53 protein-coding genes (1 of these 53 cut by a window edge) are annotated in these 55,180 nt (G+C 67.1%); 27 read left to right on the top strand and 26 right to left on the bottom strand.

Translation table 11 applies throughout. From position 1 onward, the window contains the following. The 3 genes from ACFPOB_RS19945 to ACFPOB_RS19935 form a co-directional block, all read left to right on the top strand. Positions 1-39, top strand: partial view of a hypothetical protein gene (locus ACFPOB_RS19945; protein ID WP_377800128.1) — the end only. It extends 342 nt beyond the left edge of the window; the window shows 39 of its 381 coding nt (coding positions 343-381); the start codon falls outside the window, past its left edge; it ends in the stop codon at positions 37-39. Further along, the gene (locus ACFPOB_RS19940; protein ID WP_377800126.1) at positions 36-1,886 is read left to right on the top strand and encodes an ABC transporter ATP-binding protein; all 1,851 of its coding nucleotides are present in this window, start codon (positions 36-38) and stop codon (positions 1,884-1,886) included. Before ACFPOB_RS19945 ends, ACFPOB_RS19940 begins: the two co-directional genes overlap by 4 nt. A gap of 192 nt (positions 1,887-2,078) precedes the next feature. Continuing rightward, entirely contained in the window at positions 2,079-3,413 is a 1,335-nt protein-coding gene (locus tag ACFPOB_RS19935) for an 8-oxoguanine deaminase (protein ID WP_377800124.1), read from the top strand. 194 nt (positions 3,414-3,607) lie between these two features. Here the strand turns inward: ACFPOB_RS19935 and ACFPOB_RS19930 are convergent, their stop codons facing one another. The 4 genes from ACFPOB_RS19930 to ACFPOB_RS19915 form a co-directional block, all read right to left on the bottom strand. Then, on the bottom strand, positions 3,608-4,363 hold the full coding sequence (locus tag ACFPOB_RS19930; protein WP_377800123.1) for a pyrimidine 5'-nucleotidase: 756 nt from the start codon (positions 4,361-4,363) through the stop codon (positions 3,608-3,610). A gap of 194 nt (positions 4,364-4,557) precedes the next feature. Continuing rightward, a complete protein-coding gene (argB, locus tag ACFPOB_RS19925) occupies positions 4,558-5,454 on the bottom strand; it encodes an acetylglutamate kinase (RefSeq protein ID WP_377800121.1) in 897 nt (298 codons plus the stop codon). Between the two features lie 87 nt (positions 5,455-5,541). After that, positions 5,542-5,913, bottom strand: a complete 372-nt coding sequence (locus tag ACFPOB_RS19920; protein ID WP_092156473.1) for a DUF423 domain-containing protein — start codon at positions 5,911-5,913, stop codon at positions 5,542-5,544. Between the two features lie 115 nt (positions 5,914-6,028). Beyond that, positions 6,029-7,054, bottom strand: a complete 1,026-nt coding sequence (locus ACFPOB_RS19915) for a YihY/virulence factor BrkB family protein (protein WP_377800120.1) — start codon at positions 7,052-7,054, stop codon at positions 6,029-6,031. Between the two features lie 206 nt (positions 7,055-7,260). Here ACFPOB_RS19915 and ACFPOB_RS19910 point away from each other — a divergent pair, with 206 nt between their 5' ends. Continuing rightward, positions 7,261-7,971, top strand: a complete 711-nt coding sequence (locus ACFPOB_RS19910; RefSeq protein ID WP_377800119.1) for an outer membrane protein — start codon at positions 7,261-7,263, stop codon at positions 7,969-7,971. Positions 7,972-7,983: 12 nt separating this feature from the next. Here ACFPOB_RS19910 and ACFPOB_RS19905 read toward each other — a convergent pair whose 3' ends face one another. After that, complete coding sequence (locus ACFPOB_RS19905; protein ID WP_377800118.1) at positions 7,984-8,808, bottom strand: AraC family ligand binding domain-containing protein; 825 nt, start codon at positions 8,806-8,808, stop codon at positions 7,984-7,986. A gap of 68 nt (positions 8,809-8,876) precedes the next feature. On the opposite strand from ACFPOB_RS19905, the gene ACFPOB_RS19900 reads away from it, so the two are divergent. Both ACFPOB_RS19900 and ACFPOB_RS19895 read left to right on the top strand, forming a co-directional pair. After that, positions 8,877-10,052 carry an amidohydrolase gene (locus ACFPOB_RS19900; RefSeq protein WP_377800116.1) on the top strand — a complete coding sequence of 392 codons (1,176 nt, stop codon included), beginning with the start codon at positions 8,877-8,879 and terminating at the stop codon, positions 10,050-10,052. Further along, positions 10,049-11,179 carry an aminotransferase class I/II-fold pyridoxal phosphate-dependent enzyme gene (locus tag ACFPOB_RS19895; RefSeq protein WP_291680490.1) on the top strand — a complete coding sequence of 377 codons (1,131 nt, stop codon included), beginning with the start codon at positions 10,049-10,051 and terminating at the stop codon, positions 11,177-11,179. Before ACFPOB_RS19900 ends, ACFPOB_RS19895 begins: the two co-directional genes overlap by 4 nt. A gap of 2 nt (positions 11,180-11,181) precedes the next feature. Here the strand turns inward: ACFPOB_RS19895 and ACFPOB_RS19890 are convergent, their stop codons facing one another. Together ACFPOB_RS19890 and ACFPOB_RS19885 are read right to left on the bottom strand one after the other, a co-directional pair. Continuing rightward, positions 11,182-11,484, bottom strand: a complete 303-nt coding sequence (locus ACFPOB_RS19890; RefSeq protein ID WP_377800115.1) for a DUF6958 family protein — start codon at positions 11,482-11,484, stop codon at positions 11,182-11,184. Between the two features lie 69 nt (positions 11,485-11,553). Beyond that, complete coding sequence (locus ACFPOB_RS19885; protein ID WP_377800114.1) at positions 11,554-12,192, bottom strand: TetR/AcrR family transcriptional regulator; 639 nt, start codon at positions 12,190-12,192, stop codon at positions 11,554-11,556. A gap of 107 nt (positions 12,193-12,299) precedes the next feature. On the opposite strand from ACFPOB_RS19885, the gene ACFPOB_RS19880 reads away from it, so the two are divergent. Further along, the gene (locus ACFPOB_RS19880) at positions 12,300-12,890 is read left to right on the top strand and encodes an ArsR/SmtB family transcription factor (protein ID WP_377800113.1); all 591 of its coding nucleotides are present in this window, start codon (positions 12,300-12,302) and stop codon (positions 12,888-12,890) included. Positions 12,891-12,903: 13 nt separating this feature from the next. Continuing rightward, a complete protein-coding gene (locus tag ACFPOB_RS19875) occupies positions 12,904-13,701 on the top strand; it encodes an SRPBCC family protein (protein WP_377800112.1) in 798 nt (265 codons plus the stop codon). A gap of 125 nt (positions 13,702-13,826) precedes the next feature. Here the strand turns inward: ACFPOB_RS19875 and ACFPOB_RS19870 are convergent, their stop codons facing one another. Beyond that, positions 13,827-14,696 (bottom strand): LysR substrate-binding domain-containing protein, encoded by an 870-nt coding sequence (locus ACFPOB_RS19870; protein ID WP_377800111.1) that lies wholly within the window; start codon positions 14,694-14,696, stop codon positions 13,827-13,829. A 131-nt stretch (positions 14,697-14,827) separates the two neighbouring features. Between ACFPOB_RS19870 and ACFPOB_RS19865 the strand changes: the two genes are divergently transcribed. Together ACFPOB_RS19865 and tam are read left to right on the top strand one after the other, a co-directional pair. After that, a complete protein-coding gene (locus ACFPOB_RS19865) occupies positions 14,828-15,532 on the top strand; it encodes an SDR family oxidoreductase (RefSeq protein WP_377800110.1) in 705 nt (234 codons plus the stop codon). A 43-nt stretch (positions 15,533-15,575) separates the two neighbouring features. Next, the gene (gene tam, locus ACFPOB_RS19860; RefSeq protein ID WP_377800109.1) at positions 15,576-16,358 is read left to right on the top strand and encodes a trans-aconitate 2-methyltransferase; all 783 of its coding nucleotides are present in this window, start codon (positions 15,576-15,578) and stop codon (positions 16,356-16,358) included. A 9-nt stretch (positions 16,359-16,367) separates the two neighbouring features. On the opposite strand, the gene ACFPOB_RS19855 is transcribed toward tam, so the two are convergent. The 6 genes from ACFPOB_RS19855 to ACFPOB_RS19830 form a co-directional block, all read right to left on the bottom strand. Beyond that, a complete protein-coding gene (locus ACFPOB_RS19855) occupies positions 16,368-18,011 on the bottom strand; it encodes a Na+/H+ antiporter (protein ID WP_377800108.1) in 1,644 nt (547 codons plus the stop codon). Positions 18,012-18,109: 98 nt separating this feature from the next. Continuing rightward, a complete protein-coding gene (gene kce / locus ACFPOB_RS19850) occupies positions 18,110-19,042 on the bottom strand; it encodes a 3,5-dioxohexanoate:acetyl-CoA acetone transferase (protein WP_377800107.1) in 933 nt (310 codons plus the stop codon). A gap of 165 nt (positions 19,043-19,207) precedes the next feature. Continuing rightward, positions 19,208-20,149: a 3-hydroxyacyl-CoA dehydrogenase gene (locus ACFPOB_RS19845; RefSeq protein ID WP_377800106.1), complete on the bottom strand. Its 942-nt coding sequence runs from the start codon at positions 20,147-20,149 to the stop codon at positions 19,208-19,210. A gap of 196 nt (positions 20,150-20,345) precedes the next feature. Then, positions 20,346-22,871 carry a branched-chain amino acid ABC transporter ATP-binding protein/permease gene (locus ACFPOB_RS19840; RefSeq protein WP_377800105.1) on the bottom strand — a complete coding sequence of 842 codons (2,526 nt, stop codon included), beginning with the start codon at positions 22,869-22,871 and terminating at the stop codon, positions 20,346-20,348. 7 nt (positions 22,872-22,878) lie between these two features. Then, positions 22,879-23,754 (bottom strand): branched-chain amino acid ABC transporter permease, encoded by an 876-nt coding sequence (locus ACFPOB_RS19835; protein ID WP_092156502.1) that lies wholly within the window; start codon positions 23,752-23,754, stop codon positions 22,879-22,881. A 158-nt stretch (positions 23,755-23,912) separates the two neighbouring features. Continuing rightward, on the bottom strand, positions 23,913-25,172 hold the full coding sequence (locus tag ACFPOB_RS19830) for an ABC transporter substrate-binding protein (RefSeq protein ID WP_377800104.1): 1,260 nt from the start codon (positions 25,170-25,172) through the stop codon (positions 23,913-23,915). Positions 25,173-25,364: 192 nt separating this feature from the next. On the opposite strand from ACFPOB_RS19830, the gene ACFPOB_RS19825 reads away from it, so the two are divergent. The 4 genes from ACFPOB_RS19825 to ACFPOB_RS19810 all read left to right on the top strand — a co-directional run bounded on the left by ACFPOB_RS19825 (position 25,365) and on the right by ACFPOB_RS19810 (position 28,377). Further along, complete coding sequence (locus tag ACFPOB_RS19825; RefSeq protein WP_377800103.1) at positions 25,365-26,051, top strand: GntR family transcriptional regulator; 687 nt, start codon at positions 25,365-25,367, stop codon at positions 26,049-26,051. A 39-nt stretch (positions 26,052-26,090) separates the two neighbouring features. Beyond that, positions 26,091-26,867 carry an SDR family oxidoreductase gene (locus ACFPOB_RS19820; RefSeq protein ID WP_377800102.1) on the top strand — a complete coding sequence of 259 codons (777 nt, stop codon included), beginning with the start codon at positions 26,091-26,093 and terminating at the stop codon, positions 26,865-26,867. Between the two features lie 74 nt (positions 26,868-26,941). Continuing rightward, positions 26,942-27,259, top strand: coding sequence for a DUF2793 domain-containing protein (locus ACFPOB_RS19815; protein WP_377800101.1), 318 nt, complete (start codon positions 26,942-26,944; stop codon positions 27,257-27,259). Then, positions 27,148-28,377, top strand: a complete 1,230-nt coding sequence (locus ACFPOB_RS19810) for a DUF2793 domain-containing protein (RefSeq protein WP_377800100.1) — start codon at positions 27,148-27,150, stop codon at positions 28,375-28,377. Before ACFPOB_RS19815 ends, ACFPOB_RS19810 begins: the two co-directional genes overlap by 112 nt. 24 nt (positions 28,378-28,401) lie before the next feature. On the opposite strand, the gene ACFPOB_RS19805 is transcribed toward ACFPOB_RS19810, so the two are convergent. The 5 genes from ACFPOB_RS19805 to ACFPOB_RS19785 all read right to left on the bottom strand — a co-directional run bounded on the left by ACFPOB_RS19805 (position 28,402) and on the right by ACFPOB_RS19785 (position 34,228). Further along, positions 28,402-29,742, bottom strand: a complete 1,341-nt coding sequence (locus ACFPOB_RS19805; protein WP_377800099.1) for a nucleotide sugar dehydrogenase — start codon at positions 29,740-29,742, stop codon at positions 28,402-28,404. 157 nt (positions 29,743-29,899) lie between these two features. Then, on the bottom strand, positions 29,900-30,643 hold the full coding sequence (locus tag ACFPOB_RS19800; protein WP_377800098.1) for an FkbM family methyltransferase: 744 nt from the start codon (positions 30,641-30,643) through the stop codon (positions 29,900-29,902). A 71-nt stretch (positions 30,644-30,714) separates the two neighbouring features. Continuing rightward, positions 30,715-32,445 (bottom strand): L-arabinonate dehydratase, encoded by a 1,731-nt coding sequence (gene araD, locus ACFPOB_RS19795; protein ID WP_377800097.1) that lies wholly within the window; start codon positions 32,443-32,445, stop codon positions 30,715-30,717. Positions 32,446-32,616: 171 nt separating this feature from the next. Next, positions 32,617-33,531: a dihydrodipicolinate synthase family protein gene (locus ACFPOB_RS19790; protein ID WP_377800096.1), complete on the bottom strand. Its 915-nt coding sequence runs from the start codon at positions 33,529-33,531 to the stop codon at positions 32,617-32,619. Beyond that, complete coding sequence (locus ACFPOB_RS19785) at positions 33,524-34,228, bottom strand: GntR family transcriptional regulator (protein ID WP_377800095.1); 705 nt, start codon at positions 34,226-34,228, stop codon at positions 33,524-33,526. The genes ACFPOB_RS19790 and ACFPOB_RS19785 overlap by 8 nt, the downstream gene beginning before the upstream one ends. A gap of 204 nt (positions 34,229-34,432) precedes the next feature. Here ACFPOB_RS19785 and ACFPOB_RS19780 point away from each other — a divergent pair, with 204 nt between their 5' ends. Together ACFPOB_RS19780 and ACFPOB_RS19775 are read left to right on the top strand one after the other, a co-directional pair. Next, positions 34,433-35,407 carry a Bug family tripartite tricarboxylate transporter substrate binding protein gene (locus ACFPOB_RS19780; protein WP_377800094.1) on the top strand — a complete coding sequence of 325 codons (975 nt, stop codon included), beginning with the start codon at positions 34,433-34,435 and terminating at the stop codon, positions 35,405-35,407. Between the two features lie 153 nt (positions 35,408-35,560). Beyond that, on the top strand, positions 35,561-36,274 hold the full coding sequence (locus ACFPOB_RS19775) for a ribonuclease activity regulator RraA (RefSeq protein ID WP_377800093.1): 714 nt from the start codon (positions 35,561-35,563) through the stop codon (positions 36,272-36,274). A 17-nt stretch (positions 36,275-36,291) separates the two neighbouring features. On the opposite strand, the gene ACFPOB_RS19770 is transcribed toward ACFPOB_RS19775, so the two are convergent. After that, positions 36,292-37,326 (bottom strand): LLM class flavin-dependent oxidoreductase, encoded by a 1,035-nt coding sequence (locus ACFPOB_RS19770; protein WP_377800092.1) that lies wholly within the window; start codon positions 37,324-37,326, stop codon positions 36,292-36,294. A 246-nt stretch (positions 37,327-37,572) separates the two neighbouring features. On the opposite strand from ACFPOB_RS19770, the gene ACFPOB_RS19765 reads away from it, so the two are divergent. Next, the gene (locus tag ACFPOB_RS19765; RefSeq protein ID WP_377800091.1) at positions 37,573-37,770 is read left to right on the top strand and encodes a hypothetical protein; all 198 of its coding nucleotides are present in this window, start codon (positions 37,573-37,575) and stop codon (positions 37,768-37,770) included. Positions 37,771-37,866: 96 nt separating this feature from the next. On the opposite strand, the gene ACFPOB_RS19760 is transcribed toward ACFPOB_RS19765, so the two are convergent. Further along, positions 37,867-38,334, bottom strand: coding sequence for a hypothetical protein (locus tag ACFPOB_RS19760; RefSeq protein WP_377800090.1), 468 nt, complete (start codon positions 38,332-38,334; stop codon positions 37,867-37,869). Between the two features lie 217 nt (positions 38,335-38,551). On the opposite strand from ACFPOB_RS19760, the gene ACFPOB_RS19755 reads away from it, so the two are divergent. The 9 genes from ACFPOB_RS19755 to ccoS all read left to right on the top strand — a co-directional run bounded on the left by ACFPOB_RS19755 (position 38,552) and on the right by ccoS (position 47,207). Further along, positions 38,552-39,208 carry a helix-turn-helix domain-containing protein gene (locus tag ACFPOB_RS19755; protein WP_377800088.1) on the top strand — a complete coding sequence of 219 codons (657 nt, stop codon included), beginning with the start codon at positions 38,552-38,554 and terminating at the stop codon, positions 39,206-39,208. A 182-nt stretch (positions 39,209-39,390) separates the two neighbouring features. Further along, entirely contained in the window at positions 39,391-41,004 is a 1,614-nt protein-coding gene (gene ccoN / locus ACFPOB_RS19750; protein ID WP_377800367.1) for a cytochrome-c oxidase, cbb3-type subunit I, read from the top strand. Between the two features lie 9 nt (positions 41,005-41,013). Continuing rightward, entirely contained in the window at positions 41,014-41,778 is a 765-nt protein-coding gene (gene ccoO / locus ACFPOB_RS19745) for a cytochrome-c oxidase, cbb3-type subunit II (protein ID WP_377800086.1), read from the top strand. 8 nt (positions 41,779-41,786) lie between these two features. Continuing rightward, on the top strand, positions 41,787-41,942 hold the full coding sequence (locus tag ACFPOB_RS19740; RefSeq protein WP_091837401.1) for a cbb3-type cytochrome c oxidase subunit 3: 156 nt from the start codon (positions 41,787-41,789) through the stop codon (positions 41,940-41,942). A gap of 3 nt (positions 41,943-41,945) precedes the next feature. Next, positions 41,946-42,830, top strand: coding sequence for a cytochrome-c oxidase, cbb3-type subunit III (gene ccoP / locus ACFPOB_RS19735; RefSeq protein WP_377800085.1), 885 nt, complete (start codon positions 41,946-41,948; stop codon positions 42,828-42,830). A gap of 1 nt (position 42,831) precedes the next feature. After that, on the top strand, positions 42,832-44,286 hold the full coding sequence (gene ccoG, locus ACFPOB_RS19730; RefSeq protein WP_377800084.1) for a cytochrome c oxidase accessory protein CcoG: 1,455 nt from the start codon (positions 42,832-42,834) through the stop codon (positions 44,284-44,286). Next, the gene (locus ACFPOB_RS19725; RefSeq protein ID WP_377800083.1) at positions 44,283-44,825 is read left to right on the top strand and encodes a FixH family protein; all 543 of its coding nucleotides are present in this window, start codon (positions 44,283-44,285) and stop codon (positions 44,823-44,825) included. The genes ccoG and ACFPOB_RS19725 overlap by 4 nt, the downstream gene beginning before the upstream one ends. A gap of 1 nt (position 44,826) precedes the next feature. Next, complete coding sequence (locus ACFPOB_RS19720; protein WP_377800082.1) at positions 44,827-47,016, top strand: heavy metal translocating P-type ATPase; 2,190 nt, start codon at positions 44,827-44,829, stop codon at positions 47,014-47,016. Next, positions 47,013-47,207 (top strand): cbb3-type cytochrome oxidase assembly protein CcoS, encoded by a 195-nt coding sequence (gene ccoS, locus ACFPOB_RS19715; RefSeq protein WP_377800081.1) that lies wholly within the window; start codon positions 47,013-47,015, stop codon positions 47,205-47,207. Before ACFPOB_RS19720 ends, ccoS begins: the two co-directional genes overlap by 4 nt. Here the strand turns inward: ccoS and ACFPOB_RS19710 are convergent. The 3 genes from ACFPOB_RS19710 to katG form a co-directional block, all read right to left on the bottom strand. Further along, positions 47,176-47,520, bottom strand: a complete 345-nt coding sequence (locus tag ACFPOB_RS19710) for a hypothetical protein (RefSeq protein ID WP_377800080.1) — start codon at positions 47,518-47,520, stop codon at positions 47,176-47,178. The genes ccoS and ACFPOB_RS19710 overlap by 32 nt on opposite strands. A 127-nt stretch (positions 47,521-47,647) precedes the next feature. Further along, positions 47,648-47,893: a hypothetical protein gene (locus ACFPOB_RS19705; protein WP_377800079.1), complete on the bottom strand. Its 246-nt coding sequence runs from the start codon at positions 47,891-47,893 to the stop codon at positions 47,648-47,650. A 294-nt stretch (positions 47,894-48,187) separates the two neighbouring features. Continuing rightward, on the bottom strand, positions 48,188-50,452 hold the full coding sequence (gene katG, locus ACFPOB_RS19700; protein ID WP_377800078.1) for a catalase/peroxidase HPI: 2,265 nt from the start codon (positions 50,450-50,452) through the stop codon (positions 48,188-48,190). A 97-nt stretch (positions 50,453-50,549) separates the two neighbouring features. Here katG and ACFPOB_RS19695 point away from each other — a divergent pair, with 97 nt between their 5' ends. After that, positions 50,550-51,488, top strand: a complete 939-nt coding sequence (locus tag ACFPOB_RS19695) for a hydrogen peroxide-inducible genes activator (RefSeq protein ID WP_377800077.1) — start codon at positions 50,550-50,552, stop codon at positions 51,486-51,488. A 377-nt stretch (positions 51,489-51,865) separates the two neighbouring features. On the opposite strand, the gene ACFPOB_RS19690 is transcribed toward ACFPOB_RS19695, so the two are convergent. Beyond that, complete coding sequence (locus ACFPOB_RS19690) at positions 51,866-53,575, bottom strand: MFS transporter (RefSeq protein ID WP_377800076.1); 1,710 nt, start codon at positions 53,573-53,575, stop codon at positions 51,866-51,868. Positions 53,576-54,083: 508 nt separating this feature from the next. Then, complete coding sequence (locus tag ACFPOB_RS19685; RefSeq protein WP_377800075.1) at positions 54,084-54,344, bottom strand: hypothetical protein; 261 nt, start codon at positions 54,342-54,344, stop codon at positions 54,084-54,086. Positions 54,345-55,180 lie beyond the last annotated feature (836 nt).

The following is a 55,180-nucleotide window of genomic DNA, read 5'->3' as shown; positions in this document are numbered from 1 at the left end:
ATCGCAAAGATGGACCCTGGCATGAAGGACTTGGCATGACCTCTCCGATCCTCTCGGTCTCGAATCTGACGACCTCGTTTCGGGTCGAAGGACTCTGGAAGCCGGTCGTGCGCAACATCTCCTTCGACATCAAGCCGCAGGAAACGCTTGCGGTGGTCGGCGAATCCGGTTCGGGCAAGAGCGTCACCGCGCTCTCGATCATGCGCCTCACACCGCCCAGCTCGAGCAAGATCGAGGGATCGATCAAGCTCAACGGCAAGGAACTCCTGACCCTGCCGGATGCGCAGATGCGCGAGATCCGCGGCAACGAGATCGCGATGATCTTCCAGGAACCGATGACCTCGCTGAACCCGGTGCTGACCATCGGCTTCCAGATCGCCGAGGCGCTGATCCTGCATCGCAACATGTCGCGCTCGGAAGCCGAGGCCGAGACCATCCGCCTGCTGGAGAAGGTCAAGATCCCGTCGGCCAAGTCGCGCTTCCACGAGTATCCGCACCGCTTCTCCGGCGGCATGCGCCAGCGCGTGATGATCGCGATGGCGCTGGCCTGCAAGCCGAAGCTCCTGATCGCCGACGAGCCGACCACCGCGCTCGACGTGACGATTCAGGCGCAGATCCTTGAGCTGATCAAGTCGCTGCAGGATGAGGAGGGCATGTCCGTCCTCTTCATCACCCACGATATGGGCGTCGTCGCCGAGATCGCCGACCGCACCGTCGTCATGTACAATGGCGACGAGATCGAGACCGGCGCGACCGAGGACATCTTCGCCAATCCTCAGAAGCCCTATACCAAGTCGCTGCTCTCGGCCGTGCCGCGGCTGGGCTCGATGGAAGGGCGCCGGCGGCCGATGCGCTTCCCGGTGGTCGATCGTCTGACGGGCCAGTCGGATGTCCCCACCGAGGTGCCCGATACGGTTCAGGCCGCGGAACGCCCGGTGCTCGAGGTCGCGGGCCTGACCACCCGTTTCGAAATCCGCTCGGGGCTGCTCTCCTCGGTCAAGGGGCGCGTGCACGCGGTCGAGAACGTCTCGTTCAGCCTGAAGGCGGGCGAGACATTGGCGCTGGTCGGCGAATCCGGCTGCGGCAAGTCGACGACCGGCCGCTCGGTGCTGCGCCTGGTCGAGCCGCTCTCGGGCTCGGTGCTGCTCGACGGCGTCGATGTGCTCAAGCTCAACCAGACCGAGCTGCGCGACCAGCGCAAGCGCATGCAGATGATCTTCCAGGACCCGTTCGCCTCGCTGAACCCGCGCATGAATATCGGCGCGGCCGTGGCCGAGCCGCTTTTGATCAACAATCTCGCCAGCCGCTCCGAGGCGCGCGACAAGGTCGCCGACCTGCTGAAGCGCGTCGGGCTGCTGCCGGAGATGGCCAACCGCTTCCCGCACGAGTTCTCGGGCGGCCAGCGCCAGCGCATCTGCATCGCCCGCGCGCTCGCCGTCGAGCCGCGCCTGATCGTGGCGGACGAGGCGGTCTCGGCGCTCGACGTCTCCGTCAAGGCGCAGGTGGTCAACCTGATGCTCGACCTGCAGGCGCGCATGGGCCTCGGCTATCTCTTCATCTCGCACGACATGGCGGTGGTCGAGCGCGTCAGCCACCGCGTCGCGGTGATGTATCTCGGCGAGATCGTCGAGATCGGCCCGCGCGAGGCGATCTTCGGCAACCCGCAGCACCCCTACACCAAGCGGCTGCTTGCGGCGGTGCCGATCGCCGATCCGGCCCGGCGCCTGCAGAAGCGCCCGGTCTCGAACGACGAGATCAAGAGCCCGATCCGTCCGGCCGACTATGTCCCGCCGGTGCGCCAGTATCGCGAAGTCTCGCCCGGCCACGCCGTGATGATCTGGGGCGAGGAGTGGGAAGCCAAGCCGGTCATCGCCAAGGTGGCGTGAGCCATTCCTGACCGGCCCACGCAGCCGCACCGGTCGGCTTGAACTCGGCTGACCGGTGACGCCATGACCCGGGGAGCGACAAGCCCCCCGTCTGATTAGTCCCTTTGATCAACGGAGTTCCGGCTGCGCAGGCTGGCATGCGCAATGATCTCAGCCTATCCCAAGTGCTGGGAATCGTTGATAGAACCAGTCATGCGCATGTGGATCAGGAATCCGCTCGCCATCCTCGCCGAGCATGCCGGCGGTGGGGTCGTGGTCGAGGACGGGGTGATCGTCGAGCTGGTCGCGAGCGGCGGCTATCCGGCGCTGCCGGTGACCGAGAGCTTCGATGCGTCCGGCCATGTCGTGCTGCCGGGCCTGATCAACACCCACCACCATTTCTACCAGACGCTGACCCGCGCCCATCCCGCTGCGATCGACCGCGAGCTCTTCCCCTGGCTGAAGGCGCTCTATCCGCTCTGGGCGCGCCTGCGGCCGGAGGATTTGCGGCTGGCGGTGCGCGCCGCGCTGGTCGAGCTCATGCTCTCCGGCTGCACCACTGCCGCCGACCACCATTATCTCTATCCGGCCGGGCTGGAGAACGCCGTCGACATCGCGGTCGAGGAGGCGAGGGCGCTCGGCATCCGCGTCACCATCTCGCGCGGCTCGATGAACCTGTCGCAGAAGGATGGCGGCCTGCCGCCGGACGAGGTCGTGCAGGACGAGGACACCATCCTCGCCGATTGCGAGCGGGTGCTCGGCCTGTTCCATGATCCCAAGCCCGGCAGCATGGTGCAGATCGCGCTCGCGCCCTGCTCGCCCTTCTCGGTGACGACCTCGCTGATGGCGGCCTCGGCGGAGCTGGCGACGCGCTTCGATGCGCCGCTGCATACCCACCTCGCCGAAACCGAGGATGAGGACGCTTACTGCCGGGAGGTCTACGGCAAGCGCCCGCTCGACCTGCTGGAAGAGGCCGGCTGGCTGCGGCCGAAGACCTGGCTGGCGCACGGCATCCATTTCTCCTGCGAGGAATGCGAGCGGCTCGGCAAGGCCGGCGTCGGCGTCTGCCATTGCCCGACCTCGAACGGCATTCTCGCCTCGGGCTTCTGCAAGACGAGGGAGCTGGAGGCGGCCGGTGCGCCGGTGGGGCTCGGCGTCGACGGTTCGGCCAGCAATGACGGCTCGAACCTGATGGAGGAATTGCGCCACGCGCTGCTGGTCAACCGGCTGCACTACAAGAGCGCGAGCGCGGTGACGGCACGCGACACGATCCGCTGGGCGACGGAGGGCTCGGCCCGCTGCCTCGGCCGCTCGGATATCGGCAGGATTGCGGTCGGCCTGCAGGGCGATCTCGCGCTCTACCGGCTCGACGAACTGCGCTTCTCCGGAGCGCATGACCCGATCGCGGCGCTGGTGCTCTGCGGCGCGAACCGGGCCGACCGCGTCATGATCGGTGGGCGTTGGCGGGTGATCGACGGCACGATCCCAGGGCTCGATCTCACGAGTCTGCGCCGGGCGCATGGGCTCGCGGCGGAGCGTTACGCCTGAACCTTCTGAGACATCCACCGCTGTCATTCCGGGGCGCGCCGAAGGCGCGAGCCCGGAACCCATGAACACGGGCACAAGCAGGTCAGGAGCGGGGATGGCGGGCTCTTGTCGCCATGACCAGTGTTCATGGGTTCCGGGCTCTTCGCTGCGCGAAGCCCCGGAAAGACGGAGAGCTCGCCCGGGATGACACCGTCCTATTCAGCGACCGGAAGCGGGGTCAATTCTGAACGCATCAGCGGCTTCAGGAAGCCGGTCAGGTCATCGGTGACGAAATGGACGTGGGCGGCCTCGACCGCCGCCTGCTCCCAGGCCTCGCGGAAGGGGTCGGGCGTGCGCGGCACGATCAGCACCGTCTTCATTCCGAGCGCGCTCGGCACGATCAGGTTCTTGTCGATATCCTCGAACATCGCCGCGCGGGCGGGATCGACCGCATGCTTGGCGAGGAATGTCTCGTAGGTGGCGCGCTCTGGCTTGGGCAGGAAGCCGGCCTCGACGATGTCGAAGATGTCCTCGAAATGGTGGAGGATGCCGAGCTTGCCAGCGACGTTCTCGGCATGGCCGCGCGAGCCGTTGGTCAGGATCAGCTTGCGGCCGGGCAGAGCCGCGATCGCAGCGCCAAGATCGGGATTGGGGTCGAGCAGCGTGAGGTCGATGTCGTGGGCGAAGGCGAGGAAATCGTCGGGATCGACGCCGTGCTCCGACATCAGCCCGTTCAGCGTCGTGCCATAGCGCTCGTAGTAGTAGCGGCGCAGTTCGCGCGCGGAGAGGCCGTCGAGGCCGAACAGCTCCAGCAGGTACAGGCTGATCCGCTCATTGACCTGCGGCCAGACCTGCGCCTCGTGCGAATAGAGCGTGTTGTCGAGGTCGAAGATCCAGTGGTCGACATGGCCGAACGCCGCCTGCTCCGGCAGGAGCGGGAGGGCGGCGGTGATTGATGCATTCTGGTTCATTGGGCCATGTCATGTGGGACGCGCCATCATGACATGCAAGATGCTTGCAAAACGGTTGCGACGGAGAAGTACTCCGTCACGCCGTGGGCTCGATCCAAGCGTCTCATGCCGGAGGAAACACCGATCAGCGCCTTCTCGTCATGAGATTCCCGGGTCTGCGCTTCGCTTCGCCCGGGAATGACGGTCGCGGCTTCTCACCTCCGGATGATCGTGCCGGAACCTGTATCGGTGAAGAGCTCGATCAGCGCCGCATGCGGGACCTTGCCGTCGAGGATGACGACGGCCTCGACGCCCTTTTCCAGCGCATAGATGCAGGTCTCGATCTTTGGGATCATGCCGCCGGAGATGGTGCCGTCGGCGATCAGGCGCCGGCACTGCTCGATGGTGAGCTCGGGGATCAGCTTTTTGTCCTTGTCGAGCACGCCCGGCACGTCGGTGAGCAGCAGCAGGCGCTTGGCATTGAGCGCACCCGCGATCGCGCCGGCGAAGGTGTCGGCGTTGACGTTGTAAGTCTGGCCGTCGGCAGCGGCGCAGACCGGCGCCAGCACCGGGATCAGCTCTTCCTTCAGGATGGCTTTCAGCACGGTGGTGTCGACCGACTCGGGCTCGCCGACGAAGCCGAGGTCGAGGACCTGCTCGATCTTCGAATCGGGATCGACGATGGTGCGCGTCGCCTTGCGGGCAGTCACCATGTTGCCGTCCTTGCCGCAGAGGCCGATCGCCTTGCCGCCTTCGCGCGAGATGTAGCCGACGATCTCCTTGTTGACCGAGCCGGCCAGGACCATCTCGACGACGTCGACGGTGGCGGCGTCAGTGACGCGCAGGCCCTGCTTGAACTCGGACTTGATGCCGAGCTTCTCCAGCATGCGGGCGATCTGCGGGCCGCCGCCATGACAGACCACCGGCTTCAGGCCGGATTGCTCGAGCAGCACCACATCCTCGGCGAAATCCTCGGCGGTGGCGGCGTCGCCCATGGCGTTGCCGCCATATTTGATCACGATCACCTCCTGGTCGTAGCGCTGCATGTGCGGCAGCGCCTGGACGAGCAATTCGGCGGCTTGCGAGGGCGTGAGATTGTGAGGGGCGTTCATCGGCAGCTCCGCGAAGGCGCAGGGGGCAGCCGCGCCGCGCCGCGTTCTAGCGGAAGTGTGGATGCGGCGGAAGCGTTTCCACGCCAATCAGGCCCGCTTGGCGAACAAGGCGGCGAGGACGAGGCCGAGCCAGCCGCCGAGCATCATGAAGCCGCCGGCGGGAGCAGCGCCGAGGAAGAGCCGTTCGCCATGGAAGCCGCGCATCGCGAGGTCGGCCGAAAACAGCGCGACGCCGAGGATCAGGAGCGAGATGGCCAGTCGCGCCGGCCAGTCCGCCAGCAATTCGGCGCGCCTCGCCGCGCAGGCTGCGATCACGGCAGGGGCATGGAAAAGCAGCATCTGCCCGGCGATCTGGACGTTGTCGGACGCGCCGGAATGCGTGCCGGCCGCGAGCAGGGTCACGCCTGACAGCCCCATCAGCATGGCGATGGTGAGGTGGATGCGGGTCGCGGTGATCATGAGCATATCCGGTGTCGTTAGCGTAGCGCTGGGCCTGAGCGTGCCAGTGAGCAGATGCTGCAGCTGTAGCGACGGTCAAGCGGGTGCGGCTGTGGCATCATGCTCCAGCGGAGATTCAGCGTCCGCCGGGCGTGCTGCGGCTGAGCGGCGTCACCGGGGCCGGGGCGGAGCCATAGCGGGCCTGGTGCTCGAGCTCGGCATTGAGCTCGGCGCCCGAGAGCACGATCGTCGCCGAGAGCCAGAGCCAGGTCATGAACACGACGATGGTGGCGAGCGAGCCATAGGTGGCGGTGTAGCGGCCGAGCGTGCTGACATACCAGGAGAAACCGACGGAGGTAGCGACCCAGAACAGCGCCGCGGCGACGGCGCCCGGCAGCACCCAGGCGAACCGCGGCGGCTTGCGGCTCGGGCCGATCCAGTAGAGGCAGCCGATCGCGGTGATGCCGACGAGGAAGAAGGCGGGCCAGCGCAGCCAGCGGATCAGCACCTCCAGCTCATGACCGAAGGGGAAGAGCGCGGTGACCACCGGCAGGCTCGCGATCAAGACGAGCGCCAGGATGAGCACGATAAGGGCGCTCAGCGTGGTACCGAGCGAGACAAGGTTCAGGCGGATGAAGCCGCGGCGCTCGCGCACGCCGTAGATGATGTTGAGGGCGTCGAAGATGGCCTTCATCGCGGCATTGGCGCTCCAGACCGCGACGAGGACGCTGACCAGGAAGGTCAGGGAGAGACTGGCGGTGCCCTGGCTCGCCAACCTGACCGCCTGCTCGCGGATCAGTTCGCGCGCCGCCAGCGGAAAGACGGTGGTGACGTCGTCAAGCTGTCCGACGATCGTCGCCGGGTCGGTCAGCATGCCGTAGAGCGTCACGAGCAGCGACAGCGCCGGGACCAGCGAGAGCAGGGTGAAGAAGGCGACGGCGCCGGCGAGCGAAAGCACCCGCGCCTCCTGCACGCGGGCGCCGAAGCGCAGCAGGACATCCTTCCAGCCGCGCCAGGGCAGGGTGATGGGGCTCCTGGCACCGCGACCGCGCCGTGCCTGGCGGATGGGCTCGCCGACCCGCCGCGAGACCAGGCCGTGGACATAGCCGGCGACGACGGCTGCGAGTCCGGCTGCGCCTGTCAGTCGCTTGAAATAGGCCATGAACGCTCCGGTCGAAGGTCGCCGATCTTAAACGGCTCCGTCGCGCTGCCAACGTCGCGGCGGCGGTTTTCGTTCCGGCAGGATGCTGGCGGCGAGGTCGCTTAGAAGTTCGTTAACCTTAACAATTTCATAATCGAGCTCCCATCGCCATCGCGGCGTCGGCCGGATTCTCTCTGGTCGCAGCCGTCGTCCGAGCCGAGATCTTGATGAAGACCCTGCTGAAAGCCGCCGTCGCCGCGACCGCCCTGCTGAGTGCCGCAGCCTCGCTGGCAGCCGATCTGCGCGGCAGGGGCGTCCTGCCGCCGGCGCCGGAATTGCCGACCTTCTACAACTGGAGCGGCCTCTATGTCGGCGGCCAGGTCGGCTATTCCTGGAGCTCCGACCGGGCCAGCGAATTCGCAAGCGCCGGCCGCGCGCCGCTCGGCCGCTCCTTCGACTACAGCCCGTCCTCCTTCATCGGCGGCGCCCGCCTCGGCTTCAACTATCAGCTCGGCGCGATCGTGGTCGGCGTCGAGGGCGACATCGAGGGCATGAATGCCGCTGAAGGGAAGGGCGATCTCGGCGGCACGGTTCGCGTGCGGCAGGACTGGCAAGGTTCGGTGCGGGCCCGCCTCGGCTACAGCCTCGACCGGATCATGATCTATGCCACCGGCGGCGTGGCCTTCACCAAGCTCGAATATGCCTATGTCAGCCCGCTGGCGGGCCTGACCGAGACGATCAATTCCTCCAGGACCGGCTGGACGGTCGGCGGCGGTGTCGACTACGCCGTGACCGACAACATCATCCTCGGTCTCGACTATCGCTACACCGATTATGGCCGCTTCGACCATGTCGGGGCGGGCGCCTATCTCGGCCGCACCGTCGAGCACGAGCCTTCCGCCCATGTGATGCGCGCCAGCCTCGCCTACAAGTTCTGAGATAGCGCGGCGTCAGCCCGCCTTGCGGAACATGCCGGGCGTGATGCCATGCACGGCGCGGAAGCTGCGCGAGAGATGGCTCTGGTCGGCAAAGCCGGCGGCGAAGGCGGCGTCCGCCAGGCTGACGCCCTCCTGGATCAGCCGGTTGGCGCGGCGCAGGCGGCGATCGCGGATGAAGATGGCCGGTGTCGAGCCGGTCAGCTTCTTGAAGTCGCGGATGACCTGGAAGCGGGTGACGCCGGCGGCCGCGGCGAGCGCCTGCAGGTCGAGCTCCTCGGCAAGGCCTGCCTCGATCACCTCCTCGTAGCGCAAGAAGCGACGTTGCGCGCCTGAGCGATCGAGCGGCCCGGCCGGGGGGGCGGTGTCGCCATGCTGCAGGATCAGGCGGCGCAGCGCGCTCAGCAGCGAAGCTTCGGCGCGGGTCGCGTCCGCCGAGGTCGATTCCGCATGGGCTGCGGCGAGCAGGCAGGAGAGCTCGGGATCGTCGAGCAGCGCCTGCGGGAACAACGGCGCCTGCGCCTGGCCGAGCTCGGCCGCGACCTCGGAGAGCAGCGCCACTGACGGATAGAAGGTGCGGTAGGCCCAGCCCTGTTCGGCGCCGGCCTCGCCATCATGCCATTCCTCGGGATTGACGACGAGCACCGAGCCGGCGGGCGCCAGCACCTCCTGCCTGCCGACGCGCACGCGCTCGCAGCCCTCGGTGATCAGGGCGATGACGTAGCCGTCATGGGTGTGGCGGTCATAGCGATGCTCGCGGAAGCGCGCCGCGAGCAGGCCGAGTTCGCGGAAGGCGGCGTGGCGCCAGAACGCCTGACTCTCCTGCTGCGGCTCGTTCATCGGTCAATCTGGTTCAAGACGCTGCCCGGCTCGCTCTCCTAATCCTGCGACATGGACAGGAGAGAACCATGCTTCACAATGATCCGATCGCCAGGCTGACGCCAGAGGTCGTCGCCTGGCGCCATCACATCCACGCCAATCCCGAGCTCGGCTTCCAGGAAATCGAGACCGCCCGGTTCGTCGCCGACAAGCTGCGCTCCTTCGGCCTGGAAGTGCAGGAAGGCATCGGCGGCACCGGCGTCATCGGGACTTTGCGCTCGGGCTCCGGCAAGCGCGCCATCGGCCTGCGCGCCGAGCTCGACGCGCTGCCGGTGATCGAGCGCACCGGCCTGCCCTATGCCTCGAAGACCGAGGGCGTGATGCATGCCTGCGGCCATGACGGCCACAGCGCCATGCTGCTCGGGGCGGCCAAGCTCCTCAGCGAGACCCCGGATTTCGACGGCACCGTGCATTTCATTTTCCAGCCGGCCGAGGAGAACGAGGGCGGCAGCATGAAGATGATCGAGGCCAGGCTGTTCGAGCGCTTCCCGGTCGAGGCGGTCTATGCCGTGCACAACTGGCCGGGCGTACCCTTCGGCACGATCGCGGCCCGCGCCGGGGCGCAGATGGCCGCGGTCGACAATTTCGAGCTGCGCTTCTCCGGCCTCGGCGCCCATGTCGCCATGCCGCATCTCGGCGACGACCCGATCCTGGCCGCCGGCGCCTTCATCCAGAGCGTGCAGCGCATCGTCTCGCGCGCCGTCGACCCGCAGACGCCGATCGTCGTCAGCCTGACGCAGGTCCATGGCGGCAATGTCGGCAATATCGTGCCGAAAGAGGTCTGGCTGCAGGGCACCTGCCGCTTCTTCGATCCGGCATTGTCCGATCTTTGCGAGCGGCTGATCGGCGAGATCGCTGATGGTGTCGCCGCCTCGCATGGCGTCACTGCGGCGCTCGACTACAAGCGCGGCTATCCGCCGGTGATCAACACTGCCGAGGCGGCGGCCTTGGCTGCGCGCGCAGCTTCTGCGGCGGTCGGGCCGGAGAACGTCATGGCCGACTTCAAGCCGAGTCTGGGCTGCGAGGACTTCGCCTTCATGATCCGCGCCGCAGGCGGTTGCTATGCCTGGATCGGTGCCGGCGAGGTCGGCCCGGGCGAGGGGCTGCATGGCGACCGTTACGTGTTCAATGATGCGATCGTTCCGCATGTCCTGCGCTACTGGCAGAACCTCGTTGCCGGCGCGTTGCCGAAGGCCGCGCCATGAACGCGCATGCTCCCTCTCGCCGGGTGATCGAGCGCCGCTGCGGCGGGCGCATCCTGCTCGACGGCGTCGATACGATCATGCTCGGCGCCAACGATTATCTCGGCCTCTCGACCGATGAGCGCGTGCTGGCGGCGACCAACGAGGCGCTTCGGCTCTATGGCAGCGGCACCGGGATCTACCCGGTCTTCGCGACCACGCCTTTGCACGAGGCGCTGGCGGAGAACCTCGCCTCCTATCTCGGCGTCGAGGCGGTGGCGCTGTTCTCCTCCGGCGGCAGCGCCAATGGCGGGGTGCTGACGACCCTGGTCGGCGCCGGCGACGTCATCATCTCCGACCGGCTGAACCACGCCAGCATCATCGATGGCTGCCGGCTCAGCCGTGCCGAGGTCGAGACCTATGAGAACCGCAACGTCGCCGGCCTGCGCCAGGCGCTAGAGGGGACAAGGCGGGCGAAGCGTCGGCTGATCGTCACCGACGGCATCTTCAGCATGGAGGGCGGCGCGGCGCCGCTGCCGGAGATCCAGGCGCTGGCGCGTGAGTTCGAAGCGCTGCTGATGATCGACGAGGCGCATGCGACCGGTGTGGTCGGGCCGGGCGGCAGCGGCACCGCGCCGCTCTGCGGGCTTTCCAATGGCGCCCCGGACATGCTGCTGACCGGCTCGCTGTCGAAGGCGCTGGGCGGCGCCAGCGGCGGCTTCGTCGCGGGGCCGCGCGCGCTGATCGAGACGCTGAAGGGCAAGTCGCGCAGCTGGATCTTCACCATGGGGATGACCACGGCGAATGCCGCGACGGCGCTGACGGCGCTGAAGATCTGTCGCGACGATCCTGGCCCGCGCGAGCGGCTCTGGCGCAATGTCGCGCATTTGCGCGAGGCGCTGCGCTTCTATGCGCTCGCCTGCCATGACAGCGACAGCGCCATCACCGCCGTGAAGGTCGGCGGCGAGGAGCGGGCGCGGGCGATGACGACGCGCCTGGCCCGGGCCGGCGTCTTCGCCCCGGCGGTGTCTTTCCCGATCGTGGCGCAGGGCGAGGCGCGGTTGCGATTGCAGGTCAGCGCTGCGCATGAGACGGCCGAGCTCGACGAGGCGGCGGCAGCGCTGGCGACGGCGTTTGCGGAGACGGGTTGAGCTCAGCTCGCAGCGAGCCGGTAGAGATGCACCGGCTTGCGCGGGGCGCGCCTGATCACGCCCTTCGCCTCAAGGTCGAGCTGGACGGCCTTCAGCCACCAGCCGGCCGTGGCGCCCTGCGGAAAGAGCTCATCCGGCAGGAGCGGCAGCAGCGCTTCCTTGGCGTCCGGGACGGTCAGCCCCGGCGCCTCCTCCGGCAGTGCCGCGAGCAGCGCCTTGCGCATCGCCTGATACTTGGCGCGATCGACCCGCTCGGACTTGCCGGGCTTGTTGACGTTCTCGATCTCGATCTTGTCGTCAGGCATCGATTGTCCCCGCTGTCGTGATTGTCGGGTTGCGGAAGCCCATGGCGATCCGCCTCGTCATGGGCGGGCTCACGCGGCGCGCTCCTCTGCGACATGGAAGAGATGGCGGATGTAGCGGTCGAGATGGTCTAGGCTTTCGCGCGCGAGGTCTGGATCATTGCCGGCCTTTGCGAGAACGAAGCCGCCCTGCAGCACGGCCTGGGTGTGCCGCGCCAGGCTCTGCGCGCTCCAGCCGCTCGTGGTGATGCCATGATCGCGCCGCGCCTGCTCGATGTCGGCTTCCAGCGTCGCGGCATGGCCGAAGATGCTGCGGCCGCAGGCGTCGCGGATATCGGGGGCGCTGGCATGGACCTCCTGCGCCAGCGTCCCGACCAGGCAGGTGAATTCGTAGAGATCGCCGGCAATCATCGCCTTGCGGAAGGCGACATAGGCGAGGACGCGATCGAGGGCGTCGGCAGGCTGGTGGTAGGGGGCGGCGGCAAAGAAGGGCGTGACCTCCTGCGTCCAGAACTCGGCCGCGGCGACACCGAGTGCCTCCTTGCTCGCGAAATGATGGAAGAAGGCGCCCTTGGTGACATCGGCGGCGCGGCAGAGATCGTCGACGCTGGTGCCGGCGAAGCCTTTTGCGCGAATGACGTCCCGCGCCGCTTCGAGCAGGCGGGCGCGGGCATCGCCGCGTTCGGGGGATTGCTTGGTGGGCCGTGGCATAGCTCATACATACCATTCAGTCGGTATGTTGCAACCGGTTTCTTGCTGACTGGCGAAAGGGCGTCGCAGCGCATTGACAAAATTTTTTGTCAATGCGAGCTTTGGGCATGCTCGACCTTGACGTCATCGACGATCCCGCCCGTGCCGCCGTGGCGCTCGACCCGGTCAAGCGACGGATCCTGGCCGAACTCTCCGAGCCGGCTTCAGCGGCGGCGCTCGCGAGTCGCGTCGGGCTGACCCGGCAGAAGGTCAACTACCACCTACGGGCGCTTGAGGAGCACCAACTGGTCGCACCGGCCGGCGAGCGGCACTGGGGCGGGCTGACCGAGCGATTGCTGGTGGCGAGCGCCGCTTCCTTCGTCGTCTCGCCGGCGGCGCTGGGCTCGCTCGGCGCCGATCCCGAGCGCAACCCTGACCGGCTCTCGGCGAGCTACCTGATCGCGCTGGCGGCGAGGATCGTGCGCGAGGTCGGGACGCTCTGGCGCGAGGCGCGCCGGCAGGACAAGCGGCTGGCGACGCTTTCGCTCGACAGCGTCATCCGCTTCCGTTCGGCGGCCGAGCGTGCCGCCTTCACCCGCGAGCTGAGCGAGGCCGTGGCCGGACTCGCCGCCCGCTATCACGATGAGAGCGCTCCCGGCGGACGTTCGCATCGCCTCGTGGTCTGTGCCTATCCGGCGCCCGAGGCGACCCATTCCTGAAAGGATCAGAGTCATGCCGATCAAGAAGGACGGAACCGGCAAGCGCTGGGTCGAGATGGAGGTTCTCGTGCCCGGCACGCCCGAACAGGTCTGGCAGGCGATGGCGACCGGACCGGGTTACAACAGCTGGTTCACGCGCACGACGATCGAGGAAAAGGTCGGCGGCAAGCTCAGCTTCAGCTTCGGGCCGGAGATGAGTTCGACCGGCGAGATCAATCTCTGGGAGCCGCCGCATCGCTTCGGCTACACCGAATATGAATGGGGTGAGAAGGCGCCGCCGATCGCGACCGAGATCACGATCACCAGCCGCTCCGGCGACCAGTGCCTGGTCAGGATGGTGCACTCGCTCTTCTCCTCCAGCGACGACTGGGACGATCAGATGGAGGGCTTCGAGCGCGGCTGGCCCGGCTTCTTCGCGGTGCTGCGGCTCTATCTCACCCATTTCGCCGGGAAGAAGGGGGCCTGCTTCCAGGCGATGCAAGCGACAGAAGGCGAGCATCTTTCCGTCTGGAAGCGGTTGACCGAGACGCTCGGCTTGTCCGGCGCCAATGTCGGCGAGCGGCGCGAATTGCCTTTGGAGCCGCAACCCTTCGCCGGCACGGTCGAGCAGACCGAGCAGAACCGCAAGCAGCGCCATGTCCTGCTGCGCTCAGATGACGGCATCGCGCTGATCGGCAGCTACGGGATGGGCGACAAGGTCAATCTCAGCGCCTGCCTGTTCTTCTATGGCGACGATGCTGACGCGCGTGCCGCCGGGAGCGAGCCGAAATGGCAGGGCTGGCTCAAGGACACCTTCGCGGCAGCCGGCTGACCGGGCACGCAGCCGTCATTGCGAGCGTAGCGAAGCAATTCAGGGGCGGCAGTACTCTATGTCCACCTGGATTGCTTCGTCGCTTCGCTCCTCGCAATGACGGTTCTGGTTGAGCGAAAAATTCTTCAGCCGCGCTGGCTTAGCAGCCACGTCCTGACCAGCGCTGTCTGCTCGTCATGCCGCGGCTTGCGGGCGCTGACCACGTAGAAGTCGAGGCCGCCGCGCATGCTCGCCGTCGTCGCCAGGGCGAGGCGTCCGGCGGCGAGATCGGGCTCGACCAGGAAGCGGCTGGCGAGTGCGACGCCCTGGCCAGTGATCGCCGCGTCGATCGCCAGCGCCGTCTGGTTGAAGCGCGTGCTGCGGATCGCCAGCGGCATGGAACGCCCGAGCGCACGTTCGAAGAATTCCGGCCAGAGATCGTGCCCGTCGCGCAGCAGCGGTAGGCGCGCCAGCTCGTCAGCGCTGGGGCATATCGCCGGCTGGCAGACCGCGACGATCTCGTGCTCGAACAGCGGGTCGGCGGTCAGACCGGGGCCGAAGGGCGGGCGGCCCTGGCGGATGGCGATGTCGACGCCATCCGACTGGAAATTCGCCAAGGCGTCGCTGGCGAGGATGTTGAGTTCGAGCTGCGGATGGGCGGCGGTGAAGTCCGGCAGGCGCGGCACCAGCCATTTCGCCGCGATGCTCGGCGTCGCGCTGATCGTCAGCCGCAAGGGCTGCGGGCGCAGGGTATCGGTCGCCTCGGCCAGCAGGGCGAAGGCGCGGGCGACATGGGTCGCATAGCTGCGGCCGGCGCTGGTCAAGGCGAGCAGGCGCGGCTGGCGCTCGAACAGCTTCAGGCGCAGCTCGCTTTCGAGGCCGCGGATATGCTGGGCGACGGCGCCTTGGGTGACGCCGAGCTCATCGGCGGCAGCGCGGAAATTGAGATGCCGCGCCGCTGCCTCGAAGGCGCGCAGCGCGTTGAGCGAAGGCAGGCGCTGCTGCGGTTCGGTCATGCAGTAGTTTTTCTATCGATATGACGCTGGCCAACTCGCTGGCGAGTTTATGCGGGGAATGCGAGAAAGGCGAGAATGAGCGGCGCTGTCGGCAACGCCTCTATACCTTCGGCAGAAAAATGGAGCGTCCCATGGCAGGAGAAAAAGTCGCAATCGTCACCGCTGGCGGCAGCGGCATGGGCGCGGCCGCGGCGAAGCGGCTGGCGCAGGATGGGTTCAAGGTCGCGATCCTGTCCTCCTCCGGCAAGGGCGAGGCGCTGGCCAAGGAGCTCGGCGGCTTCGGCGTCACCGGTTCGAACCAGTCGAACGACGACCTGAAGCGCCTGGTCGATGAGACGATGGCGCGCTTCGGCCGCATCGACGTGCTGGTCAACAGCGCCGGGCACGGCCCGCGCGCGCCGATCACCGAGATCACCGACGAGCAATGGCATACCGGGCTCGACGTCTATCTGATGAACGTGATCCGGCCGACGCGGCTGGTCGCGCCGGTGATGGCGGCGCAGAAGTCGGGCGCGATCATCAATATCTCGACCGCCTGGGCCTTCGAGCCGGCCGCCAAGTTCCCGACTTCGGCGGTGTTCCGCGCCGGGCTCGCCGCCTACACGAAGCTCTTCGCCGACCAGTATGCGGCGCAGAACGTGCGCATGAACAATGTCCTGCCCGGCTGGATCGACTCGCTGCCGGCCACCGAGGAGCGCCGCGTCGGGGTGCCGATGCAGCGCTACGGCACCAGCGAGGAGATCGCCGCGACGATCGCCTTCCTCGCCTCGGACGGGGCCGGCTACATCACCGGCCAGAACCTGCGCGTCGATGGCGGCTTGATGCGCTCGCTGTAGAGGCGTAGGCCGTCGCTCCGGTTGCATGGACGGAGCAGGCGCGATGACGGGCAAGATCGACTGGGATGCGAACCAGTATCTGCGCTTCGAGGACGAGCGGACGCGGCCGCCGCTCGACCTGATCCAGCGCGTGCGCCTCGACGACCCGCAACGCTGCATCGATCTCGGCTGCGGGCCCGGCAACAGCACCGAGCTGGTCGCCGCCCGCTTCCCGAATGCGGCGGTGGAAGGGCTCGATTCGTCGCCGGACATGCTTGAGAAGGCCCGCAGGCGCCTGCCGCAGCTCTCCTTCACTTTGGCCGACCTGGGAAGCTGGTCGGCGGATGGCCGCTACGACCTGATCTTCGCCAATGCGGCGCTGCAATGGATTCCCGATCATCCCGCTTTGTTCGCGCGGCTGGCGCGGTCGCTGGCGCCGGGCGGCGTGCTCGCCGTGCAGATGCCGAACAACCTCAGCGAGCCCTCGCATGTCTCGATGGACGAGGCCGCGGCCGAAGGGCCGTGGGCCGGGCGCCTTGCCAATGCGCGGGCGTCGAAGGCGGTGATCGGCTCGTTCTCGGATTACCGGCGCTGGCTGATGGCAGCCGGCTGCGAGGTCGATATCTGGCAGACGACCTATGTCCATGCCCTCGCCGGGCACGACGCGATCGTCGAGTGGTTCAAAAGCACGGGCCTCAAGCCCTATATCGACCCGCTGCCGGCTGGGGAGCGCGAGGCCTTCCTCGCGCGCTATCGCGAGAAGATCGCGGCGGCCTATCCGATCGAGCCGGACGGCAAGGTGCTGCTGCGCTTTCCGCGCCTGTTCATCCTGGCGGTGCGGGGATAGCGCCAGCGGTCAGTGCGACCCAGCCTTCGACTCGGCCAGCACATCGTGCAGGACGAGTTCGTGCGCGAGCGCGTTGAAGGTCGCATCGTCGATCGCGCCGCTTCTGAGCAGGCCGCGCAAGGCCTCGCGCTCCGCCGCCAAAGCGGTCTGCCGCAGGGTGCTTTCCGAGCGTTGCAGCGCGACCGCCTCTTCACGCGGTGTCTGGCCGTCGTCGAGGAGGGCAAGGCGGCGCCTGTAAGTCGCGATCAATCCCTCCGCCACGGCCTGGTCTATGGTCGCGGCGCCATCGGTGCCACCGCGATGAGCGACGCCCTCCAGCCGCGCGATCGCGGCTTCCGTCGCGGTGATCCGTGCCCGCCGCAGTTCGGTTGCGTGGGCGGCGCCATGGCCGGCGGCGAGCCCGCGCACGAGCGGCGGCAGGCCGAGGCTGGCGATGGCCAGCCAGAGCAGGATCACGCCGGCGGCCAGGAAAATCGCGACGTCGCGTCCCGGAAAGGGCGAGCCGTCGAGCGCCAGCACCGGGAATGACAGCACGCCGGCGAGCGTGACCGCGCCGCGCACGCCGGCGATCGAGCCGGCCAGCCGCGTGCGCAGCGTGGCGTGGAACTGTTCCAGCCGCAGGCGCCAGGCGATCACGCGGTTCAGCGCGATGGCGAGCGTGATCCAGACGAAGCGCAGCAGGAGCAGGCAGAGCGTCAGCGCCACGATGATGCCGAGCGGCTGCCATAGCCAGTGCGCGTCGACGAGCGCCGGTGGAACGGTGCGGATGATCGCCGGCAGTTGCAGACCGAGCAGGACGAAGAGCGTGCCGTTCAAGAGGAAGGCCAGCATCGTCCAGAACGAATGGGCGAGCATATAGGCGGAAACGCTGAGCTGGTTGGCCGTGCGCGTGCGCCCGACGGTGAGCCCGGCGACGACGGCGGCGAGCACGCCTGAGGCATGGACGGCCTCCGCCGCGAGGAAGGCTGCGAAGGGCAGGAACATGATGACCAGCACCTGCGCTTCCGGTGCGATCCGGTCGAATTTCGCCAGCAGCTTCAGCGTCCAGGAGACGACGACGACCGCGAGCAGGCCCGCGGCGATACCGCCGGCCACGGCGAAGAGAAAGGCGAGCGAGGCCTGCCAGAGCGAGAAGCTGCCGGTGAGGGCCGCCGCGGTCGCGAAGCGGAAGATCACCAGGCCCGACGCGTCGTTGAGCAGCGATTCCCCTTCCAGCACATGTATCAGGTCCTTCGGCACGCTCTCCTTGTCGACGATGGCGGATACGGCGACCGCATCGGTCGGCGAGAGCACGGCAGCGAGCGCGAAGGCGACCGGCAACGGCATGGACGGCACCAGCCAATGCAAGGCAAGGCCACCGAACAATGTGGTGAAGAACACCAGCCCGACGGCGAGCGACAGGATCGGCCGCAGCAGCCGGCGGTATTCGCGCTTCGGCGCTTCGAATGCGTCGGCGAAGAGCAGCGGGGCGATGAAGAGCAGGAGGAAGAGCTCTGGATCGATCCTGGGATGGAAGCCGGCTGTCGGCCAGGCAAGCGCTGCGCCGAGGCCGATCTGGATGATCGGTAGCGGGACGATCCTGAACAGCCGGGTCAGCGGCTGCGAAGCCACCACGGCCATGACCAGGATCAGGATGAAGGTGAAGATCTGCATCGGTTCCGCGGCCGGCCCGGTTCGCTCTGGGGTCGGCCGCGAGGTTTATCGTCCGGTTTCCGGTGAGCCAAGCTCACCAGGGCCGGGATAACGCAATCTCAGAAATTGACCTTGTCGGCGCCCTTGAGCTGGAGCTGCTCGCGGGCATCGTCGGGCGTCGCGATTTCGAGGCCGAGGCCTTCGATGATCTTACGCGCGGCGCGGACCTGGTCGGCGTTCGACTTGGCGAGCTGGCCCGGGCCGAGCCAGAGCGAGTCCTCCAGGCCGACGCGCAGGTTGCCGCCCATCGCGACCGCCATCGCCGCGATCGGGAGCTGGTGGCGGCCGGCGCCGAGCACCGACCAGTGATAGTCGTCGCCGAAGAGCCGGTCGGCGGTGCGCTTCATATGGGCGACGTCCTCGGGATGCGGGCCGATGCCGCCGAGCAGGCCGAAGACCGACTGGACGAAGAAGGGCGGCTTCACCAGGCCGCGGTCGACGAAATGGGCCAGCGTGTAGAGATGGCCGATATCGTAGCACTCGATCTCGAAGCGCGTGCCGTTCTCGGCGCAGGTGGTCAGGATGTTGGCGATGTCCTTGAAGGTGTTCTTGAAGACGCGGTCGTCAGAGCCTTCGAGATAGGGCTGTTCCCAGTCGTGCTTGAACTCCTTGAAGCGGTTCAGCATCGGGTAGAGCCCGAAATTCATCGAGCCCATGTTGAGCGAGGCGACCTCTGGCTTGAAATGGGCGCAGGGCTTGAGGCGCTCCTCGACCAGCATGGTCGGGGCGCCGCCGGTGGTGATGTTGATGACGCAGTTGGAGCGCTGCTTGATCACCTTGAGGAAAGGCTCGAAGGCCTCGGGCGACTGGTCGGGCTGGCCGGTCTTGGGGTTGCGGGCGTGGACATGGACCAGCGCCGCGCCAGCCTCGGCGGCGCCGACGGCGGCATCGATGATCTCGTCGGGCGTCACCGGGAGATAGGGCGACATCGAGGGGGTGTGGATCGCGCCGGTGACGGCGCAGGTGATGATGACTTTGCGGTTCTTGGCCATGGTCAGGGCTCCGGCTGGTCGATTGTGGAAGAGTTAGCCCTCATCCTGAGGAGCGATCGCAGATCGCGTCTCGAAGGATGCTCCAGATGGTTCCGGAGCCTCCTGGAGCATCCTTCGAGACGCCGCTGCGCGGCTCCTCAGGATGAGGGCTGAGGAAAGGACGCATCAACTGGGCTTGCGCTTCGCGGCGCGCTTGTGCGCCTGCAGAGCGGCAAGGCGGCTGTCGCGCCAGTCGCTCAGGCGCTTGACACGGCTGGCTTCCTGGGCGCCACGCCATTCGCGCATCACTTCGGCGACCGTCTCCGGCTTGAACGGATTGCCGAGGCCTTCCGAGGATTTGACCATGCGGTCGAGCGATTCCGAATAGCGTGCGCAGTAGTCGGGGATCCCGCCCGGCGCATTGAGCTCGATCGTCTCGAACGGCCCCATGAACGACCAGCGCAGGCCGAGCCCATCGCGGATGGTCTTGTCGACGTCCTCGGCGCTGGCGACGCCCTCGCCGACGAGGCGGAAGGCTTCGGCCAGCAGCACCGCCTGCAGCCGGTTGAGCACGAAGCCGGGCTTCTCCTTGCGCAGCATGATCGCGACCTGGCCGGCCTGCTCGTAGAGGCGCTTGGCCTTGGCGACGATCTTGGCATCGGTCCAGGGCGCCGGCGCGAGCTCGACGATCGGCACCAGATGCGGCGGATTGACCGGATGGGCGACGAGGCAGCGGGCCCGGCCTTTCAGCTCTTCCGAGAAGGTCGAGGCCATGATGAAGGAGGTCGAGGAGGCCAGGATCGCCGAGGCCGGCGCGAGCGCGTCCATCTGCGCGAAGAGCACGCGCTTGGCCTCGACCGTCTCCGGCCCGTTCTCCTGCACCAGCGCGACGCCCGTCAGTGCATCGGCGAGGTCCTTGGCGACGCGGATGCGGGCGAGCGAGCCCTTGGGGTCGTCGACGAGACCGTGGCCGGCGAGCTCCTTGAGGTTCTTGCCGATATGGACGCGGGCGGCCTTGGCCGCCTCCGGCTTCACATCATGCAGCGCGACCTCGAAGCCATGGCTGGCGAAGACGGTTGCCCAGGCGCGGCCGATCAGGCCCGAGCCGACGATGGCGATCTTGGTCATGCGGGAATATCCATGGTCAGACGAACGGGAACCACGCCGTCATTCCGGGGCACGCCGCAGGCGTGAGCCCGGAACCCATAACCGCAGGTCGTCATGGGTAAGGCGCGAGAGAGGTGGCGATTCTTCCGGTGCCGGCAATGGTTATGGGTTCCGGGCTCTTCGCTGCGCGAAGCCCCGGAAAGACGGGGGACGCGCATCACAGCCACAGCACCTGCCGCCGCAGCGCAAGGTCCTGGCTGAGGGCGCGGGAAGGTCCGATATGGGTGACCTGGCCGCGCTCGAGCACGACGGTGCGGTCGGAGAGCGCCAGCGCCAGGTCGAGATGGTGGTCGACGATGACGATGGCGATCTCCTTGCGCAGCTTATCGAAGGCCTCGAACAATTCCTCGACCACCGCCGGCGCCAGGCCCTCGAAAGGCTCGTCGAGCAGGAGCACCTTGGTGTCGCCGGAGAGGGCGCGGGCAACCGCAACCATCTGCTGCTCGCCGCCGGAGAGATAGTCGGCCGGCGACTGCCAGCGCTCCTTGATACGTGGGAAGAAGGCGAAGATCTTCTCGTCCTCCCAATGGGTGCCATTGCCGGTGCGGCGGCGCAGGCGGCCGAGCTCCATATTGTCCTTGACGCTCATGCCGGCGAAGAGGCCGCGCCCTTGCGGAACGTAAGCCACGCCGGCGCGGGCGATCACGGCCGGAGGCAGGCGGGCGATATCGCTGCCGGCGAGGCTGATCGTGCCGGAGGCGGGCGGGGCGATGCCGGTGATGGTCTTGAGCAGGGTCGACTTGCCGGCGCCGTTGCGGCCGAGCAGCGCGACGATCTCGTTCTCGTGCACGCCGAAGCTGACCTGCCGCAGGATGTGACTCTTGCCGTAGAAGGTGTCGACCCCATCGAGGCCGAGCAGGACCTTGTCGCCGGCGGCGCTCTCGCGCGGCTTCTCGGCGAGCGCATGGGCGCCGGAACCGATATAGACCTCCTGCACCTTGGGCGAGGAGCGGGCGTCCTCGACCGTGCCGTCGACCAGCACCGAGCCCTCGTTCATCACCGTGACATGGTCGGCGATGGCGAAGACGCGGTCGATGTCGTGCTCGACGAGCAGAACCGGCAGGTCGGTCGAGATCGACTTGATCAGGTTGCCGACGCGCTCGCGCTCGGCCGCGGCGAGGCCGGCGAGCGGTTCGTCGAGCAGGAGCACACGCGGGCTGGTGGCGAGCGCGAGCGACATGTCGAGCAGGCGCTGGCCGCCATAGCTGAGCGAGCCGGCCTCGGCCTGTTCGATGCCGGAGAGCCCCATGGTCGAGACGACCTGGCGGGTCTCATCGTTGACCTGGCCAAGCGCGCCGGCCGAACGCCAGAACCCGAAGCGCTCCGGCGCCCTTGCCTGCACGGCGAGGCGGACATTCTCGGCGACCGAGAGGGTCGGAAACAGGTTGGTGATCTGGAAGGCGCGGCCGATGCCGGCCCGGGTGATCGCCTCGGGCGAGAGGCCGGCAATGTCGCGCTCGCGCAGGCGGACCTCGCCACGGTCCGGCTTGAACAGGCCTGAGATCAGGTTGAAGGCGGTGGTCTTGCCGGCGCCGTTCGGGCCGATCAGCGCATGCAGCTTGCGGTCGCGCAGGCGCAAGTCGACGTTCTCGACCGCCTTGATGCCGCCGAAGCTCTTGGCGAGGCCGGTCGCGGTCAGGATCGTACCGTCGCCAGCATCGGCCGGCTTCATGAAGGCGGGTAGCTCGACCGCTCCGGCCTTGCGGGCCGACATCGCCGCGTCCTCGGCCGCCTGCTTTCGGAAAGGCTTCAGCAGGCGCTGGCCGACGCCGACGAGGCCGTCCGGCGAGAAGACGATGAAGGCGACGAAGAGCAGGCCGAACCAGAACAGCCAGTTCTCGGTGACGCTGGAGAGCAGGTCGCGGAAGACGACGAAGAAAAGCGCGCCAAGCGCCGGCCCGAGGAAGGAACGCATGCCGCCGATCACCACCATGGCCAGCAATTCGCCGGAGAAGGCGACCGAGATCGGCTCGGCCGAGGTCATGCGGTTGTTGAAGAGGAGGAGCGTGCCGGCCAAGCCCGTCAGCGCAGCCGAGACGGTGAAGGCGACGAGCTTGTAGCGGTTAGTGGCATAGCCGAGGAAGCGGGCGCGCTGCTCGTTCTCGCGGATGGCGACGAGCACGGTGCCGACCGGCGAGCGATGGAAGCGCCAGAGGCCATAGACCACGGCGAAGCCGATCGTCGCCACCAGCACGTAGAAGGGCAGGGCGATCTCGAAATCGATGCCGGCGAAGAGCGGGCGCTTGATGCCACCCAAGCCATCCTCGCCGCCGGTGACCGAGGTCCAGCGGAAGGCGACCGAATAGATCATGGCGGCGAGCGCCAGCGTCAACAGCGAGAAATAGACGCCGCGGCGGCGCAGGATCAGCGCGCCGAAGGCGAAGGCGATGACAGCGACGAGCGCAACCGCGAGCAGGATCGGCAAGGCGAACTGGCCGGGCAGCCAGTTGCGCTGGATCAGGCCGGCGGCGTAGGCGGCGATGCCGAACCAGGCGCCGTGGCCGAAGGAGACGAGGCCCGTCGTGCCGACCAGCACGTTGAGCGCCATGCAGGCGATGGCGAAGACGACGACCTCGGTGGCCGAGGTCGTGCCGAGCCCGACCGCATGCATCAGCGAAGGCAGCAGGCTGAGGCCGATGGCGGCGATGGCGAGCGGGAGATAGTCGCGCTGGGAGCTGGTCATGTCGGCCTCACTCGAAGCGCTGGATGCGCTCGCCGAACAGGCCGCGCGGACGGAAGAGCAGGACGAGCAGCATCATCAGGTAGATCACCGCGGTCGACCATTGCGTCAGACCAAGGCCGATGGTGATGCCCTTGACCAGGCCGACCATCAAAGCGGCGACGACGACGCCCCAGAAGGAGCCGAGACCGCCGATGACGACGACGACGAAGGCCGGGGTGATGATCTCCTGGCCCATGGCCGGATGGATCGAATAGATCGGCGCGAGCAGCACGCCGGCGAGGCCGGCCAGGCCGATGCCGATGCCGGCGACCGTCATCATGTAGGGCTGCAGGGAGATGCCGAGCGCGCCGACCATGTCGGGGTTCTGCACGCCGGCGCGGACGACGCGGCCGAAGGCGGTGCGCTGCAGCAGGAACCAGAGGCCAAGGACGCAGGCGGCCGCGATCAGGATCAGCAGGGCGCGATAGCGCGAATAGATGAAGTCGCCGATGAAGAGTTGGCCGCGTAGCGCCGGTGGGATCGAGAAGGAAAGCGGCGGCGCGCCGAAGATCATGCGCAGCGATTGCTCGGCGACCATGGCGAGGCCGAAGGTCAGCAGCAGCGAGAGGATCGGGTCGGAGCGATAGAAGCGCTGGAACAGCCCGCGCTCGATGACGATGCCGATCAGCGCGACCAGCACCGGGGAGGCGATGATGGCGCCGCCGAAGCCGATATGGGGTGCGAGCACGATCGTGAGATAGGCGCCGATCGCATAGAAAGCGCCATGCGCCAGGTTGACGATGCCGCCGAGCGAGAAGATCAGCGACAGGCCGAGCGCGATCAGGAGGTAATAGACCCCGTCGAGCAGCCCGTTCAGCACCTGCTGGATGAATAGGGTGAGCAAGGGATGGCCTTTGCAAACGTCTGTTCTGGCGCGTGAGTCGTCATCCCGGGCGACCGCAGGGAGACCCGGGATCCATTCCTGAAGCGTTCCGGAATGGATCCCGGATCAGCGCCGCTACGCGGCTTGTCCGGGATGACAAGGTAGTTTCAGCGAGCAGCTCAGCTCATCTTGCAGACGGCTTCGTCGCCCTGGGTGGCGATCACCTCCATGTCCTCGTTCGGGCCGGGCACCGGGGCCGAGGAGGTAAAGAGGTCCCACTGGTTCTTGACCTGCGCCGCCGGCAGGGCGGTGATGGTGTACATCTCGCTGATCAGCTGGTGGTCGGAAGCGCGGAAATAGCCCTGGCGCGGCTTCATCACGTCGAACTTCGCGCCCTTCTCGAGATGCTCGAGGATCTTGGCGGTATCGGTCGACTTCAGCTCGTTCATCGACTGGGCCATCACCTTGACGCCGACATAGTCGCCCCAGGCCTGGTTCTCCGGCGGCTTGCCGTATTTCTTGGTGAAGGCGGCGACGAAGGTCTTGCTCGAGGGCGTGTCGATCAGATGATGCCAGACGCAGGGCCAGATGCCGCCGAAATTGTCCTTGCCGGCGGCCCAGGCGAGGGCGGTGTCGAAGCCGAAGCCGGCGACCGGGAAGGTCAGGCCGAATTCGGCATACTGCTTGAGGAAGTTGGTGATCTGGTTGCCCGCGAGGTTGGAGATGACGAGGTCGGGCTTGGCGGCCCTGATCTCCAGCAGCAGCGCCGAGAAGTCGGTCGCGTCGGTCGGCACCAGCTTGTCGGCGGCGAACTGGCCGCCATTGGCCTCCATGAAGCGCTTGGCGACCTTGCTGAGGTCATGGCCGAAGGCGTAGTCGGCGGTGAGCGAGAACCACTTCTTGCCCTTGACCAGCCCCTGCGCCAGCAGCGAGCGGCCGGCGCTCTTCACATACATCGAGTTCTGGTGCTCGACATGGAACATGTAGCGGTTGCAGCTCTCGCCACGCAGTGCGTCGGAATTGCCGCCGGTGTTGAGGAAGAGCGTCTTGTTGCGGGCGGCGACCTGCGAGATCGTCAGGCAGGAGGCCGAGGAGATCTCGCCGATAATGCAGGCGACCTTGTCGCGCTCGATCATGCGCTCGGCCTTGGTCGAGGCGGTCTGCGGATTGACCGAATCTTCCTTCAGGAGTTCGAGCTTGCGGCCGTTGATGCCGCCGGCGGCGTTAATCTCCTCGGCGGCGAGATCGGCGGCCATGACGCCGTATTCGCCGAGCGGGCCGAGAAAGCCGGTGCGCGGCGTCAGGTGCCCGAAACGGATCGCATCCGACGTCTGCGCGAGGATGACCGCCGGGCTGGCGACGAGGCCGGTAGCCGCCGCACCGAGCCCGACCAGCGCCTGACGACGCGAGAGGCCCTTGATCCTTGACTGCTCTGACATTCCGTTCCTCCCAGAACTCTCCCGCGCGCTTCGGCGTCGGATTGCGTGGATCGTCTTCTTCACTCTGCGGTCTCGGACCGCTTGTCGTGATCTGTGATCACAGTTAGGTTGGCAGACATGGTTGCCCGAGTCCAGCCCTCAGTTGCGCCGCTATCGCGGCCAGCCTCCCCAGGAGCGGGGAAGCTCGGCGAGGTGTCGGCGCTCGACGAGGTCGGCTCGCTCCAGCATGAGACGCTGGGCGAACGCGTCACCTGCGAGCTGCGGGCGCTGCTCATCGCCGGGCGATTGGCGCCGGGCGAGAAGCTGTCGCTGCGCCGCGTCGCCGAGGCGCTGGGCGTCTCGATGATGCCGGTGCGCGAGGCGGTGAGCCGGCTCGCCGCGGACAAGGCGCTGGAGGTGCTGCCCGGCCGGGCGGTGCGCGTGCCGGTGCTGACGCTGGCGCAGTTCCGCGAGCTCACCCGTATCAGGCTGGTGGTCGAGGGCTTCGCGGCCGAGGAGGCGACGAAGGTGATCACCGACGCGCAGATCGCCGTGGTCGCCCAACATGAGGCGGCGTTCCTGGCCGCGGCCAAGGACCCGCCGGACCCCGCCGCTGCGGTCGGCGCCAATCGCGACCTGCATTTTTCGCTCTACGAAGCCGCGGGCATGCCCTCGCTGATCGAAATGATCTCCCGGCTCTGGCTCAAGGCCGGGCCGATCCTCAATCTCGACATGCGGCACGAGCCGAAGCGGCTCGACGGCGGCAGTGCGGTCGTGGCGCATGCGCAATTGCTGGCCGCGCTGCGGCGACGCGATCCGGCCGCGGCGCGGCAGGCGCTGGTCGAGGACATCAGCGCCGCGGCCGAGCATATCGAACGGACGGCGCGGCTGGCGGAGTAGCCTGGTCGCCTAAAGAATGAAGGAAAAGGGACGGAAACGATGGATCTGACGATCAAGGGACTGCGCGTTCTGGTGACGGCGGGCGCCAACGGTATCGGCCGGGCGACGGCGCGCGCCTTCGCGGCGGAAGGGGCGAAGGTCCATATCTGCGATGTCGACGAGAAGGCGCTCGCGGCCATGGCAGAATCCGATCCGGCGATCACGCGCTCGGTCTGCGACGTCTCCGACCGCAAGGCGGTTGCGCGGCTGTTCGAGGAAGCCCTGGCGGCGCTCGGCGGCCTCGACTGCCTGGTCAACAATGCCGGCATAGCCGGGCCGACAGGCCGCGTCGATGAGATCGCGCCGGAGGACTGGGACTCCTGCGTCGCCATCGACCTCACCGGCCAGTTCAACTGCACCCGGCTTGCCGTGGAGCATCTCAAGCAGTCGAAAAACGCCTCGATCGTCAATCTTTCCAGCCAGGCCGGCAAGCACGGCTTTCCGCTGCGCTCGCCCTATGCCGCGGCGAAATGGGGTGTGATCGGCTTCACCAAGGCGCTCTCGGCCGAGCTCGGCGAGTTCGGCATCCGGGCGAATGCGATCTGCCCCGGCCTCGTTGACGGGCCGCGTATCCAGAGCGTGATCGCCAACAAGGCGCGCTCGCTCAACGTTTCGCATGACGAGATGACCAACCGGCTCTTCGCCGGCGTCTCGATCAAGCAGTTCGTCGATCCCAAGGACATCGCCAAACAGATCGTCTTCCTGGCTTCGCCCTTCGCCAAGACGATCTCCGGGCAGGAGATCTCGGTCTGCGGCGATACGCGGATGCTGAGCTGAGGCCGATCGCCCCGGTGCGGGGATAGAGCCACAATCAATCCCCGCTGCTTGCGAAGCCCGCATAATCGGCCGGCATGGCGCGCCTCCCGCGTGCCGCGCCGATCCAGCGAGGTTCCATGAGCGATACGCCGCGTCTTGGCCTGCCCCTGCTCGCCGCCGGGCAGGCGCAGAAACACGTCACCCACAACGATGCGCTGATGCGGCTCGATGCGCTGGTGCATCTCGTCGTCTCGAGCCGCACGCAGACCGTCCCGCCGGCTTCGCCTGGCGAGACTATATCGTGCCGGCCGGCGGTTCCGGTGTCTTTGCCGGCCATCAGGACGCTCTCGCCATCTTCGAGGATGGCGCGTGGAGTTTTCTCGCACCACGCGCCGGCTGGCAGGCGTGGGTGAGCGACGAGGCCGAGCACCATGTCTGGACCGGCACGCAATGGCGGCGGTCTCAGCCGGAAGGCGCGGGCGCGCCACTCTGGGGAGTGAATGCGACGGCCGATACCACGAATCGGCTCGCAATCTCCGCCGATGCGACCCTGTTCAATCACGCCGGCACCGACCACCGGCTCAAGCTCAACAAGGCGAGCGCTGCGCACACGGCGAGCCTGCTCTTCCAGGACGACTGGTCCGGTCGGGCCGAGATCGGGCTTGCCGGCGACGACCAGTTGCGGATCAAGGTCAGCCCTGACGGCTCGAACTGGGCGGAAGCGCTGGTCATCGACCGGACGAGCGGCCTCGTTTCGCTCCCGGCCAGCAGCTGGGCGCAGGAGACGCCGCGGCCGAACCTGCTCGTCAATGGCGACTGGCAGATCAACCAGCGCGGCTTTGCCGGCGGCGCCTTGGCCGCCGGAGTGTTCGGCTATGACCGCTGGCAGGCGCATACCAGTGGCGCCAATCTCAGTCGCAACGGCTTCGACCTGACGCTGACCTCCGGCGCGGTCAGGCAGACCGTCGAGCCGGCGCTCTGGGGCGCGACGTCGTTCGCCTCGACGCCGCTCTGCGTGTCGGTCGAGAATCTCAGCGGCGGCAGCCTCGCTGTGACGGTCGGCAGCGTCTCCGGAACGATCACCGCGGGAAGCGGCCGCCGCTTCGTCGTCTTGACGCCGGCCGCCGGCGACACCGGAAACCTGACGGTGCAACTCGCACCGGCGACGGGGGCGGTGACCTTCCGCGCGATCAAGCTCGAAACCGGCGCGGTGCCCAGCGCCTGGCTGGCGCGCAGCCAGACGCAGGAGCGGCAGCTCTGCGAGCGCTACTATTGGCGGCCCGGTCTTCCATGGATCATCGACTGCTATCAGGCGAGCGGCGCGTACTCGCAGCAGATCCTCGCTTTCCCGACCGCGATGCGGGCCGTACCGACGGCGAGCTATTCGGTCACGGGCGAGGCCAACATCTTCGGCGGCGAGCGCTCGGTCTCGTCGAGCTCCAACATCTGCGCGGTGGCATCGATCCGGGCCTCGGCGCTCGGCCGCGCCTATGCCGTTTTCAGCGACATCGCCTTCAACGCTGAGCTTTGAGCGGCCCTCGCGGGCCAGGTCCCATCAGGCCTTGAAGACGTTCTCCGCCTTGATTCCGGCGCGCGCGCAGACATTGCGGGTGTCGACGACCAGCTTCGAGCCGGCGACGATCGCCGCATAATCGACGTCGTCGTGGTCGGTCGCGATCAGGACGGCGTCGAAGGCCGCGAGCGAGGCGGGATCGACCGGCACGCTTCTGCGGCCTGCGAGCGTCGGGTGCTCGCGGGTCGGCGGAAGCACCGGGACATGCGGGTCGTGGAAGGCGGTGCGGGCGCCGCGCTTCTCGATCAGCTCGATCAGCTTGAGCGAAGGGCTCTCGCGGGTGTCCTCGACATTCTTCTTGTAGGCCAGGCCGAGGATCAGGATCGAGGCGTCGCTCAGATTCTTGCGGCCATGGAGGTCGAGCAGGGTCGCGAGGCGGTCGACGACCAGATAGGGCATGCGGGTGTTGATCTCGCCGGCAAGCTCGATGAAGCGCGTGGCGACGTCGTATTCGCGCGCCTTCCAGGTCAGATAAAACGGATCAATCGGGACGCAGTGGCCGCCGAGCCCGGGGCCGGGATAGAACGGCATGAAGCCGAAAGGCTTGGTCTTCGCCGCCTCGATCACCTCCCAGATATCGATGCCCATGGCCGAGTAGACCGTCTTGAGCTCGTTGACGAGGGCGATGTTGACAGAACGGAAGATGTTCTCCGTCAGCTTGACGGCTTCCGCGGTGGCCGTCGAGGAGACCGGCACGGTGCTGACGACGAGCGCGCCATAGAGCGCCAGCGCCATCGCCTGTGCGTCGAGGCCGTCGCCGCCGACGACCTTCGGGATGCTAGACGTGCCGAAATCGGGGTTGCCGGGGTCCTCGCGCTCCGGCGAAAACGCGAGGAAGAAGTCCTCGCCGCTCTTCAGCCCGCTCGCCTTCTCCAGGATCGGGCGCATGACCTCGTCGGTCGTGCCTGGATAGGTGGTCGATTCCAGCACGACGAGCTGGCCGCGGCGCAGGCGCCGGCCGATCGCCTCCGTCGTCTTGGCGACATAGGACAGATCCGGCTCGCGATGCCTGGTCAGCGGCGTCGGCACGGCGATCAAGAGCGCATCCGGCTCGCCCAGACGGTCGAAATCCGCGGTCGCAACGAACCGGTCGGCGGCCACGGCCTGCGCGATCGGCTCCATCGGGATGTGCTTGATCGCACTGCGGCCGGCATTGATGTCGTCGACGCGCTTGGCGTCGATGTCGAAGCCGACGACGCGAAAACCCTGCCGCAAGGTCGCGAGCGCGAGCGGAATGCCGACATAGCCGAGGCCGATGATTCCGACGACGAGCGAGCGATTGTCGACGCGTTCAATGAATTGCTGGGCTGCTGGCGACGTCACGGTGCATCCTGAAATTGCGGCAGCATCGGCCAGCGGCCTATTTCTTCGCCGAGCTTCTTCCAGAGTTGCCAAACTGCGTCAACATCCGCCGAGGTTTTCGGGATGCGGTCCGGTCCGGTGTCTATCCGCTGTGGCAGGCGTTTACCTGCCTTCGGCTTTAGTCTTTGAAAATGCTTTTGAAATGTCGGTTGATCGCGCCATGATCGACGACGACGCCGCGATTCCGCTCGATCAGGAAAGCGGGGTGCCAGTACCAGTCGTCAAAGCCGACATTGAGGCGGTTGTAGCCGGCCTCGGCCAGCAGAATCCGCATCTCTTCACGCCGGGGTTCGACGAAATTGTGCTCGATGGTGAAGAGCGCGATACGGTGTCGGGCAAAGTCGATCGTGCGCAGAATCTCCAGTTCCGATCCTTCGGTATCGAGCGATACATAGTCGAAGCCGGTTTCGGCGAAGTCTCCCATCGCGGCGATCTCGGCGAAGCTGATCGTTTCGACCTGGATCAGCCCATGCGTCGCGGCGGCGCAAGCACGGTCGTCGGCATGGCGGTCATTGCCCGCGAATTCCGCCAGTGTCCCGATTTCCTGGGAGGGGATGAAGGACAGGATCTTGCCGGTCTCGCGATAGACCGCCCGCTCCAGGCAGATCGCGCTGCGGCTTTCGCGCAAGCGAGCGAAGAGGGCGGGGTTCGGCTCGACGCAGACGCCCTTCCATCCATGCTGGCTTTCGAGGACATAGCTGTTGCTGTGCAGCACGCCGTCGAAGGCGCCGATCTCGGCGAAACGGCCGTCGCGGCGGCCATTGCACATGGCGAAGACCCAGCGTTCCTGCTCGATCTGCGAATTGGTCGGCATCTCATAGGCGATCGCAGGATCGAAGCGTTCCGGTCCTGAACCTGCCATCGTTCGCCCCATCATTGCCGCCGAACGAGCCTAGAGGCTCGAGGCGGCAAGGTGAAGCCGTGGTGGGCCGATCAATGGATCTCCGGCTCGGCGACCTTGGCCGTGCCGGCGAGGTAATCGAAATCGCAGCCCTTGTCGGCCTGCTGGATATGGGCCGCCGACATCTTGCCCCAGCCGCGGGGATAGTCGCGGTTGGGCGGCGTCCAGCTCTTCAGGCGCTCGGCGATCTCGGCGTCCGTCAGGTTGACCGAGATGCTGCGCGCCTCGACATCGACGCTGATGATGTCGCCGGTCCTGACCGCCGCGAGCGGGCCCTTGATATAGGCCTCCGGCGCGATGTGGAGGACGCAGGCGCCGTAGCTGGTGCCGGACATGCGGGCGTCGGAGAGCCGGAGCATGTCGCGCACGCCCTGCTTCAGCAGCGTCTTCGGGATCGGCAGCATGCCCCATTCGGGCATGCCGGGGCCGCCGACCGGGCCGCAATTCTTCAGCACCATGACATGGTCGGCGGTGACGTCGAGGGTCTCGTCGTTCACCGCCTTCATCATCGCATCATAATCCTCGAAGACGAGGGCTGGACCACTGTGCTTGAGCAGGCGCTCCTCGGCGGCCGAGGGCTTGATGACGCAGCCACCGGGGGCGAGATTGCCCTTGAGCACGGCAAGGCCATTGGCGGTCGAGACCGGCCTGTCGAGCGGGCGGATGACGTTGTCGTCATAGACCTTGGCGAGCGCGATCGTCTCGGAGATCGGCTTGCCGGTCACTGTCATGGCGCCGGTGTGGAGCTTGCTCTCGAGCTGCTTCAGCAAAGCAGGCAGCCCGCCGGCATAGAAGAAATCCTCCATCAGGAAGTCGCCGGAGGGACGCAGGTTGGCGATCACCGGGACCTTGCGCGAGAAGGCGTCGAAATCATCGGGAGTCAGCGGCACGCCGGCGCGGCCGGCCATGGCGACGAGATGGATGATGGCGTTGGTCGAGCCGGCGACCGCCATGTGAACGGTGAGCGCATTCTCGAAGCTCTCGCGGGTGAGGATGCGGTCGGGCGTCAGGTCCTCCCAGACCATCTCGACGATGCGCTTGCCGGCGGCGGCGGCCATGCGCGGGTGGGCGGCGTCGGCGGCGGGAATGGCGGAGGCGCCAGGCAGGGTCAGGCCGAGTACCTCGGCATGGCTCATCATGGTCGCGGCGGTGCCCATCACCATGCAGGTGCCGTGCGAGCGGGCGATGCCGCTCTCCATGTCGCGCCAGTCGGCGTCGGAGATGTTGCCGGCCTCCTTCTCGGCCCAGTATTTCCAGACGTCGGCGCCGGAGCCGAGCGTCTTGCCGGCCCAGTTGCCGCGCAGCATCGGCCCGGCCGGCACGAAGATGAAGGGCAGGCCGGCGCTGCAGGCTCCCATGATCAGCGCTGGCGTGGACTTGTCGCAGCCTCCAAGCAGCACCGCTCCATCCAAGGGGTGGGAGCGGATCGATTCCTCCGCCTCCATCGCCAGGAAGTTGCGATAGAGCATGGTCGTCGGCTTCTGGTACTGCTCCGAGGCCGACATCACGGGAATCTCGACCGGGAAGCCGCCCGCCGCCCAGACCGCGCGCTTCACCGCCTCGGCGCGGTCGCGCAGATGGGTGTGGCACGGGTTGATCTCGGACCAGGTGTTGAGGATGCCGATCACCGGCTTGCCCATGAACTCGTCATGGTTCAGCCCCATCTGCAGCGCCCGCGAGCGATGCCCGAAGGAGCGCAGGTCGCTGGCGCCGAACCAGCGCTTCGAGCGCAGCGTGTCGGGCGTCTTGCGGGGATGGGACATCGGCGTTTCCTCGGTGTGTTCTTTGTCAATTCAACGACTTGTCATTCCGGGGCGGCCCGCAGGGTCGAACCCGGAACCCACGACTGGGTGAAACGACTTCCGCTCAATGAGGGGCTCACCCGGTCGTGGGTTCCGGGTTCATCGCTGCGCGATGCCCCGGAATGACAGCGGTCACTCCGCCGCCGCGCGCTGCGAGCCCCAGCCGGAGACGATCTTGCACAGTTCGGCGCGCTCGCTATCGTTCAGCTCCGGCAGGCCGGGCAGGCGCACCGGCCCGACATTGGTGCCGAGCAGGCCGAGCGCCTCCTTGACCACGGTGACGTTGGCGCCGTTGCCGTATTTGGTCCGCAGCGTCTCGAAGCCGCCGATCTCGTCGACCAGGCGGCGGGCGCGGTCGTAATCGTTGGCCTCCAGCGCCTGCCAGATCGCCAGCGAGCGCTCCGGCGCGACATTGACCAGGCCCGAGGTGAAGCCGCGGGCGCCGAGCGCATGGAAGGGCGCGGCCCAGCCCTCGGCGAGGCCGCAGATCCAGTTGGCGCTCGAGCCTTGCGTGGCGCGGACGCATTCGGCGAGCAGCATCATGTTCGAGGATGCGAACTTGACGCCGGCGACATTGGGATGCGTCGCGACGCGGGCGAGGTCCTTCACGCCGATCGCGTCCGACCGGATATAGGCGACGAGTGGGATATCAAGCGCCTCGGCGATGGCGAGGATGTAGTCGGCCTGGCTCTGCGGGGCGGCGAAGGGATCGAGCGGGTGATGCACCATCACCGCATCGCAGCCGGCCCTGGCGGCGAGCTTGCCGGTGGCGACGGCTTCCCGCAGCGACCGGCCGATGCCGGCGGTGACCAGCGCCTTGCCGGCAGCGGCTTCGGCGGCGACGGCATGGCTGCGCACCACCTCGTCCGTGGTCATCGGGTAGAACTCGCCGGTATTGCCGGCCGAGACGATGTTGTGGATGCCGGCCCCGGCGATGCGTGCGACGATTGCGCCGGTCAGCGCCCAGTCGGCCTCGCCATCGCCCTTCCAGGCGGTGACGTGCACGCCGGAAATGCCGCGCAGCGCGGCGCGAACCCTGTCACTCATCGTAATCCAATCCTTCCGCATCGGCGCCGAAGACCTGGCGCACATGGCTCTTGGCGGAGCGCACGATATGGCTGCGCATGCGCTGCTCGGCCCTGGCCGGCTCATGCGCGCGCAGTGCTTCGAAGATGCCGCTATGCTCCTCGAAGCCGCGGGCCCGCTCGCTGGGCTCGCCGAGCAGGGCGATGCGCTGGGCGTGGTCGTACATGCGCTGGCCGTCGAGCCGGCGCTCGAGATAGCTGCAGCCGGAGATGCGGTGGATCATGCCGTGATAGGCCTCGTTCAGATTGACGAGGTCTTCCAGGTCGCCGTGCTCGGTGGCGTGGGCCATTTCGTCAATCAGGCGGCTCATCTCGGCAATCTCGGCCTGGCCGATCCGGTTGGCGGCGATATGGGTCATGACGCTTTCGAGCGCGGCGCGGCCGAGCGCCATCTCCAGCGCCTGGCGGGCGGAAAACTCGACGAAGACGCCGCGGCGGGCTTCCGTGCGAACGAGGCCCTCGCTCTCCAGCATGCGGATCGCGTCCTTCACCGGCGTGGTTGAGACGCCGAGCATGTCGGCGAGGCTGCGCTCGTTGAGGCGCTCGCCATTGCGGAAGCGCCCGGCGACGATCGCCCGGCGCAGGCGCTCGTGCACATGCTCGCGCAGCGAGCGCAGCAGATGCGGCGAGACGGGTTCGATGGCGAGTGCTTCCGACATTCGAATTCCTCTGGGATGGCTGCGTCACGATTCTGCTCGCGCTCGGCCCGTCGCCATTGCCTCACCAGACATCACAAAGCGCAAGCGACATCAAGTCTGAAATTTCAGATTTCAAATCTGGAATTGCGTGCTATGGAGTGAGCAAGACGGCCGCAAGACGCCGGAACGGCACGGTGGGATGAGACAAAGACGAGGGAGGATTGGATGACATCGATCACGCGCCGCAGCCTGCTCGCCGGAGCCGGGGCCATGCTGGCTGCGCCGGCTTGGGGGCAGAGCGGCTATCCGGGTGGCCGGGTCGTCACCATCGTCGTGCCGTTCGCGGCCGGCGGCACGACCGACCTGCTCGGCCGTATCCTGGCCGACCGGCTGAGTGCGCGCCTCGGCGGCAAGTTCATCGTCGAAAACCGCGTCGGGGCAGGGGGCAACATAGGCGCGGCAGCGGTCGCGAAGGCCGATCCGGACGGCTACATGCTGACCATGGGCACGGTCTCCAGCCATGCGATCAACCCGGCCGTCTATTCGAAGATGCCCTATGACCATATCAGGGATTTCGCGCCGATCTCGCAGGTGGCGAGCGTGCCGAACATCCTGATGGTCAATCTCGACCTGCCGGCCAAGACCGTGCCGGAGCTGATCGAGCTCTTGAAGAAGAACCCGGGCAAGTACTCCTTCGGCTCGTCCGGTGCGGGTACTTCAACCCATATGGCGGCCGAGCTGTTCAAGGTCTCGACCGGTACCGACATGGTCCATGTGCCCTACCGCTCAAGCGGGCAGGTGACGCAGGACCTGCTCTCCGGCCAGATCCAGATCACCTTCGACAACATCACCATCGCCTGGCCGCATGTCGAAGCCGGCAAGATCCGGGCGCTGGCGACGGCGACGCCGAAACGGCTCGCGGTCGCGCCGGATCTGCCGGCGCTGTCCGAGTTCATCCCAGGCTACGACGCCAGCTCCTGGCACGGCTTCTTCGCGCCGTCGAAGGTGCCGCCGGAGATCGTCGCCAGGCTCTCGAGCGAGACGCAGGCGATCATGCGCGAACCGGCGGTGATCGAGCAGCTCAAGAAGCTCGGCGTCGATCCGGTCGGTTCGAGCCAGGCCGAATTCACCGCCCATATCGCCAGCGAGACCAAGCGCTGGGCGGAAGTTGCGCAGAAGGCCAATGTGAAGATCGAATAAGCGTCGCTGGTCGGCGTCATGGTCGGGCTTGACCCGACCATGTCTGAAACCAGTGGCATCTGGTCATGAGATTCTCGGGTCAAGCCCGAGAATGACGGCCAGCTCGGCGCCGGGACCATCACTGCAAGCGACAGATCAACAGGACAAAGCCGCATGACTGCCCTGACCCCCGAGAATCGCGAGAAGCTGAAGCGCGTCTCGACCGCGACCCTGACCACGGCGCTGTTCAAGCGCGGGCTGCGCAACCAGTTCATCCAGGATGTGCGTCCGCTCTCGCCGAACGCGCCGCGCATGGTCGGCGACGCCTTCACGCTGCGCTATATTCCGGCGCGCGAGGATCTCGATCATCTCAGCGTGTTCGAGGGCACGCAGCATCCGCAGCGTGTCGCGGTCGAGACCTGTCCGCCGGGCCATGTCATGGTGATCGACAGCCGCAAGGATGCGCGCGCGGCGTCCGCGGGCTGTATCCTGGTGACGCGCCTGATGCAGCGCGGCGTCGCCGGCATCGTCACGGATGGCGGCTTCCGCGACAGCCCGGACATCGCCGCGCTGGGCTTTGCCGCCTATCACAGCCGGCCGAGCGCGCCGACCAACCTGATCCACCACCACGCGCTCGACATCAACGCGCCGATCGGCTGCGGCGATGTGCCGGTCTACCCTGGCGACATCATCGTCGGCGATGGCGAGGGCGTCTGCGTGATCCCGGCCCATCTCGCCAATGAGGTCGCGGCCGAGGCCTATGAGCAGACGGCCTATGAGGACTTCGTCGAGATGAAGGTGCGGGAAGGGCGCGGCATCTTCGGGCTCTACCCGGCCAATGCCGAGACCAAGGCCGAGTTCGCGAAATGGCGGCCGGACTGGAAGTAGGTCGAGAGCTGGCGGCTTCAGGCCGCGAGCAGCTCGCGCACCATCGGGATGACCTCGCGGCCATAGAGCTCGATGCAGCGCAGCAGCTTGTCTTGCGTCAACGGGCCGGCGCTGATCTTGAGCTGGAAGCGGCGGAGGCCGAGCGCCTTGACCGTCGCGGCGATCTTGCGCGCGACGGTTTGCGGCGAGCCGAGATAGAGCGCGCCGCCCGAAACCTCTCGCTCGAATTCCTCGCGTGACATCGGCCCCCAGCCACGCTCGGCGCCGATGCGGTCGCGCATCGCCTTGTAAGCCGGGAAAAACTCCTCAGCAGCTTCAGCGTCGCTGGCGGCGACATAGCCCGGCGAGTGCACGCCGATCGGCCGCTCGGCATGGCCGAGCCGCCCCATCGCATCGCGGTAGAGTTGGGCGTAAGGCGCAAAGCGCTGGGCCGGGCCGCCGATGATGGCGAGCATCAATGGCAGGTCGTAGCGCGCGGCTCGCACCACCGATTCCGGGCTGCCGCCGACGCCGATCCAGGTCGTCAGCTCCCCCTTCTCGATCGGCGGGAAGACCTGCTGGTCGCGAAGCGGCGGGCGAAGGCTGCCTTCCCAGGTGATCTTCTTCTTGCGGATCAGCTCGACGAAGAGGTCGAGCTTCTCCTCGAACAGCATCTCGTATTGTCTGAGGTCGAAGCCGAATAGCGGGAAGGATTCGGTGAAGGAGCCGCGGCCGAGGATGACTTCGGCACGGCCATTCGAGAGCGCATCGACCGTCGAGAAGCGCTGGAAGACGCGGATCGGATCGTCCGAGCTCAGCACGGTGACGGCCGAGCCGAGGCGGATGCGGCTGGTGCGGGTCGCAATGCCGGCAAGCACGGTCTCGGGCGAGGAAACCGCGAAGTCGCCGCGATGATGCTCGCCGATGCCGAAGAAGTCTATGCCGATCTCGTCGGCGAATACGGCCTGCTCGACGAGGTCGCGGATAACCTGTGCATGCGGGAGCAGGGCCCCGTCCGGGCCGGCGGTGACGTCGCCGAAGGTGTCGAGGCCGAGTTCGAGAGAAGCGGGCATGGCAGTTCCGGGCTGGTACGGCACGCCGCACGGCCGGCGTCCGCGCCATCTGGCGCCGGGAGCGGCGCGGTTCAAGATGCGCCGGCGCCGAAAGGTCTATGCGAATTCGCCGAAATCAGTACCATGAGGAACAATAATATCTGCCATGCCCCCCATTTGGGTGTGGCGGAGGGAACATGATTGCTGTTGCCTCGACCGGCCTCGTGGAGGGTTGGAGGCGCGCTTGGCCATAAGGGGGAGATGTTCATGGGCGGCGAAGCTGCGGCCGAGAGCGATCGTTCGATCGTCGGCAACCCGATGCTGCTGCCGTTCTTCGACCTCTCCTTCGAAGAGATCGAGCTGCTGTGCCGGATCACGGCGGAACAGCGCGAGAGCTCCAAGGAGGCCGTCGACGGCGGATGGTTCGCGACTTTCATGGAAGCACGGAAGGAGCCGGCTCGATAGGCGAGGCGCTTCTTGTCGCGCTCGGCATGGTCGCCCTCGCGGCGGCTGCATGGTGGGCGACCAATCGATGGCGGCTTTGACGCGGCCGCCCGCAGATCACGCCGCCGGCTCGAGCCGGGCGCGGCCAAGGACCATCACGCGGTCAACCTGGAAGCCGCAGCGCTGCAACGCGTCGTGATCCTGCGGCCAGGCCGCCGAGCGCTCCAGCGAGATCGCGATGCGCGGCAGGTCGAGCTGCGCGGCGAGTTGATTGGCGAAGCGCAGCAATGCATCGACGAGGCAGGTTCCGGGCAGGCGCAGCATTGCGATCTCGGAGATCTCCAGGGTGGTCCCGCCCGCGATGGTTCGCGCGATGCGGAAGCCGAACAGCGCATGCGGCATCCGGCGTACATCGCGCAGCGCGAAGACGCCTGACGGCTGCGTTCCGTCCTGCGAATGGTCACGCACAAAGGCGGCCCAGCCGTCCGGCGTGAGCTCCGGATGCAGTAGCGAGACCAGCCCATAGACCGTGTCGGCGCAATCAGGCACGATGCGCGCGACTTCGAAGATGTCATCGCCCGTCACGTGCGGTTCTCCCCGTTTTCGAGGCAGCAACCTCGGTTCGGGAGGCCTATTGCCGCATTGATCTGGATCAAATCCGAGACCCTGCGGCAGGGCGCGCGCTTTGTCGGCCTTCGCGCATGCGGTAAGCTCCGCGCATGAGCAGGAAGGTGCGATCGTGAACTGTCAGCCCTCGGCGTGCAGCGCCGCCGCCCGCGGCGAAGGCGGATGCCGCAACTGCATGGTCCGCCTCGTCAGCGTCTGCGCCTCCCTGACCGACGACGAGCTCGCCTTGCTGGAGCAGCTGGCGATGCCGACGCATTTCGCCTCGGGCGACACGCTGTTCACGCAAGGCTCCGAGGCGCATTGCGTTTACAACGTCACCGCCGGTGTCGTGCGTCTCTACAAGCTCCTCTCAGACGGGCGCCGCCAGGTCGTCGGCTTCGCGCTGCCAGGTGACTTCCTCGGCCTTGCCATGCGCGATGCCTATGGCTTCTCCGCCGATGCGATCGGCGACGTCGCGGTCTGCGCCTTCTCGCGCGCCGCCTATACGGCGCTGGTCGACGCCAAGCCGCATCTGCTCAAGCGCCTCCACGAGTTCGCGACGCATGAGCTGACGCTCGCCCATGAACAGATGCTGCTGCTCGGCCGCCGCACCGCAGAGGAGAAGCTGATCTGCTTCCTGCTCGGCATGCAGCAGCGCTGGGCAAGGCTCGGCAAGCCGTCGGTGACGGTGCCGCTGCCGATGACGCGGCAGGACATCGCCGATTTCCTCGGCCTGACGATCGAGACGGTCAGCCGCACCTTCACCCGCCTGGCCAAGGAGAAGACGATCCTGATCGTGCCTGGCGGCGTGCGCGTGATGAACCCCGAACGGATGCTCGCCGTCGCGGCGTGAGCTGCGCCTTCGCGCCGCGGTCCGTCCCGTTCCTGCCCTTGACCTGGATCAAAGCCCCCCGCCCAGCCGGCCGCTAAGCCTCACGCGGAGGGCGCATCCCAGCGCCCGCGACGAAGCGGGAGTCAGCGGTGACGGCGACGACGAGCCCTGTCCGGGCAATGACGGTCGGCGAGATGATCGGGATGCTGATCGCGGGAGCCTGCGTGCTGCCGCTGATCCTGATCGGGGCGCTGACCGAGAATTCCGGCTACGCCTTCCACGCGATGCTCGGCGCGGCCGCGGCCGCGGCGAGCGTGATTCTGATCGGCAATCGCTGCTTCGACGGCTCGCCGGCGGTCCCGCCGCAGGAGATCGATGGCAAGCCCAACTACACTATGGGCCCGGTCAAGTTCGCGACCGTCGCGGCGATGGTCTGGGGCATTGCCGGGTTCGCTGTCGGGCTGATCATCGCCTTGCAGCTCGCCTTCCCGGTGCTGAACTTCGACCTGCCCTGGACCAATTTCGGTCGCTTGCGGCCGCTGCACACCTCGGCGGTGATCTTCGCCTTTGGCGGCAACGTCCTGATCGGCACCTCGTTCTATGTCGTGCAGCGCACCTGCCGGGCCCGTCTCGCCGGCGATCTCGCGCCCTGGTTCGTTGTGCTCGGCTACAACCTCTTCATCGTCATCGCCGGCACCGGCTACCTGCTCGGGATCACCCAGGGCAAGGAATACGCCGAGCCCGAATGGTACGCCGATCTCTGGCTGACCTTCGTCTGGGTCGCCTATCTCCTGGTCTTCCTCGCCACGCTGAAGAAGCGCACCGAGCCGCACATCTATGTGGCGAACTGGTTCTATCTCGGCTTCATCGTGACCATCGCGGTCCTGCATATCGGCAACAATGTCGCCGTGCCGGTCTCGATCCTGTCGCCGAAGTCATACGGCCTGTGGTCGGGCGTGCAGGATGCGATGTTCCAGTGGTGGTACGGCCACAACGCGGTCGGCTTCTTCCTGACCGCCGGCTTCCTCGCGATCATGTATTATTTCGTGCCCAAGCGGGCCGAGCGGCCGATCTATAGCTACCGGCTCTCGATCATCCATTTCTGGGCCCTGATCTTCATCTACATCTGGGCCGGCCCGCACCATCTCCACTACACCGCGCTGCCCGACTGGGCGCAGACGCTCGGCATGACCTTCTCGATCATGCTGTGGATGCCCTCCTGGGGCGGCATGATCAACGGCATCATGACCCTGTCGGGCGCCTGGGACCGGCTGCGCACCGATCCCGTGCTGCGGATGATGGTGGTCTCGCTCGCCTTCTACGGCATGTCGACCTTCGAGGGGCCGCTGATGTCGATCAAGGCGGTGAACGGGCTCTCGCACTACACCGACTGGACCATTGGCCACGTCCATTCCGGCGCGCTCGGCTGGGTCGCCTACATCTCCTTCGGCGCAATCTACTGTCTCGTGCCCTGGCTGTGGAACCGCAAGGGGCTCTACTCGCTCAAGCTGGTGAGCTGGCACTTCTGGGTCTCGACCCTCGGCATCGTCTTCTACATCACGGCGATGTGGGTCTCGGGCATCCTGCAGGGCCTAATGTGGCGGGCCTACACCTCGCTCGGCTTCCTCGAATACTCTTTCATCGAGACCGTCGCGGCGATGCACCCTTTCTACGTGATCCGGGCGCTGGGCGGCGCGCTCTTCCTGAGCGGCGCGCTGATCATGGCCTTCAATCTCTGGATGACCGTGCGCTCGGAGGAAGCTTCCGAGATGCCGGAAGTCCCGGCTCTGCCGCCGCGCCAGCTCGCCACCGCCTGAGGAGCCGTCATGACGAGCATCGAGCACAAGGCGCCGCGGCGTTCGCTCTGGGCCAAGCACAAAATCTTCGAGACAAACTCGATCATCCTGGTCATCGGCGTCCTGCTGGTGATCTCGATCGGCGGCCTCGTCGAGATCGCGCCGCTCTTCTACCTCCGCAACACGATCGAGACGGTGCAGGGCATGCGGCCCTATACGCCGCTCGAGCTCGCCGGCCGCGGCATCTATGTGCGCGAGGGCTGCTACAACTGCCACAGCCAGATGATCCGGCCGCTGCGCGACGAGGTCGAGCGCTACGGGCACTACTCGCTCGCGGCCGAGAGCCTATACGACAAGCCGTTCCAGTGGGGGTCGAAGCGGACCGGGCCGGACCTCGCCCGCGTCGGCGGCAAATATTCAGACGAATGGCAGCGGGCGCATCTTTCCGAACCGCGCGCGATCGTGCCGCAGTCGATCATGCCGGGCTATCCCTTCCTGGAGAAGACCGAGCTGAAGGTCGGGGACATCGCGGACGAATTGCGCGCCAATCGCGCCGGCGGCGTGCCCTATAGCGACGAGATGATCGCACAGGCGCAGAACGACTTGAAGGCGCAGGCGACGCCCGACCATCCCGGCCAGGCCGATCTGGAGAAGCGCTATCCCAAGGCGCAGTCGCGCGATTTCGACGGCAATCCGCAGCGCATCACCGAAGCCGACGCCCTGATCGCCTATCTGCAGGCGCTCGGCACGATGGTCGACTTCAAGCTCTACGACGACAAAGCCAACATCCGCTGAGCCAACCCATGCAAACCACCTATCACTGGCTCGCCGGCTTCGCCCAATCCGCCGGGCTCCTCTACTTCGTCGCCGTCTTCCTCGGGGTCTGCGTCTACGCCTTCTGGCCGAAGAACCGCGCCCGTTTCGAAGAAGCCGCGCTCAACCCGCTGCGCGAGGACTGACCGATGGACCAGAAGCACGAGGATCCGCATGTCGATGCCGCTACAGGCATGCCGACGACCGGCCATGAATGGGACGGCATCCGCGAGCTCAACACGCCGCTGCCGCGCTGGTGGCTCGGCATCTTCTACGCCACCATCGTCTGGTCGATCGGCTACTGGATCGTCTATCCGGCCTGGCCGCTTTTGACCGACACGACCAAAGGCGTGATCGGCTACGCCAGCCGCATCGACATCGGCGCGGACATGGCAAGGCTCAAGGCGCAGCGCGCGGCGCAGGCCGCCGGCATGGCCGACGCCACGCCGGCTCAGATCAAGGCCGATCCGACGCTGTTCCAGATCGCGATGGCGCAGGGCAAGGCCGCCTTCGGCGACAATTGCGCGGCGTGCCACGGCGTCGGCGGCGCCGGTGCCAAGGGCTATCCCAACCTCAACGACGACGACTGGCTCTGGGGCGGCTCGCTCCCGGCGATCCAGCAGACGATCCGCCATGGCATTCGCGTTGCCGGCGACAACGACACCCGTGTCAGCCAGATGCCCGCCTTCGGGCGCGACGGCGTGCTGAAGCGCGAGGAGATTCTTGCCGTCGCCAGCCATGTCCGCGAGCTTGCCGGCCTGTCGACCGAGCCGAAGGCGGACCTCAAGCTCGGGCGCAAGGTCTTCGCCGACAATTGCGCCGCCTGCCATGGTGCTACGGGCAAAGGCAATCAGGAGCTCGGCGCGCCCAACCTCACCGACGCGATCAGCCTCTATGGCATGGACATGGCCTCGCTGACCGAGACCATCGCCAACAGCCGAAACGGGGTGATGCCGGCCTGGGCCGGACGTCTCGACGAGACCACGATCAAGGCGCTGACCGTCTATGTCCACTCGCTGGGGGGAGGGCAGTAGCGTGAGCACCGCCGAGGCCGACCAGGACGACATTCCGCTCTTTGCGGCGTCGCGGAAGGTCTATCCGCAGAGCGTGGCGGGTCCGTTCCGGCGCGCGAAGTGGCTGATCCTCTTCCTGTGCCTGGGCATCTACTACCTGCTGCCCTTCCTGCGCTGGGATCGCGGCCCGTATCTCCCCAACCAGGCGGTGCTGGCCGACATCGCCAACAACCGCTTCTACTTCTTCTTCATCGAGATCTGGCCGCAGGAGGTCTACTATTTCACCGGCCTCCTGATCCTGGCCGCCTTCGTCCTCTTCCTGATGAATGCGGTCGCCGGACGGGTCTGGTGCGGCTATCTCTGCCCGCAGACGGTCTGGACGGACCTCTTCCTTTCGGTCGAGCGCTTTTTCGAGGGCGACCGGCGCGAGCGCATGCGCCGCGACGCCGAGCCCTGGGGCTTCGACACACTCTGGCGCAAGGGCGCCAAGCACGCGGTCTGGCTGATCATCGCCTGGTGGACCGGCGGCGCCTGGGTGCTCTACTTCGCGGATGCGCCGACTTTGGTGCGCGAGCTTGCGACCTTCACCGCGCCGCTCTCGGCTTATGTCTGGATCGCGATCCTGACCTTCACCACCTACACGCTCGCCGGGATCATGCGCGAGCAGGTCTGCAAGTACATGTGCCCCTGGCCGCGCATCCAGGCAGCGCTGACCGACGACGAAGCGCTCAACGTCACCTATCGCTACGACCGGGGCGAGCCGCGTGTCTCGGTGAAGCAGGCGGCGAAGCTCAAGGCACAGGGCGCGCCGGCTGGGGACTGCATCGATTGCTTCCAGTGTGTCGCGGTCTGCCCGACCGGGATCGACATTCGCGACGGCGCCCAGATCGACTGCATCCAGTGCGGCCTGTGCATCGACGCCTGCGACACCGTGATGAGCAAGATCGGCCGGCCGACCCGGCTGATCGCCTATGACACCGACGGCAATGTCCAGCGCCGCCTGGCCGGGAAACCTGCGATCTACCGGCTGGTGCGCCTGCGCACCCTGATCTATCTGGCGCTGATCACAGTCGTCGGCGGTGCCATGCTCTGGCAGCTCGCGACCCGCAGCACCGCCGGCATCTCCGTACTGCACGAGCGCTCCCCGCTGTTCGTCACCCTAAGCGACGGGTCGATCCGCAACGCCTATGCGGTGCGCCTGCTCAACAAGCGTCCGGAGCATCGGCCCTTCGCCCTGACCGTCTCCGGCCTGCCCGGCATCAGGATCGAGGCGATCGGAGCCCCGCCGAGTGCCGATCTTCGGCCAGTCGTCACCGTCGATCCCGATTCCTCGCGCGAGGTGCGCGTGCTCGTCACCGTCCCGGCCGGCGTGCCGCTCGCGGCCTCGCAGGCGATCACCATCACGGCTTCCGATCTGTTCGCCGGCGAGACGGTGCGAGCCGACGAGCATTTCATGGCGCCGGAGACCCATCGATGAGCTGCTGCGGAGTCATCATCATGCCCTATGAGAATCCGGCCCCGGCTGCACCGCGCCAACCTTTCCAGCTGACCGGCGGCATGGTCGCCGCCATGCTGATCCTGTTCTTCGGCGTGGTCGTCTCGGTCAATGCGACCATCCTGACGATGGCGCTGCGGACCATGCCGGGAGTCGAGACCCGCAGCGCCTATGAGGCGAGCCAGCGCTTCAACGAGGAGATCGCCCGCCAGCACGAGCGCGATGCGCGCGGCTGGTCCGCCTCCACGACGCTGGCCCGGCAGGCCGACGGCGCGACGCTCACTGTCTCCCTCGCCGATCGCAATGGCGGGCCGCTCGTTGGCCTCGCCGCCGGCGCACGTCTGCGCCACCCTGCGACCTCAGCTCGCGACCATGACCTTTCGCTGAGCGAGAGCCGGCCGGGGCGCTACGAGGCCCGCTTCGAGACGATCGAGGCGGGTTCCTGGATCCTCGAACTGCAGGTCAGGCGCGGCGAGGAGGTCGTCTTCGTCTCGCGCAGCCGCGTCACTCTGGAGCGCTGAGATGGCGGCGCAGGACCTCTCCGTCTTCGTGCGTCATCGCGACGATGGCATCGCCAGCATGGAACTCGCGGTCGATGGCATACGCTGTGCCGGCTGCATGCAGGCGATCGAGGGCGGGCTCGCCCGCGAACCAGCTATTCTCGCCGCCCGCGTCAACCTGGCGCTGAAGCGCGTCTCGGTCGAATGGCGCGAGGCGCTGCTGCGGCCGGAGGCGGTGGTCGAGAAGCTCGCCGCGCTCGGCTTCAAGGCCTATCCCTTCGCGCCGGAGCGCCAGGAGGCGGGAGCCGCGAGCGAGGAGCGCTATCTCCTGCGCGCGCTCGGCGTCGCCGGCTTCGCCTCGATGAACATCATGCTGCTCTCGGTCGCGGTCTGGTCCGGCAATGCGGGTGATATCGACCCGACGACGCGCGACTTCTTCCACTGGCTCTCCGCCCTGATCGCGCTGCCGACCGCGGCCTATGCCGGCCGCCCCTTTTTCGAGAGCGCGCTGAGGGCGCTCAAGGCCGGCGCCGTCAACATGGACGTGCCGATCACCATCGGCGTCGTGCTGGCGCTGGTCATGTCGGTCGCCGAGACCTGGAACCATGGCCGCCACGCCTATTTCGACGGCGTGGTCATGCTGCTCTTCTTCCTGCTGATCGGGCGCTATCTCGACCAGCTGATGCGCCGGCGCACCCGCGATCTCGCCGGCAATCTCGCTGCGCTGAAAGCCGAGACTGCGACGAGGCTCGCCGCCGACGGCAGCACGATGGTGATGCCGATCGCCGCGATCGCGCCCGGCGATCTCGTGCTGGTGCGGCCCGGCGAGCGCGTCTGCGTCGACGGCATCGTCGAGACCGGTCGCTCCGAGATCGACCAGAGCCTCGTCACCGGCGAGACGGCGCCCGTTGCGGCCCAAGCGGGCGAGCGCGTCCATGCCGGCACGCTCAATCTGACCGGCGCGCTGACCGTGCGGGTCGAGGCGGCCGGGCAGGGCACGCTGCTTGACGAGATCGATCGGCTGATGGACCAGGCGGTCGGCAACCGCTCGCGCTATGTTCGCCTCTCCGACCGCGCCGCCCGGCTCTATGCCCCGATGGTGCACACGCTGGCGGCCTCGACCTTCCTCGGCTGGCTGGCCTTCGGCCTGTCCTGGCCAGAAGCGCTGATGATCGCCGTCACCGTGCTTATCATCACCTGCCCCTGTGCGCTCGGCCTCGCCGTCCCCGCCGTGCAGGTCGTCGCGGCCTCCGCCCTGTTCAGGCGCAAGATCATGCTGAAGGAGGGCGACGCGCTGGAGCGCCTGGCCGAGGCCGACATCGCCGTCTTCGACAAGACCGGCACGCTGACGCTGCCCGAGCCGGAGATCCTGAATCCCTTGGCGCTGCCGGCCGAACGCCGGGCGGAGATCGGCGCGCTCGCGGCGGCGAGCGGGCATCCGCTGGCGCAGGCGCTTGCCCGCGCGCTCGGTGTGTCGTGCGCGGCGGAGGATGTGCACGAGGAAAAGGGGCAGGGCCTTTCGGCCGGCGAGGGTGAGGATGAGCGCCGCCTCGGCAGCATCGCCTTCTGTGGCGCACAGGCCGAGGCGACCATGGTCGCAGCGCTGCATCCCGGCGCCTCCCTGATCGCCTATCGCCATGGTTCCTTCCGCACGGTTCTGGCACTGGGGCAGGCTCTGCGCCCGCAGGCGCGCGAGACGATCGCCGCCCTGCGCAAGGCGGGGCTGACGATCGCGATCCTGTCGGGAGACCGGCGCGAGGCGGTCGTGCCGATCGCCGACACGCTGGGCATCGCCGAACTGCATGCCGGCCTGCGCCCCGGCGAGAAACTCGTCTGGCTCGAACGCATGGCCGCGCAGGGCCGCAAGGTGCTGATGGTCGGTGACGGGCTCAACGACGCACCGGCATTGGCGGGCGCGCATGTCTCGCTCTCGCCGGTCAGTGCCACGCATCTGGCGCAAGCGGCGGCCGACATCGTCTTCCTCGGCGAGAGTCTGGCGCCGGTCGCTGCCGCACTGACGATCGCCCGCAAGGCGCGCCGGCTGATGCTGCAGAACCTCTGGTTCGCCGTGCTCTACAACGCCGTCGCGGTGCCGATCGCCATTGCCGGGCTGGCGACGCCCTTGGTCGCCGCCATCGCCATGTCCGGCTCCTCGCTGGTGGTGACGCTCAATGCGCTGCGCGCCCGTGCAGCGGGGGAGGCGCAGTCATGAACATCATCGTGATCCTGTTCCCGCTGGCGCTCGGCCTCGGCCTTCTCGGTCTCGGAGCCTTCTTCTGGTGCATGCGCAGCGGCCAGTACGCCGATCTCGACGGCGCGGCCTGGCGGGTGCTGCAGGACGAGGATGCGCAGGCGGGGCCGCGAGATGGTGTCAGCGGCAGCGACGGAAACGCTTCGGGCTGAAATCGAAGCCGCGCTGGCGGATGAAGGAGAGCGTGTCGCCATCGACACGGACGGTGAAGACGACCCGCATCGGCCGGCCTTCGCCATGACATTCCCCGGCGATTTCGTAGACGTCCCGCCGGCGCTCGGCGCGCAGCGTTCGGCAACTCGCCTCGAATGTCGAGAAGTCAAGCTCCTTGGAGCCGAGGCCGATCACCGTGTCGTCGGCGCTGCAGCCCGGCGCGCCCCAGCGCCCGATCCATTCGGTCGCCTGCGCCGGCAGTACGGTGATCGCAAATCCGGCGAAGGCGGCAATCCCTGCGATATGGTTCATGCTCGCGGCTCCTATCATGACCCATGGTCATGATAGGGCGGATGCCGCCGCCGCGACATAGACCCCGTCTTGGTGCGGTTGGGTCAGACGGGGGAGCGCCCCGGCCCTTATGGCCGGGGCGATGTCGTCAGTAATAGACGGTCCGGCAAACGCGCACGCGACGGCCGTAGCGGTTGCGTCGGACCGAGCAGACCGTCCGGCGACGGCGCGGACGGCGCCAGTACTGGCTGAACTCGGCGGGAGCCGCGTCGAGCCGGGCCGCGTTCTCCGGTGCAAGCGAGGCGGCGGCGACCGGCGCGCTCGCCAGGCTCACACCCGCGGCGCTCGCGGCGAGTCCACCACACAGCGTGACGATGAATGAACGTCGGTTCATGGTTTCTCTCCTTGATGTCGCCCTTCACGGAGCTGACCACAGGAAACATGAACAGATTGTGAAGATATGGCTCGTTCGCTATAGCGGACGACCGCCTAGTATTCGCTGATGAAGATCAATCTTATCGATGCTGGCAGGCGTCTCGTTCGATCTGCCTTTTCAAGAGACCTTATGAATTCTGTTCTTGAATCTCTTCTTCACTTACATTGAGGAATGTGCCGCGTCCTTTGCGAGCGCGGTCACCCTTTTTGTGCCCGGCGTGGCGATCACGCCGGGCGGCCGGGTTTCTCGGCGTCAGGCGACGTCGAAGCGGTCGAGGTTCATCACCTTGGTCCAGGCGGCGACGAAGTCCTTGACGAACTTCTCCTTGGCGTCGGCGCTGGCATAGACCTCGGCGAGGGCGCGCAGGATCGAGTTCGAGCCGAAGACGAGATCGGCGCGGGTGCCGGTCCATTTGACGGCGCCGGTCTTGCGATCGGTGCCCTCGAAAACGTCCTTGGCTTCGGAGGTCGCCCGCCACTGCGTGCCCATGTCGAGCAGGTTGACGAAGAAGTCGTTCGTCAGCGCGCCCGGACGGTCGGTCAGGATGCCGTGCTTGGAACCGTCGGCGTTGATGTCGATGGCGCGCAGGCCGCCGATCAGCACGGTCAGCTCGGGAGCGGTCAGCGTCAGCAACTGCGCCCGGTCGATCAGCGCCGCCTCGGCCGGCACCCTGACGCCCGGCTTCCGGTAGTTGCGGAAGCCGTCCAGCGCCGGCTCCATTACCGCGAAGCAGTGGACGTCGGTCTGCTCCTGCCTGGCGTCGGTGCGGCCCGGGGTGAACGGCACGCTCACGTCATGGCCTGCGGCCTTGGCCGCCTGCTCGACGCCGACATTGCCGGCCAGCACGATCAGGTCCGCCAGCGAGACCTTCTGGTCGCCGTCAGCTTCCTTGTTGAACTGGCGGCGGATGCCGTCGAGAACATCGATCACCCTGGCGAGCTGGGCCGGGCGGTTGACCTCCCAGTCCTTCTGGGGGCTGAGGCGGATGCGGGCGCCATTGGCGCCGCCGCGCTTGTCGCCGCCACGGAAGGTCGCGGCCGAGGCCCAGGCGGTGCCGACCAGCTCGGAGACGGTCAGGCCGGAGGCCTTGATCTTGTCCTTGAGCACGGCGACGTCGGCCTCGCTGACAAGCGGGTGGTCGGCCGCCGGCACTACGTCCTGCCAGATCAGCTCTTCCTTCGGCACTTCCGGGCCGAGATAGCGCGAGCGCGGGCCGAGATCGCGATGGGTCAGCTTGAACCAGGCGCGGGCGAAGGCCTCGGCGAAGGCCTGCGGATTCTCGAGGAAGCGGCGCGAGATCTTCTCATAGGCCGGGTCGACCCGCAGCGAGATGTCGGTCGTCAGCATGGTCGGCTTGCGCTTCTTCGAGGGGTCATGCGCGTCCGGAATGATCGCCTCGGCGTTCTTGGCGACCCATTGATGCGCGCCGGCCGGCGACTTCTCCAGCTCCCATTCGAAGCCGAAGAGGTTCTCGAAGAAGAAGTTGCTCCACTGTGCCGGCGTCTGGGTCCAGGTGACCTCGAGACCGCTGGTGATGGTGTCGCCGCCCTTGCCGGAGCCGAAGCCGTTGTGCCAGCCGAGGCCCTGCGCTTCGAGGCCGTCGGCCTCGGGATCGACGCCCACATTGTCGGTGGGGCCGGCGCCGTGGGTCTTGCCGAAGGTGTGGCCGCCGGCGATCAGCGCGACGGTCTCCTCGTCGTCCATCGCCATGCGGGCGAAGGTGTCGCGGATGTCCCTGGCGGCGAGCAGCGGGTCGGGATTGCCGTCGGGCCCTTCGGGATTGACGTAGATCAGGCCCATCTGCGTCGCGGCGAGCGGGCTTTCGAGATTGCGCGAATGCACATTGCCGTCGGCGTCGTCATCGGCGACGAGGACGGCCTCGCCGGCAGGCTTCTCGACGCCTTCCGAGCCATCGGCGTAGCGCAGGTCGCCGCCCAGCCAGGTGGTCTCGCGGCCCCAGTACACGTCCTGGTCCGGCTCCCAGGTGTCGGCGCGGCCGGCGGCGAAGCCGAAGGTGCGGAAGCCCATCGTCTCCAGCGCGACATTGCCGGTCAGGATCATCAGGTCTGCCCAGGAAATCGCCTGGCCGTATTTCTGCTTGATCGGCCAGAGCAGGCGGCGCGCCTTGTCGAGGCTGACATTGTCCGGCCAGCTGTTGAGCGGCGCGAAGCGCTGCTGGCCGCGACCACCGCCGCCACGCCCGTCGGCGAGACGATAGGTGCCGGCGCTATGCCAGGCCATGCGGATGAATAGCGGGCCGTAATGGCCGAAGTCCGCGGGCCACCAATCCTGCGAGTCGGTCATCAGCTTGCGCAGGTCGTTCTTCAGCGCGGCGTAGTCGAGCTTGGCGAAGGCCTCGCGATAGTCGAAAGCCTGATCCAGCGGATTGGACTTGGCCGAATGCTGGCTCAGCAGCTCGACAGGCAGCCGATTCGGCCACCAGTCGTGATTCTGCCGGCCGCCGCCGCCATGGGCAACGGGGCATTTGCCCGTGCTGTCCTCAGTCTTCGCGTTCATGTCTGTCTCCGAGCTGGGCTGGCTGCTGCGAGGGTCTTAGCAGGGCCGTTTCATTATTTTAATTCCGATTTTCCGATCGTGACGATAAGCTGCAATTATGACAAACCTGACTTTCAAGCAGCTTCGCTATTTCGAGGCGCTGGCACGGCACGGCCATTTCGGCCGCGCGGCCGAAACCTGCGCGATCTCGCAACCGGCTTTGTCGCAACAGATCAAGGCGCTGGAGGAGGAGCTCGGCGGCAGGCTGTTCGAGCGCGACCGGCGCCAGGTCCGGCTGACGCGCTTCGGCGAGGAGATCGCGGCGCGCGCCAGAGATGTGCTGCGCTCGCTCGACGAGTTGGAAGGCTATGCCCATGCCTCGCGCGACGGACTGGTCACGCGGCTGCGCATCGGCGTGATACCGACGGTGGCACCTTACCTACTGCCCGGACTGATCGGCGACCTCACGCGCCAGCATGGCGGGCTCGACCTCAATGTGCGGGAGACGCTGACGCCGAAGCTGGTCCAAGAGCTGCACGAGGGACGGCTCGACATGGCGATCGTCGCCCTGCCGGTGTCGGAACCGTCGCTGACGGAAGTCGCGTTGTTCACCGAGCGCTTCGTCCTGGTGCGGCCGCGTGAGGACGAGGGCAAGCCGGCTCCCGATCGCGACGCCCTGCGCGAGATGCGGCTGCTGTTGCTGGAGGAAGGACATTGCTTCCGCGAGCAGGCGCTGTCGTTCTGCAACACGCAGCCGCGCACGGTGCAATCGCGCGACCTGCTCGATGCCAGCTCGTTGTCGACGCTGGTGCAGATGGTCGATGCGGGCCTCGGGGTCACCTTGATCCCGGAAATGGCCGTGGCGGTCGAGACACGCTCGGCCTGCGTCGCGATCTCGCATTTCAGGACGCCGGAGCCTTCCCGTACGATCGGCATGGTCTGGCGTAAGACCAGCCCGTTGACAAAGCAGCTGCTGGAGATCGCGGAAATGGTTAGGCAATCGGCCGGGACGTTACGCGGAACGCGCGAAAGGCCTTTGTCCGGCGCCGGTCAATAGAAATCAGCAAGGCGCCTTTCCGAGCGCTGAACGAGCGACACCAGCGCCACCGGGCGGTGGTCGCTGACGGGCCTGTGGATGCTCCTGCTGCTAGTCCCGCGTCCCTGGCTCGATGGCGGCGAAGGTCGATATCCGTATCGCGGAGTTGGGCAACACGGCGGCACTGCCCGGCGTGGCTTCGCGCGCTTTCGAGAATTCGCGCCGATGCATGCCCGGGCGCGCCGTCAGGGCGCGGGATCCTGCACAATCGTCTTCGCGGTCGGTGCTCGTTGGGGCGCATGCGCACCAGATCCGGACATCGACACAGGCGCCGGCCGCCACGGGGAGCGTTCGAGCAACACCGGCGAAACCCGTCGGCCGGGCACTGGCGCCGCCACTCAGGGCGACGCCTGCGTTTGCCGGGTCGCGCGCAGAACCTCGCGCGGCAGCGCGCCGGTCTGACGCTCGACCATGCGGTGCACGACCGGCGGCTCGGGCCCGATATGCAGGCCCCTGACCCGGTCGCCGATCTCGGCGTCGGCCTGGGTGGCGCGCTGGGCCTGGCGGACATATTCGACCCAGGTCGGGCTGTCGTAGCGCTCGATCCAGAGCTCCGCATCGGTCAGGTCGCGCAGCAACGACCAGTGGCGGGCCCCGTCGCGACGGCGGATGCGCCGGCGCTCCTCCATCGCCTTCAGGAACTCGACCACGTCCTCCTGCTTGATCCGCCATTCGATGGTGACGAAGACCGGGCCGCTGCGCGGCTCGATGTCGACCGCGACCGTGGGCTCGCGCCAGCGGCTCAGCGGATCGAGATTGAGCGCCTCGAGCGGGGGCAGCCGGTAGCGCAGCCCGACGGCGGCGCCGACCGCGAGCGCGACAGCCGCTGCGAAAAGGCCGCCTGCCGGGCCGTATTGGAGGGTGACCCAGCCCCAGGCCCAGCTGCCCGCGGCCATGCCGCCGAAGGCCGCCATCTGGTAGAGCGCGAGCGCGCGCCCTACCACCCAGCGCGGCGCCGACAGCTGGACTGTCGAATTGAAAGTCGAGAGCGCCAGCACCCAGCAGGCGCCGCCGAGCGCAAGCGCCGGCATGGTGAGCCACAGGGTCGGGCTCAGCCCCACCATCAGGGCCGCGGCCGCATAGGCCAGGAAGGTCAGGCGCACCAGGGTCTCGGTGCTGAAACGACGGCGCAGCCGGGCGCTGACGAAAGCTCCGGCGACCGCGCCGGCGCCGAAGGCTCCGAGGAGAATGCCGTAGGTCAGCGGGCCGCCGCGCACGAGGTCACGTGCGACCAGCGGCATCAAGGCAAGAGCGACGATGCCGCCGAAGCCGAAGAGGAAGGCGCGCAAGATCACGGCGCGGATATTGGGCGACATCGCGACATAGCGGAGCCCGGCGCTCATCGCGATCAGGAAGGTCTCGCGCGGCAGCAGGCGCTCGACGCGCGGCGGCTGCCAGCGGGCGAGCACGACGATGAGGCCGATATAGCTGAAGGCATTGACGATGAAGGCTGCGACCGCGCCGGAGGCGGCGACGATGGCGCCGCCGATCGCCGGGCCGACGCTGCGGGCGATGTTGAAGGCGACGCTGTTCAACGTCACCGCCGCCGGCAGCTCGGGGCGCGGCACCATGTCGCCGACCGAGGACTGCCAGGCCGGATTGTTGAGCGCGTTGCCGCAGCCGAGCAGGAAGGTGAAGGTCAGGAGCAGCCAGGGCGAGAGCAGCCCCTGCCAGGCGAAGACCGCCAGCGTGATCGACACGGCGAGCATGAAGCCCTGCGCCGTCAGCAGGATGCGGCGGCGGTCGTAATTGTCGGCGATCGCGCCGGCCGCGAGCGAGAAGAGCATCACCGGCAGCGTGGTCGAGGCCTGGACGAGCGCGACCATGTCCGGCGAATTGGAGAGCGAGGTCATCAGCCAAGCGGCGCCGACCATCTGGACGAGGCCGCCGAAGTTCGAGGCGAGGCTTGCGATCCATACCGCACGGAAGATCGGATGGCGTAACGGCGCGAAAGCCGAATAGCGCCCGTCATGAGGTTTCAGGCCTTCGGCGGCGAGGTCGGCTTCGGCGGTCTCGGCAGTGGTCTGCGTGGCGGGCTCATGCGGCATGTCACAGTTAGAGCATGCCGGCAGGCGATGGGAAGCTGCGCTTCGCCATTCCGACGCTGATCCGCATTCCGCGCTGTGACGCATCTCGCGGCAAGCTCATGATCTGCCTCGGCACATTGCCCGAATGCGGACATTCCATCGTTGTTCGAGAGATGCCGCCGCCGATCACCTTGCCGCGGCTCTTGATCTCGGCCGGCGTCACCGCGAGTGCTGGCCTTGTGATCAACGCGACGGTGAGCCGCCGTCTCGCGCCCGGTCCCGTCGCCGCACTGACGGACCGCGCGATCGGCTCTGATCGAGCTGCAGCTTCGCCGGTTGGGCCCGGAGCACCGCAACAAGAATGAGCGCGAGCGCATTTGGGCGGGTGACCGCGACGGCGTCCATATCGGCTCTTCTCGCGCACCATCAGGGCGTCGGGACGACATTGGACCGGAAGGCTGAAAGCACCACCCCATGACGCGGGTCAGGGTGCGCGCCGAGGCGGGCGACCGTATTGATCGCTCGCGAGCTATGCGGCGTCGACGGGGCACTCAAGAACGCGCCCGGCTACGGCCAGGTGCTGGTCGCTGCGGTTCATAACGACAAGCGCAATGCAGCGCCCATCGTCACAATCGAGGATCAAGCGCGTGCAGAAAAGTCCGTCGTGATATGCAGTCGTGTCGAAGAGCAGATTGCCCGCGCGGCGATCATCGTACTCGCTGGCGAATTGATACGCGACCTCAACGCCGCGCCCGTCGCGCAGCTTGAGCCGGCCGTGTCCGGTGATCATAGGATGTCTCCGCTTGGCGGCGTCAAAATGCGCCGCACGCGGTCATGTCCAAACGCAAGGAGACAACTGCAGACCCAACTTAGCAGGGCCGAAGCGGCGCGCCCATGTCATTTGATGGTTTGCAGCAGACCGACCGCCACCGTACCGAGAGCCGATCGGATCTCGATCGAGATCGTTGGAAGGCTGAACTCGCTCCTAGGCGAGCGCGCCTGTTCCAATCGAGCATGCTTTGGAATGGTAGCGGGAGAGGGACTCATATCGCCCCCCCGCGTTCCCATGGCGTTCACGCTGCGCGCGAAGAGAGTTGGAACAGCCAGGCAACGCGTCTAAGCGCTATCCGCGCCCGTTTTGCACCCAGGGGAGAGACGGCCGCCCTCGCCACCGGCAAGGAGAGGCTATAGGCTGGCGGGATGAGCCTGATCCTATCCCGCACCTATCCTGACGACCCGGTCCAGGAGAACCGAGAACACTTCTGGCGCGTGAGCAGCGAAGGTGTCTACGTCGGGTCGATCGTCTGCCAGGCATGGCAGCAGACACCCGCATGGCATTGGACAATACAGGTGCATGACCCGTGCCCAGACCTCGGGAAGCAAGGCGTCGCTCAGACGCGCGATGATGCGATGAAGCAGTTCCGCTCAGCCTGGGACACATACCGCGCTTGGCTTGGCGATGAGCGCTGGCTCCGATGGATCAGGCACATGGAGCTTGTAAACGCACGGGCGAAAAACAATCGGTACTAGGCAGTGTGGACGGATTGCCGCATGCGTCTGTTCGAGGATTCCTCTGACGCGGATTGTCTGATTCATGGAGAGCCGACTGATTTGGAGGTCGGCGAT

The organism is Allobosea eneae (genome assembly GCF_042657265.1).
Classification (GTDB): Bacteria; Pseudomonadota; Alphaproteobacteria; order Rhizobiales; family Beijerinckiaceae; genus Allobosea; species Allobosea eneae.
Note: the sequence above shows the minus strand (reverse complement) of the source record. Positions and strands in the feature narration are given on the sequence as shown.

What these genes read in the sequence shown, in the direction of transcription:
- ACFPOB_RS19815 (WP_377800101.1), top strand. Translation starts at nt 26,942, where the DNA reads ATGGCGCGCCTCCCGCGTGCCGCGCCGATCCAGCGAGGTTCCATGAGC.
- ACFPOB_RS19845 (WP_377800106.1), bottom strand. Translation starts at nt 20,149, where the DNA reads ATGACCAAGATCGCCATCGTCGGCTCGGGCCTGATCGGCCGCGCCTGG.
- ACFPOB_RS19755 (WP_377800088.1), top strand. Translation starts at nt 38,552, where the DNA reads ATGGTCCGCCTCGTCAGCGTCTGCGCCTCCCTGACCGACGACGAGCTC.
- ccoS (WP_377800081.1), top strand. Translation starts at nt 47,013, where the DNA reads ATGAACATCATCGTGATCCTGTTCCCGCTGGCGCTCGGCCTCGGCCTT.
- ACFPOB_RS19885 (WP_377800114.1), bottom strand. Translation starts at nt 12,192, where the DNA reads ATGCCACGGCCCACCAAGCAATCCCCCGAACGCGGCGATGCCCGCGCC.
- ACFPOB_RS19695 (WP_377800077.1), top strand. Translation starts at nt 50,550, where the DNA reads ATGACAAACCTGACTTTCAAGCAGCTTCGCTATTTCGAGGCGCTGGCA.
- ACFPOB_RS19855 (WP_377800108.1), bottom strand. Translation starts at nt 18,011, where the DNA reads ATGCAGATCTTCACCTTCATCCTGATCCTGGTCATGGCCGTGGTGGCT.
- ACFPOB_RS19710 (WP_377800080.1), bottom strand. Translation starts at nt 47,520, where the DNA reads ATGAACCATATCGCAGGGATTGCCGCCTTCGCCGGATTTGCGATCACC.
- ACFPOB_RS19685 (WP_377800075.1), bottom strand. Translation starts at nt 54,344, where the DNA reads ATGATCACCGGACACGGCCGGCTCAAGCTGCGCGACGGGCGCGGCGTT.
- ACFPOB_RS19870 (WP_377800111.1), bottom strand. Translation starts at nt 14,696, where the DNA reads ATGACCGAACCGCAGCAGCGCCTGCCTTCGCTCAACGCGCTGCGCGCC.
- ccoO (WP_377800086.1), top strand. Translation starts at nt 41,014, where the DNA reads ATGACGAGCATCGAGCACAAGGCGCCGCGGCGTTCGCTCTGGGCCAAG.
- ACFPOB_RS19890 (WP_377800115.1), bottom strand. Translation starts at nt 11,484, where the DNA reads ATGCCTGACGACAAGATCGAGATCGAGAACGTCAACAAGCCCGGCAAG.
- argB (WP_377800121.1), bottom strand. Translation starts at nt 5,454, where the DNA reads ATGAACGCCCCTCACAATCTCACGCCCTCGCAAGCCGCCGAATTGCTC.
- ACFPOB_RS19875 (WP_377800112.1), top strand. Translation starts at nt 12,904, where the DNA reads ATGCCGATCAAGAAGGACGGAACCGGCAAGCGCTGGGTCGAGATGGAG.
- tam (WP_377800109.1), top strand. Translation starts at nt 15,576, where the DNA reads ATGACGGGCAAGATCGACTGGGATGCGAACCAGTATCTGCGCTTCGAG.
- ACFPOB_RS19785 (WP_377800095.1), bottom strand. Translation starts at nt 34,228, where the DNA reads ATGTCGGAAGCACTCGCCATCGAACCCGTCTCGCCGCATCTGCTGCGC.
- ACFPOB_RS19940 (WP_377800126.1), top strand. Translation starts at nt 36, where the DNA reads ATGACCTCTCCGATCCTCTCGGTCTCGAATCTGACGACCTCGTTTCGG.
- ACFPOB_RS19720 (WP_377800082.1), top strand. Translation starts at nt 44,827, where the DNA reads ATGGCGGCGCAGGACCTCTCCGTCTTCGTGCGTCATCGCGACGATGGC.
- ccoN (WP_377800367.1), top strand. Translation starts at nt 39,391, where the DNA reads ATGCTGATCGCGGGAGCCTGCGTGCTGCCGCTGATCCTGATCGGGGCG.
- kce (WP_377800107.1), bottom strand. Translation starts at nt 19,042, where the DNA reads ATGGCCAAGAACCGCAAAGTCATCATCACCTGCGCCGTCACCGGCGCG.
- ACFPOB_RS19895 (WP_291680490.1), top strand. Translation starts at nt 10,049, where the DNA reads ATGAACGCGCATGCTCCCTCTCGCCGGGTGATCGAGCGCCGCTGCGGC.
- ACFPOB_RS19765 (WP_377800091.1), top strand. Translation starts at nt 37,573, where the DNA reads ATGGGCGGCGAAGCTGCGGCCGAGAGCGATCGTTCGATCGTCGGCAAC.
- ACFPOB_RS19865 (WP_377800110.1), top strand. Translation starts at nt 14,828, where the DNA reads ATGGCAGGAGAAAAAGTCGCAATCGTCACCGCTGGCGGCAGCGGCATG.
- ACFPOB_RS19935 (WP_377800124.1), top strand. Translation starts at nt 2,079, where the DNA reads ATGCGCATGTGGATCAGGAATCCGCTCGCCATCCTCGCCGAGCATGCC.
- katG (WP_377800078.1), bottom strand. Translation starts at nt 50,452, where the DNA reads ATGAACGCGAAGACTGAGGACAGCACGGGCAAATGCCCCGTTGCCCAT.
- araD (WP_377800097.1), bottom strand. Translation starts at nt 32,445, where the DNA reads ATGTCCCATCCCCGCAAGACGCCCGACACGCTGCGCTCGAAGCGCTGG.
- ACFPOB_RS19840 (WP_377800105.1), bottom strand. Translation starts at nt 22,871, where the DNA reads ATGACCAGCTCCCAGCGCGACTATCTCCCGCTCGCCATCGCCGCCATC.
- ACFPOB_RS19910 (WP_377800119.1), top strand. Translation starts at nt 7,261, where the DNA reads ATGAAGACCCTGCTGAAAGCCGCCGTCGCCGCGACCGCCCTGCTGAGT.
- ACFPOB_RS19690 (WP_377800076.1), bottom strand. Translation starts at nt 53,575, where the DNA reads ATGCCGCATGAGCCCGCCACGCAGACCACTGCCGAGACCGCCGAAGCC.
- ACFPOB_RS19905 (WP_377800118.1), bottom strand. Translation starts at nt 8,808, where the DNA reads ATGAACGAGCCGCAGCAGGAGAGTCAGGCGTTCTGGCGCCACGCCGCC.
- ACFPOB_RS19915 (WP_377800120.1), bottom strand. Translation starts at nt 7,054, where the DNA reads ATGGCCTATTTCAAGCGACTGACAGGCGCAGCCGGACTCGCAGCCGTC.
- ACFPOB_RS19790 (WP_377800096.1), bottom strand. Translation starts at nt 33,531, where the DNA reads ATGAGTGACAGGGTTCGCGCCGCGCTGCGCGGCATTTCCGGCGTGCAC.
- ACFPOB_RS19880 (WP_377800113.1), top strand. Translation starts at nt 12,300, where the DNA reads ATGCTCGACCTTGACGTCATCGACGATCCCGCCCGTGCCGCCGTGGCG.
- ACFPOB_RS19780 (WP_377800094.1), top strand. Translation starts at nt 34,433, where the DNA reads ATGACATCGATCACGCGCCGCAGCCTGCTCGCCGGAGCCGGGGCCATG.
- ACFPOB_RS19920 (WP_092156473.1), bottom strand. Translation starts at nt 5,913, where the DNA reads ATGATCACCGCGACCCGCATCCACCTCACCATCGCCATGCTGATGGGG.
- ACFPOB_RS19830 (WP_377800104.1), bottom strand. Translation starts at nt 25,172, where the DNA reads ATGTCAGAGCAGTCAAGGATCAAGGGCCTCTCGCGTCGTCAGGCGCTG.
- ACFPOB_RS19705 (WP_377800079.1), bottom strand. Translation starts at nt 47,893, where the DNA reads ATGAACCGACGTTCATTCATCGTCACGCTGTGTGGTGGACTCGCCGCG.
- ACFPOB_RS19725 (WP_377800083.1), top strand. Translation starts at nt 44,283, where the DNA reads ATGAGCTGCTGCGGAGTCATCATCATGCCCTATGAGAATCCGGCCCCG.
- ACFPOB_RS19800 (WP_377800098.1), bottom strand. Translation starts at nt 30,643, where the DNA reads ATGGCAGGTTCAGGACCGGAACGCTTCGATCCTGCGATCGCCTATGAG.
- ACFPOB_RS19775 (WP_377800093.1), top strand. Translation starts at nt 35,561, where the DNA reads ATGACTGCCCTGACCCCCGAGAATCGCGAGAAGCTGAAGCGCGTCTCG.
- ACFPOB_RS19900 (WP_377800116.1), top strand. Translation starts at nt 8,877, where the DNA reads ATGCTTCACAATGATCCGATCGCCAGGCTGACGCCAGAGGTCGTCGCC.
- ccoP (WP_377800085.1), top strand. Translation starts at nt 41,946, where the DNA reads ATGGACCAGAAGCACGAGGATCCGCATGTCGATGCCGCTACAGGCATG.
- ACFPOB_RS19740 (WP_091837401.1), top strand. Translation starts at nt 41,787, where the DNA reads ATGCAAACCACCTATCACTGGCTCGCCGGCTTCGCCCAATCCGCCGGG.
- ACFPOB_RS19820 (WP_377800102.1), top strand. Translation starts at nt 26,091, where the DNA reads ATGGATCTGACGATCAAGGGACTGCGCGTTCTGGTGACGGCGGGCGCC.
- ACFPOB_RS19930 (WP_377800123.1), bottom strand. Translation starts at nt 4,363, where the DNA reads ATGAACCAGAATGCATCAATCACCGCCGCCCTCCCGCTCCTGCCGGAG.
- ACFPOB_RS19770 (WP_377800092.1), bottom strand. Translation starts at nt 37,326, where the DNA reads ATGCCCGCTTCTCTCGAACTCGGCCTCGACACCTTCGGCGACGTCACC.